Source organism: Streptomyces sp. NPDC003038, from assembly GCF_040611115.1.
Lineage (GTDB): Bacteria > Actinomycetota > Actinomycetes > Streptomycetales > Streptomycetaceae > Streptomyces.
Window position 1 is genome coordinate 111,623 of the sequence record NZ_JBEXNN010000015.1, and the last position, 57,671, is coordinate 169,293.

General features: G+C 73.4%; 47 protein-coding genes and 2 pseudogenes (2 of these 49 running past the window's edge). 31 read left to right on the top strand and 18 right to left on the bottom strand.

Going from position 1 to position 57,671, the window contains the following annotated elements; genetic code table 11:
- Together ABZX75_RS20280 and ABZX75_RS20285 are read left to right on the top strand one after the other, a co-directional pair.
- On the top strand, positions 1-586 hold the 3' portion of the coding sequence (locus ABZX75_RS20280; protein ID WP_355412327.1) for a hypothetical protein. Its footprint begins 440 nt before the window's first position; 586 of the gene's 1,026 nt are visible here — the last part of the coding sequence; the start codon falls outside the window, past its left edge; its stop codon occupies positions 584-586.
- A gap of 1 nt (position 587) precedes the next feature.
- Positions 588-1,562: a helix-turn-helix transcriptional regulator gene (locus tag ABZX75_RS20285; RefSeq protein WP_355412329.1), complete on the top strand. Its 975-nt coding sequence runs from the start codon at positions 588-590 to the stop codon at positions 1,560-1,562.
- A 4-nt stretch (positions 1,563-1,566) separates the two neighbouring features.
- Here the strand turns inward: ABZX75_RS20285 and ABZX75_RS20290 are convergent, their stop codons facing one another.
- The 4 genes from ABZX75_RS20290 to ABZX75_RS20305 all read right to left on the bottom strand — a co-directional run bounded on the left by ABZX75_RS20290 (position 1,567) and on the right by ABZX75_RS20305 (position 4,813).
- Entirely contained in the window at positions 1,567-2,139 is a 573-nt protein-coding gene (locus ABZX75_RS20290; protein ID WP_355412331.1) for a Clp protease N-terminal domain-containing protein, read from the bottom strand.
- Complete coding sequence (locus tag ABZX75_RS20295; protein WP_267843016.1) at positions 2,139-2,348, bottom strand: helix-turn-helix domain-containing protein; 210 nt, start codon at positions 2,346-2,348, stop codon at positions 2,139-2,141. The genes ABZX75_RS20290 and ABZX75_RS20295 overlap by 1 nt, the downstream gene beginning before the upstream one ends.
- A gap of 125 nt (positions 2,349-2,473) precedes the next feature.
- Entirely contained in the window at positions 2,474-3,436 is a 963-nt protein-coding gene (locus ABZX75_RS20300) for a zinc-binding dehydrogenase (protein WP_355412333.1), read from the bottom strand.
- 174 nt (positions 3,437-3,610) lie between these two features.
- Positions 3,611-4,813 carry an NADP-dependent malic enzyme gene (locus ABZX75_RS20305; protein WP_355412335.1) on the bottom strand — a complete coding sequence of 401 codons (1,203 nt, stop codon included), beginning with the start codon at positions 4,811-4,813 and terminating at the stop codon, positions 3,611-3,613.
- A 521-nt stretch (positions 4,814-5,334) separates the two neighbouring features.
- Between ABZX75_RS20305 and ABZX75_RS20310 the strand changes: the two genes are divergently transcribed.
- From ABZX75_RS20310 to ABZX75_RS20320, 3 genes are read left to right on the top strand one after another with little or no spacing between them, the layout of a single operon-like run.
- Complete coding sequence (locus ABZX75_RS20310) at positions 5,335-6,279, top strand: ABC transporter substrate-binding protein (protein ID WP_355412337.1); 945 nt, start codon at positions 5,335-5,337, stop codon at positions 6,277-6,279.
- 28 nt (positions 6,280-6,307) lie between these two features.
- A complete protein-coding gene (locus ABZX75_RS20315) occupies positions 6,308-7,258 on the top strand; it encodes an amino acid ABC transporter permease (protein ID WP_355412339.1) in 951 nt (316 codons plus the stop codon).
- An 11-nt stretch (positions 7,259-7,269) separates the two neighbouring features.
- Positions 7,270-8,022, top strand: a complete 753-nt coding sequence (locus ABZX75_RS20320) for an amino acid ABC transporter ATP-binding protein (RefSeq protein WP_355412468.1) — start codon at positions 7,270-7,272, stop codon at positions 8,020-8,022.
- 83 nt (positions 8,023-8,105) lie between these two features.
- Here ABZX75_RS20320 and ABZX75_RS20325 read toward each other — a convergent pair whose 3' ends face one another.
- Entirely contained in the window at positions 8,106-8,795 is a 690-nt protein-coding gene (locus ABZX75_RS20325) for a class I SAM-dependent methyltransferase (RefSeq protein WP_355412470.1), read from the bottom strand.
- A gap of 214 nt (positions 8,796-9,009) precedes the next feature.
- Here ABZX75_RS20325 and ABZX75_RS20330 point away from each other — a divergent pair, with 214 nt between their 5' ends.
- Entirely contained in the window at positions 9,010-9,639 is a 630-nt protein-coding gene (locus ABZX75_RS20330; RefSeq protein WP_355412341.1) for a CGNR zinc finger domain-containing protein, read from the top strand.
- Here the strand turns inward: ABZX75_RS20330 and sodX are convergent.
- Positions 9,543-9,962, bottom strand: coding sequence for a nickel-type superoxide dismutase maturation protease (gene sodX / locus ABZX75_RS20335; protein ID WP_355412343.1), 420 nt, complete (start codon positions 9,960-9,962; stop codon positions 9,543-9,545). The two genes, ABZX75_RS20330 and sodX, sit on opposite strands and share 97 nt — an antisense overlap.
- A gap of 171 nt (positions 9,963-10,133) precedes the next feature.
- Between sodX and sodN the strand changes: the two genes are divergently transcribed.
- Positions 10,134-10,529 carry a superoxide dismutase, Ni gene (gene sodN, locus ABZX75_RS20340; protein ID WP_355412345.1) on the top strand — a complete coding sequence of 132 codons (396 nt, stop codon included), beginning with the start codon at positions 10,134-10,136 and terminating at the stop codon, positions 10,527-10,529.
- Positions 10,530-10,632: 103 nt separating this feature from the next.
- On the opposite strand, the gene ABZX75_RS20345 is transcribed toward sodN, so the two are convergent.
- The gene (locus ABZX75_RS20345) at positions 10,633-10,818 is read right to left on the bottom strand and encodes a DUF6104 family protein (protein ID WP_355412347.1); all 186 of its coding nucleotides are present in this window, start codon (positions 10,816-10,818) and stop codon (positions 10,633-10,635) included.
- Positions 10,819-10,978: 160 nt separating this feature from the next.
- Here ABZX75_RS20345 and ABZX75_RS20350 point away from each other — a divergent pair, with 160 nt between their 5' ends.
- From ABZX75_RS20350 to ABZX75_RS20385, 8 genes and pseudogenes are all read left to right on the top strand, one after another.
- Entirely contained in the window at positions 10,979-13,042 is a 2,064-nt protein-coding gene (locus ABZX75_RS20350) for a trypsin-like peptidase domain-containing protein (protein ID WP_355412350.1), read from the top strand.
- Between the two features lie 225 nt (positions 13,043-13,267).
- Positions 13,268-14,362 carry a MoxR family ATPase gene (locus tag ABZX75_RS20355; RefSeq protein WP_355412352.1) on the top strand — a complete coding sequence of 365 codons (1,095 nt, stop codon included), beginning with the start codon at positions 13,268-13,270 and terminating at the stop codon, positions 14,360-14,362.
- A 6-nt stretch (positions 14,363-14,368) separates the two neighbouring features.
- Positions 14,369-17,710 (top strand): SAV_2336 N-terminal domain-related protein, encoded by a 3,342-nt coding sequence (locus ABZX75_RS20360; protein WP_355412354.1) that lies wholly within the window; start codon positions 14,369-14,371, stop codon positions 17,708-17,710.
- Between the two features lie 122 nt (positions 17,711-17,832).
- Positions 17,833-18,030, top strand: coding sequence for an FxSxx-COOH cyclophane-containing RiPP peptide (fxsA, locus tag ABZX75_RS20365; RefSeq protein WP_355412356.1), 198 nt, complete (start codon positions 17,833-17,835; stop codon positions 18,028-18,030).
- Positions 18,031-18,698: 668 nt separating this feature from the next.
- Positions 18,699-19,826 (top strand): annotated as a pseudogene (locus tag ABZX75_RS20370) (FxsB family cyclophane-forming radical SAM/SPASM peptide maturase); the annotation flags it as partial.
- Positions 19,827-19,951: 125 nt separating this feature from the next.
- Complete coding sequence (locus ABZX75_RS20375) at positions 19,952-21,208, top strand: HEXXH motif domain-containing protein (RefSeq protein WP_355412358.1); 1,257 nt, start codon at positions 19,952-19,954, stop codon at positions 21,206-21,208.
- A gap of 73 nt (positions 21,209-21,281) precedes the next feature.
- Positions 21,282-24,281, top strand: coding sequence for an FxSxx-COOH system tetratricopeptide repeat protein (gene fxsT, locus ABZX75_RS20380; RefSeq protein ID WP_355412360.1), 3,000 nt, complete (start codon positions 21,282-21,284; stop codon positions 24,279-24,281).
- Between the two features lie 693 nt (positions 24,282-24,974).
- Positions 24,975-25,193: pseudogene (locus ABZX75_RS20385) on the top strand (GNAT family N-acetyltransferase); the annotation flags it as partial.
- A 73-nt stretch (positions 25,194-25,266) separates the two neighbouring features.
- Here the strand turns inward: ABZX75_RS20385 and ABZX75_RS20390 are convergent.
- The 4 genes from ABZX75_RS20390 to ABZX75_RS20405 all read right to left on the bottom strand — a co-directional run bounded on the left by ABZX75_RS20390 (position 25,267) and on the right by ABZX75_RS20405 (position 32,112).
- A complete protein-coding gene (locus tag ABZX75_RS20390; protein WP_355412362.1) occupies positions 25,267-29,190 on the bottom strand; it encodes a multifunctional oxoglutarate decarboxylase/oxoglutarate dehydrogenase thiamine pyrophosphate-binding subunit/dihydrolipoyllysine-residue succinyltransferase subunit in 3,924 nt (1,307 codons plus the stop codon).
- A gap of 270 nt (positions 29,191-29,460) precedes the next feature.
- The gene (locus ABZX75_RS20395; RefSeq protein WP_355412364.1) at positions 29,461-30,612 is read right to left on the bottom strand and encodes a HAMP domain-containing sensor histidine kinase; all 1,152 of its coding nucleotides are present in this window, start codon (positions 30,610-30,612) and stop codon (positions 29,461-29,463) included.
- Entirely contained in the window at positions 30,609-31,349 is a 741-nt protein-coding gene (locus tag ABZX75_RS20400) for a response regulator transcription factor (RefSeq protein ID WP_355412366.1), read from the bottom strand. Before ABZX75_RS20400 ends, ABZX75_RS20395 begins: the two co-directional genes overlap by 4 nt.
- A 175-nt stretch (positions 31,350-31,524) precedes the next feature.
- On the bottom strand, positions 31,525-32,112 hold the full coding sequence (locus tag ABZX75_RS20405; protein WP_355412368.1) for a hypothetical protein: 588 nt from the start codon (positions 32,110-32,112) through the stop codon (positions 31,525-31,527).
- A 36-nt stretch (positions 32,113-32,148) separates the two neighbouring features.
- On the opposite strand from ABZX75_RS20405, the gene ABZX75_RS20410 reads away from it, so the two are divergent.
- The 4 genes from ABZX75_RS20410 to ABZX75_RS20425 all read left to right on the top strand — a co-directional run bounded on the left by ABZX75_RS20410 (position 32,149) and on the right by ABZX75_RS20425 (position 38,062).
- The gene (locus ABZX75_RS20410; protein WP_355412370.1) at positions 32,149-33,537 is read left to right on the top strand and encodes a hypothetical protein; all 1,389 of its coding nucleotides are present in this window, start codon (positions 32,149-32,151) and stop codon (positions 33,535-33,537) included.
- Positions 33,538-33,999: 462 nt separating this feature from the next.
- Positions 34,000-34,812: a sulfurtransferase gene (locus ABZX75_RS20415; RefSeq protein WP_355412372.1), complete on the top strand. Its 813-nt coding sequence runs from the start codon at positions 34,000-34,002 to the stop codon at positions 34,810-34,812.
- A 186-nt stretch (positions 34,813-34,998) separates the two neighbouring features.
- On the top strand, positions 34,999-37,422 hold the full coding sequence (gene lon / locus ABZX75_RS20420) for an endopeptidase La (protein ID WP_355412374.1): 2,424 nt from the start codon (positions 34,999-35,001) through the stop codon (positions 37,420-37,422).
- A 199-nt stretch (positions 37,423-37,621) separates the two neighbouring features.
- Positions 37,622-38,062 (top strand): MarR family transcriptional regulator, encoded by a 441-nt coding sequence (locus ABZX75_RS20425; RefSeq protein WP_355412376.1) that lies wholly within the window; start codon positions 37,622-37,624, stop codon positions 38,060-38,062.
- Positions 38,063-38,315: 253 nt separating this feature from the next.
- On the opposite strand, the gene ABZX75_RS20430 is transcribed toward ABZX75_RS20425, so the two are convergent.
- Positions 38,316-39,089 (bottom strand): protein phosphatase 2C domain-containing protein, encoded by a 774-nt coding sequence (locus ABZX75_RS20430; protein WP_355412378.1) that lies wholly within the window; start codon positions 39,087-39,089, stop codon positions 38,316-38,318.
- A gap of 388 nt (positions 39,090-39,477) precedes the next feature.
- On the opposite strand from ABZX75_RS20430, the gene ABZX75_RS20435 reads away from it, so the two are divergent.
- From ABZX75_RS20435 to ABZX75_RS20455, 5 genes are all read left to right on the top strand, one after another.
- On the top strand, positions 39,478-42,396 hold the full coding sequence (locus ABZX75_RS20435) for a nitrate- and nitrite sensing domain-containing protein (RefSeq protein ID WP_355412380.1): 2,919 nt from the start codon (positions 39,478-39,480) through the stop codon (positions 42,394-42,396).
- On the top strand, positions 42,393-42,872 hold the full coding sequence (locus tag ABZX75_RS20440) for a roadblock/LC7 domain-containing protein (RefSeq protein ID WP_355412382.1): 480 nt from the start codon (positions 42,393-42,395) through the stop codon (positions 42,870-42,872). The genes ABZX75_RS20435 and ABZX75_RS20440 overlap by 4 nt, the downstream gene beginning before the upstream one ends.
- Positions 42,869-43,261: a DUF742 domain-containing protein gene (locus ABZX75_RS20445; RefSeq protein ID WP_355412384.1), complete on the top strand. Its 393-nt coding sequence runs from the start codon at positions 42,869-42,871 to the stop codon at positions 43,259-43,261. The genes ABZX75_RS20440 and ABZX75_RS20445 overlap by 4 nt, the downstream gene beginning before the upstream one ends.
- Positions 43,242-43,868, top strand: a complete 627-nt coding sequence (locus ABZX75_RS20450; protein WP_355412386.1) for an ATP/GTP-binding protein — start codon at positions 43,242-43,244, stop codon at positions 43,866-43,868. Before ABZX75_RS20445 ends, ABZX75_RS20450 begins: the two co-directional genes overlap by 20 nt.
- A gap of 75 nt (positions 43,869-43,943) precedes the next feature.
- Complete coding sequence (locus ABZX75_RS20455) at positions 43,944-45,233, top strand: styrene monooxygenase/indole monooxygenase family protein (protein WP_355412388.1); 1,290 nt, start codon at positions 43,944-43,946, stop codon at positions 45,231-45,233.
- On the opposite strand, the gene ABZX75_RS20460 is transcribed toward ABZX75_RS20455, so the two are convergent.
- From ABZX75_RS20460 to ABZX75_RS20470, 3 genes are all read right to left on the bottom strand, one after another.
- Positions 45,155-46,372 (bottom strand): C40 family peptidase, encoded by a 1,218-nt coding sequence (locus ABZX75_RS20460; RefSeq protein ID WP_355412390.1) that lies wholly within the window; start codon positions 46,370-46,372, stop codon positions 45,155-45,157. The two genes, ABZX75_RS20455 and ABZX75_RS20460, sit on opposite strands and share 79 nt — an antisense overlap.
- A 489-nt stretch (positions 46,373-46,861) precedes the next feature.
- Positions 46,862-47,302: an SHOCT domain-containing protein gene (locus tag ABZX75_RS20465; protein WP_355412392.1), complete on the bottom strand. Its 441-nt coding sequence runs from the start codon at positions 47,300-47,302 to the stop codon at positions 46,862-46,864.
- Positions 47,302-47,709 carry a DUF6325 family protein gene (locus ABZX75_RS20470; protein WP_355412394.1) on the bottom strand — a complete coding sequence of 136 codons (408 nt, stop codon included), beginning with the start codon at positions 47,707-47,709 and terminating at the stop codon, positions 47,302-47,304. Before ABZX75_RS20470 ends, ABZX75_RS20465 begins: the two co-directional genes overlap by 1 nt.
- A gap of 198 nt (positions 47,710-47,907) precedes the next feature.
- Between ABZX75_RS20470 and ABZX75_RS20475 the strand changes: the two genes are divergently transcribed.
- From ABZX75_RS20475 to ABZX75_RS20485, 3 genes are all read left to right on the top strand, one after another.
- Positions 47,908-49,263 (top strand): FtsW/RodA/SpoVE family cell cycle protein, encoded by a 1,356-nt coding sequence (locus ABZX75_RS20475; protein ID WP_355412472.1) that lies wholly within the window; start codon positions 47,908-47,910, stop codon positions 49,261-49,263.
- Entirely contained in the window at positions 49,260-50,726 is a 1,467-nt protein-coding gene (locus ABZX75_RS20480; RefSeq protein ID WP_355412396.1) for a penicillin-binding transpeptidase domain-containing protein, read from the top strand. Before ABZX75_RS20475 ends, ABZX75_RS20480 begins: the two co-directional genes overlap by 4 nt.
- 122 nt (positions 50,727-50,848) lie before the next feature.
- Complete coding sequence (locus ABZX75_RS20485; protein WP_355412398.1) at positions 50,849-51,325, top strand: DUF3291 domain-containing protein; 477 nt, start codon at positions 50,849-50,851, stop codon at positions 51,323-51,325.
- A 46-nt stretch (positions 51,326-51,371) separates the two neighbouring features.
- On the opposite strand, the gene ABZX75_RS20490 is transcribed toward ABZX75_RS20485, so the two are convergent.
- Entirely contained in the window at positions 51,372-52,484 is a 1,113-nt protein-coding gene (locus tag ABZX75_RS20490) for a ferritin-like domain-containing protein (protein ID WP_355412400.1), read from the bottom strand.
- Positions 52,485-52,653: 169 nt separating this feature from the next.
- Between ABZX75_RS20490 and ABZX75_RS20495 the strand changes: the two genes are divergently transcribed.
- Genes ABZX75_RS20495 through ABZX75_RS20505 form a run of 3 tightly spaced genes read left to right on the top strand, consistent with a single transcriptional unit; the run spans position 52,654 to position 54,623 of the window.
- Positions 52,654-53,583, top strand: a complete 930-nt coding sequence (locus tag ABZX75_RS20495; protein WP_355412402.1) for a diiron oxygenase — start codon at positions 52,654-52,656, stop codon at positions 53,581-53,583.
- 43 nt (positions 53,584-53,626) lie between these two features.
- The gene (locus ABZX75_RS20500) at positions 53,627-54,340 is read left to right on the top strand and encodes a helix-turn-helix domain-containing protein (RefSeq protein ID WP_355412404.1); all 714 of its coding nucleotides are present in this window, start codon (positions 53,627-53,629) and stop codon (positions 54,338-54,340) included.
- A 10-nt stretch (positions 54,341-54,350) separates the two neighbouring features.
- Positions 54,351-54,623: a hypothetical protein gene (locus ABZX75_RS20505; RefSeq protein WP_355412406.1), complete on the top strand. Its 273-nt coding sequence runs from the start codon at positions 54,351-54,353 to the stop codon at positions 54,621-54,623.
- A gap of 89 nt (positions 54,624-54,712) precedes the next feature.
- Here the strand turns inward: ABZX75_RS20505 and ABZX75_RS20510 are convergent, their stop codons facing one another.
- On the bottom strand, positions 54,713-55,384 hold the full coding sequence (locus tag ABZX75_RS20510; protein ID WP_355412408.1) for a hypothetical protein: 672 nt from the start codon (positions 55,382-55,384) through the stop codon (positions 54,713-54,715).
- Positions 55,385-55,582: 198 nt separating this feature from the next.
- On the opposite strand from ABZX75_RS20510, the gene ABZX75_RS20515 reads away from it, so the two are divergent.
- Positions 55,583-56,422 carry a nuclease-related domain-containing protein gene (locus ABZX75_RS20515; protein ID WP_355412410.1) on the top strand — a complete coding sequence of 280 codons (840 nt, stop codon included), beginning with the start codon at positions 55,583-55,585 and terminating at the stop codon, positions 56,420-56,422.
- Between the two features lie 339 nt (positions 56,423-56,761).
- Here ABZX75_RS20515 and ABZX75_RS20520 read toward each other — a convergent pair whose 3' ends face one another.
- Positions 56,762-57,671 carry the 3' portion of a Ku protein gene (locus ABZX75_RS20520; protein WP_355412412.1) on the bottom strand. It continues 293 nt past the right edge of the window, so 910 of the gene's 1,203 nt are visible here — the last part of the coding sequence; its start codon lies beyond the right edge, outside the window; it ends in the stop codon at positions 56,762-56,764.

The window sequence follows — 57,671 nt, forward strand, 5'->3', positions numbered from 1 at the left end:
TGACGCGACACTGGTCGGGCTGTCCGGCAAGGTCAAGGCGCACACCGTCTCCGGCAGCGTCGAGGCCCAGTCCGTCACCGGCGACCTCGGCTTCCACTCGCTGTCCGGCGGTCTGACGGTGGTCGACGGCGCGGGCGTGAGCGTACGGGCCGACTCGGTCAGCGGTGACATGCTCATCGACCTGGATCTCGACCACCTCGACCCGGCCGCGTCGCGCCCGGTGGACATCGCGCTGAAGTCCGTGTCCGGCCAGGTCGCGATCCGGCTGCCGCACCCCGCCGACGCCCGCGTCGAGGCCAACACCGCCACCGGCGGCGTCTCCAACGCCTTCGAGGACCTGCGGATCTCCGGGCAGCTGGGCGCCAAGCGGATCACCGGTACCCTCGGCGCCGGGACCGGCACTCTGCGGGCCACCACGTTCTCGGGTGCGATCGCGCTGCTGCGCCGCCCGGCCGCGGAAGCGCCGGACCCGCCGGAGGCCCCGGCCGCTCCGGATCCGTCGGTCGGAGTGACCGAAGTGACCGAAGTGAGAGAAGCGCCGGAAGCGCCGGAAGCCCCCCTCACGTTCGACAAGAAGGTGCTCTGACATGTCGCCCGTCTTCGCCCACGGCCGCCTCCGCCTCTACCTGCTCAAGCTGCTCGACGAGGCTCCGCGTCACGGGTACGAGGTGATCCGCCTGCTGGAGGAGCGCTTCCAGGGGCTGTACGCGCCCTCCGCGGGCACCGTGTACCCCCGCCTGGCCAAGCTGGAGGCCGAGGGCCTGGTCACGCACGCCACCGAAGGCGGGCGCAAGGTGTACTCCATCACCGAGGCGGGCCGCGCCGAACTGGCCGGCCGCGGCGGTGAACTCGCCGACCTGGAGCTGGAGATCCGCGACTCCGTCTCCGAACTCGCCGCCGAGATCCGCGACGACGTCCGGGGCGCGGCGGGTGACCTGCGGCGCGAGATGCGTGCCGCCGCGGCCTCCGCGACGGCGACCGAGGTCGAGGACGAGTCCTGGAAGGCGGCGAAGGAGGAACTGCGCAAGGCCAGGCAGGAGTGGAAGGAGCAGGCGCGCCGCGCGAAGGACGAGAGCCGCCGGGCCCGTGACGAGGCCCAGCAGGCGCGCCGCCAGGCCAAGGAGGCCCAGGAGCGGGCCCGCGAGGAGGTCCAGCGCATCGCGGGCCAGCTGCAGGAGCAGTTCGCGAAGTCGGGCGGCGTGCTGGGCAGCCTGGCCGGCGCCTGGCTCGGCGGGGGCGGCGCCCCGTCCGCCGCCCCCCCGACGGCGGACACGGCGGCCGACGCGACGGCGGACACGGCGGCCGACGCGACGGCCGACGCGACGGCCGACGCGACGGCGGACACCGCAGCGGACACCGCAGCGGACACGGACTGGGCCCGGGACCTGACGCCCACCGGCGACCCGGCCCGTGACCTGGACCGCTTGCTGGACCGCTTCCGCGACGACATCCGCGACGCGGCCCGCGACCACGGTGTGACCCCGGCCCAACTGGCCGAGGCCCGCACCCGCCTGGCCACGGCGGCAGCCCACCTCGCGACGGTCCTGCGCCCCGCCCGCTGAGGACTCAGGCGGGCAGGCCGGCTTCCGCCGCGGCGTAGGTGACGCCGTGGTCCGTCAGGACCTCGGCGACCGTGCCGGGGCGGGAGAGCAGGGCCAGCAGCAGGTGCAGGGTGCCGATGTGGTTGTCGTGGCGGCCCAGGGCGATGCGGAGGGACTGTTCCAGGACCTTCTTCGCGTCCTGGGTGAAGGGCACGTGGTGGCTGCCGGTGCGGTCGTCCGGTTCGGCGCGTCCCAGCGCCGAGCGGAGGGACGCGCCCAGGGTGCGCTTGCGCGGGGCGGGGGCCGAGAGGGCGCCCTCGCCGTGGGCCTCCTCGACGCGGGAGACGATCTCCGTGAGGTCGATGCCGAGTCCGGCCAGCGCCTCCTCGTCCGCCCTTGACATGCCGCCCCGACGGCGGGCCTCGGCGAGGTCCGCGGCGACGGCCGTGCGGTCGACGCCCAGGGGGTCGAGGGCGCCTCGGGACATCAGGGCGAGCAGCAGGTGCTCCTCGGTGACGGTGGCGGCTCCGGACTGCCTGGCCTCGGTCACCGCGCCCGTCACGGTGGACCGGGCGTCGCGGGTGAAGCGTTCGAACATCAAAGCCTCCCGTGCTTCTTGTGCGCGGCCTGCCGGCTGACGCCCAGCTCGGCCGCGATTTCCTGCCAGGACCACCCCTGCGCGCGGGCACTGCGTACCTGTACGGCCTCCAGCTGCTCCAGCAGCCGTCGGAGGGCGGCCACGGCACGCAGGCCCACGCGGGGGTCCCGGTCACCGGCCCGCTCGGCGAGATCGGTAGCTTCCGTCATGCGTGTCAATGTAGGTTGACATGGGAGGGGATGTCAACCCCAGTTGACGACCGGAGGCCAGGGCCGGTCCCTTCCCGTTCCCAGGACCCGGCCGGCCCCAGCCCCGGCTACGGCTACGGCTACGGCTACGGCTTGAGGACGATCTTGCCGAAGAGGTCGCCCGACTCCAGCTTGGCGAACCCCTCCCGCGCCCGGTCCAGCGGCAGGACCTCGTCGATCACCGGCCGCACGCCCGTCGTCGCGCAGAACGACAGCAGGTCCTCCAGCTCGTCCTTCGAGCCCATCGTCGAGCCGACCACCTTGAGCTCCAGGAAGAAGATCCGGGTCAGCTCCGCGTGCGCCGGCCGGTCGCCGCTCGTCGCGCCGGAGATCACCAGAGTGCCGCCCGGGCGCAGGGACTTCACCGAGTGCGACCAGGTGGCCGCCCCGACCGTCTCGATCACCGCGTCCACCCGCTGCGGCAGCCGCGCGCCCGGCGCGTACGCCTCCACCGCGCCCAGCTCCACCGCCCGCTTGCGCTTGGCCTCGTCCCGGCTGGTGGCGAAGACCCGCAGGCCCGCCGCCTTGCCGAGGACGATCGCGGCGGTGGCGACCCCGCCGCCCGCGCCCTGGACCAGGACCGAGTCACCGGGGCGGACACCGGCGTTGGTGAACAGCATCCGGTACGCCGTCAGCCAGGCAGTCGGCAGGCACGCGGCCTCCTCGAAGGAAAGCTCGGCGGGCTTGCGCAGGACGTTCCAGGCCGGGACGGTCACCTGCTCCGCGAAGGTGCCCTGGTAGCGCTCGGTCAGGATCGAGCGCGGCTCGTCGGGGCCGACCCCGTGACCGCTCTGGCCGATCACGGAGTGCAGGACGACCTCGTTGCCGTCCTGGTCGGTTCCGGCCGCGTCGCAGCCGAGGATCATCGGGAGTTTCTCCTCGCCGAGGCCCACCCCGCGCAGCGACCACAGGTCGTGGTGGTTGAGCGAGGCGGCCTTGACGTTCACGGTCACCCAGCCGGGGCGGGCCTCGGGGGCCGGGCGGTCGCCCAGCTCAAGGCCGTTCAGCGGCTGGTCACGGTCGATTCGGGCGGCGTAGGCAGCGAACATGCGGTGACGTTACCGCTGGGTAGGCACCGGTTTCCAGCCCCAGTTTCCAGCCGTACTTTCCCCGCGGGCACCGGCCGCGCGCGGCCGGGCCCGAGCGGGCGCCGCCGCGTCACGCGACGAGGCCCGGCCGGAGTGATCCGGACGGGCCTCGTCGCGTACAGCTCGGCGCAGTGCTCAGACCAGGCGGGCCACGCCGTCGGCCTTCGCCGCCGCGGCGACGGCCGCGGCGACGGCCGTGGCGACGCGCTCGTCGAACGGCGACGGGATCACGTAGTCGGCGGAGAGCTCGTCACCCACGACACCGGCGATGGCGTCGGCGGCGGCGATCTTCATACCCTCCGTGATCCGGGTGGCGCGCACCTTGAGGGCGCCCGCGAAGATGCCCGGGAACGCCAGCACGTTGTTGATCTGGTTCGGGAAGTCCGAACGCCCCGTGGCCACGACCGCCGCGTACTTGTGCGCGACGTCCGGGTGGACCTCCGGGTTCGGGTTGGCCATGGCGAAGACGAAGGCGTCCTTCGCCATCGAGGCCACCGCAGCCTCGGGAACCGTACCGCCGGAGACGCCGATGAAGACGTCCGCGCCCACGAGGGCCGTTTCCAGCGAGCCGGTCTGCCCCGTCTTGTTGGTCAGCCCCGCGATCTCCGCCTTGACGTCCGTCAGGTCGGAGCGGTCGGCGGAGACGACGCCCTTGCGGTCGGTGACGCAGACGTCGCCGATGCCCGCGTCCACGAGGATCTTGGCGATGGCGATACCCGCCGCGCCCGAGCCCGAGATCACGGCGCGCAGGTCGCCGAGCGTGCGCCCGGTCAGCTTCGCGGCGTTGCGCAGCGCGGCCAGCGTCACGATGGCGGTGCCGTGCTGGTCGTCGTGGAAGACCGGGATGTCCAGGAGCTCCTGGAGGCGGCGCTCGATCTCGAAGCAGCGGGGAGCGGAGATGTCCTCCAGGTTCACCCCACCGAAGGACGGCGCCAGGCGGACGACGGTCTCGATGATCTCGTCCGTGTCCTTGGTGGCGAGCGCGATCGGAACCGCGTCCACACCGCCGAACTGCTTGAACAGAATGGCCTTGCCCTCCATCACGGGGAGGGAGGCCTCGGGACCGATGTCACCGAGTCCGAGCACGGCCGTACCGTCGGTGACGACGGCGACCACGTTCGACTTCCAGGTGTACTCGTTCACGAGGTCGGGTTGCTCCGCGATGGCGCTGCAGACCTTCGCCACGCCCGGCGTGTACGCGAGGGACAGGTCGTCCTTGTCGTGGACCGGCACTGTGGCCTGGATGGCCATCTTGCCGCCCCGGTGCAGTGCGAACACCGCGTCCGGGTTGTTGTCCGTCACGCTGTCGCTGCGAGGATTGACGATCTCCGCTGCCACTTTCTTGGCCCCTTAAGTCTTTGAATCGTTGAGGGTGACCACTCCTGGTTAAGGGGTGGGCGGGCACCGCGTCCGTGCTCCGCATCGACGGTTGGCCCGTCTCCGCGGAGGGGAGGTTCGTACGCGCGGGCGCGCCGCACGCGCGCCCTGAGCCCCGGATGAGGGGTGTAAGGATCTGTTCTACCGGATGAACGCTCACCCAGACGAGTCGATTCCTGCTCGACCATAAGCCTCTTGTCCCGGTTTCGGAGAAAAGTCCAAGGGCCTGTGTCCGATAGACGAGACCCACCGCAAATAGTGAGTCAAAAGAGCCCGGTCGCAGTGGATCATGCGGCCGCAGGGGGTCTTGCCCGCAGGCCTGTTGGGTGTCGGCGTCACCCGTTATCTGATTTTGACCTGGCGGGCGGCCTGAATGCGTCAGTCCGAATGGCAAGATGCCCCTAATCACACAAGGCCGCGACACTCGATGGTGCGTGCCCGACCACTCTTGGATGCTTTTCCACCTGCCGGAGGAACCGCTCATGACCGCAAGCACCACCCGTCGTACGACCGCCGCTCGGTCCCGGATCGCCACGGTCGGTGCGATCGCGGTCGCCGGCGCCCTGATCTTGACCGGTTGCGGAGACCAGACCGACAACGGTTCCGCTACCAAGGGCAAGACCAGCGACGCCCCGCTGTTCGACAAGCTCCCGAAGAAGATCCAGGACGCCGGCGTCATCAAGGTCGGCACGGACGCCGCGTACGCGCCGATGGAGTTCACGGAGGGCGGCAAGATCGTCGGTGTCGACCCCGACATCGCCGCGGAGCTGGGCAAGCAGCTCGGTGTGAAGTTCGAGTTCACCTCGGGCACCTTCGACGGACTGATCACCTCGCTGGAGACCGGCCGCCAGGACATCGCGATGTCGTCGATCACCGACAACAAGCGCCGCCAGGAAGGCCTGGACGAGCAGGGCGCGAAGATCGGCAAGGGCGTCGACTTCGTCGACTACTTCTCCTCCGGCGTCTCGCTCATCGTCAAGAAGGGCAACCCGCAGAACATCAAGTCCCTCGACGACCTGTGCGGCAAGACGGTCGCCGTGCAGCGCGGCACGATCTACGAGGACACCTTCAAGACGCAGGCCGAGAAGTGCGGTGACAACAAGCTCACCATCGAGGCCTTCGACACCGACGCCGAGGCGCAGACCCGCGTCAAGGCCGGCGGCGCCGTGGCCGACATGAACGACTACCCGGTGGCCGCGTACATCGCGAAGACCTCCGGCGGCGGCAACGACTTCGAGGTCGCCGGCCAGCAGGCCGACGTCGGCCTCTTCGGCATCGCCGTCTCCAAGGAGAACACCCAGCTCCGCGACGCCATCAAGGAAGCACTCGACGCCACCATCAAGGACGGCTCCTACGCCAAGGTCCTGGAGAAGTGGGACGTCAAGGACAGCGCCGTGCAGTCCGCGACGATCAACGCAGGCAAGTGACCGAGCGCTCCGCTGAAGGGCAGTCGTAGTGACTGACAAGATCGACAAGGGTCCGGCCGCGACTCCGCCGGCCGGACCCGGCGCCTCGGGATCCCCCTACGAGGCCATCAAGGCAATCCCCGTACGGCATTACGGCCGCTGGCTCAGCGCCGTGGTCGTGGCCGTGCTGCTAACCTGGCTCGTCTACGCCTTCTCCCAGGGCAAGGTCATCTGGGGCACGGTCGGAGACAAGCTGTTCGACCCCTCGGTCCTCGCCGGCCTCGGCAACACCGTGGTCATCAGCATCCTGTCGATGCTGCTGGGTCTGGTGCTCGGCATCCTCTTCGCGGTGATGCGGCTCTCCAACAACCCGGTCACGAGCTTCGTCTCCTGGCTCTACATCTGGTTCTTCCGCGGTACCCCGGTGTACGTGCAGCTGCTCGTGTGGTTCAGCCTCCCGCTGATCTTCGAGTACATCAACCTGGGGCCGATCTACAAGAACGAGACCGTCGACGTCATGACGCCGTTCATGGTCGCCCTGCTGGGCCTCGGCCTGAACGAGGGCGCCTACATGGCGGAGATCGTCCGGGCCGGCATCCAGTCCGTCGACGAGGGCCAGAGCGAGGCCTCGCACGCCCTCGGCATGACCCGCACGCAGACCATGCGCCGGGTGGTGCTCCCGCAGGCGATGCGCGTGATCATCCCGCCGACCGGCAACGAGTTCATCAACCTGCTGAAGACCTCGTCCCTGGTCTCGGCGGTGCAGTACACCGAACTCCTGCGGGCCAGCTCCAACATCGGCAGCACGGCCGGCGCGGTGATCGAGATGTACTTCGTCGCCTCCCTCTGGTACCTGGCACTGACCAGCGTGTTCAGCGTCGGCCAGTACTACCTGGAGCGCCGCTACGCCCGTGGTTCGCTGCGCAGCCTGCCGCCCACGCCGCTGGAGCGGCTGAAGGCCAACCTCAACATGTTCCGCCGTACGGAGGTGGCGAAGTGACCGCCCAGCCGATGGTCAAGGCAGAAGGCGTCCACAAGTCGTACGGCGCCGCCCACATCCTCCGGGGCATCGACCTGGAGGTCGCGCCGCGGGAGGTCTTCTGCCTGGTCGGCCCCTCGGGCTCCGGCAAGTCGACGTTCCTGCGGTGCATCAACCACCTGGAGCGCATCAACGCCGGCCGGCTCTCGGTCGACGGCCAGCTGGTGGGCTACCGCCAGAAGGGCGACAAGCTCTACGAGCTGAAGGACAGCGAGGTCGCGGCCCAGCGCCGGGACATCGGCATGGTCTTCCAGCGCTTCAACCTCTTCCCGCACATGACGGCCATCGAGAACGTCATGGAAGCCCCGGTCATGGTCAAGGGCGAGAGCAAGGCGGTGGCCCGCGAGCGCGCCGTACGCCTCCTCGACCGCGTCGGCCTCGGCGACAAGGGCGGGAACTACCCCACCCAGCTCTCCGGCGGCCAGCAGCAGCGCGTGGCGATCGCCCGGGCGCTGGCCATGGAGCCGAAGCTGATGCTCTTCGACGAGCCCACCTCGGCGCTCGACCCGGAGCTGGTGGGTGACGTCCTGGACGTCATGCGCGACCTGGCCGAGTCGGGCATGACCATGATCGTGGTCACGCACGAGATGGGATTCGCCCGCGAGGTCGGCGACAACCTCGTCTTCATGGACGGCGGCGTGGTGGTCGAATCCGGCCATCCGCGCGAGGTCCTGGGCAACCCGCAGCACGACCGGACGAAGGCGTTCCTGTCGAAGGTGCTGTAGGCACGCGTCGCGTGTGAGTGCGGAAGGGGCGGTACGGGAATCCCGTACCGCCCCTCCCGCGTTCCCGGTCGCTTCCGGGCGTCCTACTTGAGACCCAGGACCAGCGCGTCCGAGGGGGAGCGCCAGACCGTCCGGGCCTCCGCGAAGCCCGCCTCGACGAGGGTGCGGGCGTGCCACGCCTCGGACGGGGTGTCGCCGTCGGCGTGCTCCCCGTAGATCTCGAAGCGCCGCTTCGTCGGCTCGGCCAGTGCCGGATCGGCGGCGGCAAGGGCCCACCACTCGCGCCAGTCGGGTACGCCGGCCGCCCTGGCCCGTTCCATGCCGGCGTGGCGGTGGGCGTGCTCGGCGGCATTGATCCGCGGGGTGGCCGGGTCGGGCATGTGGTCGGCGTTCATGAACACGCCGCCGGGACGGACCAGGGGCGCGAGCCGTCCGTAGAGAACGGTGATGTCCTTACTGGGCAGCCAGTGCAGGGCCGTGGCCGTCAGAATCGCGTCGTAGGTGTCGTGAGGCAGCGCGGCGGGCCAGTCGGGGTCCTTGAGGTCGGCGGTCACGAAGGTGACGCGCTCGTCGCCCGCGAAGTAGCCCCGGGCGATGGTCAGCAGGGCGGGGTCGAGATCGAGCCCCGTGCTGGTGGCTCCCGGGAACCGCTTGAGGACGCGGTCCGTGATACTTCCCGTACCGCACGCCAGATCCAGTACCCGGGGGGTGGGCCCGACCAGCGCCTCGACCATGTCCAGCATCACCCGGAACCGCTCCTCGCGGTCGGGCATATACCACTCCTGCTGCCGGTCCCAGCTCTCCTGCCAGGCCTGCCAGTCGGTCCCGGTCCCCTTGTCCGTCGCCGCGACCGTCTCCGCGTCCGCCGCCGCGACCGTCTCCGAATCCGTCCTCGAATCCGCCATCACGAACCCCTCCATCCGTAATACCCTCGAACGTGTCTCAGCCGTTACGGGAGACATTAAACCGCAGCCGTAAGGACTACAAGTGGAACTGGCCCATTACTCGGACTACGCCGTGCGCCTGGTCAACACCGAGGAGCCGGCCCGCAACAAGGACTCGCTCACCTCCGTGGACGCGGTCCGCGCCCTGTTCGGCCCCAGCGTGCAGATGGCCCGCCGCGTCACCGACACGGACGTCACCCGCTTCCGCAACGTCCGCGGCCGGCTGCGCGCCGTCTTCGAGGCCGCCGACGGCGGCGACCACGTCCTCGCCGTCGACCTGCTGAACTCGCTGCTCATGGAGTTCCCGGTCAGCCCCCAGGTCTCCGGCCACGAGACCATCGGCGAGCACGGCGGCCCCCACTGGCACATCCACCTGGCCGACCACCCCTCCAACGCCTCCGCGGGCTACGCCGCCATCGCGTCCATGGGCCTGGCCTTCCACCTCACCGAGCACGGCCCCGACCGCCTCGGCCTGTGCCAGGCGCCGCCCTGCCGCAACGCCTACCTCGACACCTCCACCAACCGCTCCCGGCGCTACTGCTCCGACCGCTGCGCCACCCGCGCCAACGTCGCCGCCTACCGCGCCCGCAAGCGGCTGGAGGCCGAGGCGTCGGCCCGCAGCGGGCGCAGCGCCGAGACCGCCCAGGACAGCCGCGCCCTCAGCGAACACTGATCCGCCGCGCGCGGCCGGAAGCGCAGCACGGCCGTCGCCAGCACCAGCTCGTCGGGCACCGGCCCGAAGACGGTGCTGTCGCCGGTCTCGTTGTACGGGTTGTCGCCGAGCACCCACCAGCCGCCCGGCCGCCGCTCCACCGCCCGCTTGACCACCAGCAGGTCCTGCTGGAAGGGGTGCCGCAGGACCACCACGTCACCCGGCCGGACGGCGGCCCCGTACCGGACCACCAGCCGGTCCCCGTGGACCAGCGTCGGCACCATGGACGGCCCCGCCACCTCCACCACCTCGAACGGCGTCCTCCTGCGCCCGTTCTCCACCATGCGCGACCTCCTCGTCACTCCCGAATGCTGCCGTACCGTCCCGTACATTCGCTCACCGGTCCCGCCGCGACCCTGGACTTTTGTCCTAAGCCCCCGGGGGCGGCCGCGAAATCCGGTTCCGCTGCGAGTAATCTCCCCCTTGAGAAGACGATCACGAGGAGGACAAACTCCATGCTTTCCCGCCTCTTCGCCCCCAAGGCGAAGGTCTCCGCCCACTGCGATCTGCCGTGTGGCGTGTACGACCCTGCCCAGGCCCGCATCGAGGCCGAGTCCGTCAAGGCCGTGCAGGAGAAGTACCAGGCCAACGACGACGCCGACTTCCGCGCGCGCGCCATCACCATCAAGGAGCAGCGCGCCGAGCTGGCCAAGCACCACGTTTCGGTGCTGTGGAGCGACTACTTCAAGCCGCCGCACTTCGAGAAGTACCCGCAGCTGCACACCCTGGTCAACGACACCCTGAAGGCCCTCTCGGCCGCCAAGGCGTCGAACGACCCGGCGACCGGCCAGAAGGCGCTCGAACTCATCGCCGAGATCGACCGCATCTTCAAGGAGACCAAGGCCGCCTGATCCGGCGTCCCGCACCTCCTGTCCGCGCCGCCGCCACGGACCGGCGCGACGACGAGAACGGCCCGACTGCTTCGCGCAGCCGGGCCGTTCTCGTGCGCCGTGGTCAGTCCTCGGTGTCGTCCTCGTCGTCCAGGCGGGCCAGCCACGTGGCCAGGCGTTCCACCGGGACCTCGAAGTCGGGGTTCAGGTCGACGAAGGTGCGGAGCTGCTCGGCGAGCCACTCAAAGGTGACCTCCTCCTCGCCGCGCCGCTTCTCCAGCTCCTCGATGCCGCGATCGGTGAAGTACAAGTCGGGCTCCGTGCCGTGATGGGGGTGTCCTGGGTCCCCGGGTGTCCTGCTCCGGTGCCCAGGGAGTGTTTCCCGCCAGGATAATCCGCTGGTGCGCACGGGCCTCCCGCCGTACCGCCCCCCGGCGCTAGCCTTGACTTCTCAGGAGCGGGGGGCGCGGATGACGGACGGGCGCACGGGCAGCTCGGCGCGCGCCCTCGAGCTCCTGGAGCCCCTCGTCCAGGCTGCGACCGTACGCGTCCACGCGCCCCCGGACGGGTATGGAACCTCTGGGACCGGTCCCACCTGGGGGAGCGGGTTCTTCATCGCCCCCGGCTGGGTCCTGACGTGTGCGCACGTGGTGGGCGAGGGGGGTGCTGCGATGCGTTTGACGGGGCGCGAGGTCGGGATCACCTTCTCCTCCGGAGGCGACGGAGCCACGGGGAGCGTCGCCGGGCGCGTGGAGTGCGTACTGCCCGAGCGGCTGGAGGAGCGGCGCCCCGGGCGGCGGGCCCTGTGGGACCTGCCCGACCTGGCGCTGGTCCGGGTCCTGGCGCCGGTCTCGCACGCCTGCGTCTGGCTGACCGACCGCTCCCGGCCCCGCTTCGACGAGGTCGCGTACTTCGGCTGCACCGAGGACCTCGGCACACCGGAGATCACCGGCCGCACCACCCGCCTGCGCGGCACCGCCGGGAACGGCGCGGCCATCCGGCTCGGCGACGACGACGAGATCGAGCCCGGCATGTCGGGCGGTCCCGTCGTGGACCTGGTCCGCGGCGAGGTCGTCGGTGTCGTCAAGGCGCGGCGCCAGTCGGGCGGCGGCGGGCTTGCCGTGTCCGTCGTACAGCTGCGCACGCTGCCCATGGCCCCGCGGGGCCGCATCGGGCTGTACCGGCGGATCATGCAGGCCCACGACCTGCACCACTACGACGAGCACCTCAGCGATCTGAACAGCCGCCGGACCTGGACGGACGTGCACGACGAGCTGACGGCGCAGGAAGGCGACCCGTACGGCGGCCGAGGCCGGCTCACCCCCGGCGAGCGCACCACCCTGTGCGGGCTGCTCGCCGAACTGCCCCCGCCCGGCTCCTCGGAGGTCGTACGGGAACTGGTCGAGGCGGCGCGCGGGGAGGAGCCGGACCCGCATCCGCCGGCCCCGCTGAGCTGGCGTGACGGGCTGGGGCTGCTGCACGACCCGCCGGGAGGGGCGGGGGAGGCGGCGGCGATGCTCCGGTACGCGACCGACGTGAGCGTGGCCGACCACCGCGAGCCGCCGGTACCGGGCGCGGACGAGGAGCTGTGGGACTGGGTTCGGACCACGGCCGAGCGGCTGTGGCGGCCGCTGCGGCGGGAGCTCGCCGACCGCCACGAGCGGGGCCTGGCCGAGCGGGAACAGCGGTGCAGGGCCACGGCCGGGCGGGCGGTATACGGCACCGCGCGGGGCGCCGGCGGGCTGCCGCCGGGGGCTTCGGTGCTGCTGGAGGCGTGGGCGCACGGCTGGGAGGACGTGTACGACTGGCGGGTGTCGGTGCTGGCGGGCCCGGCGCGTCCGGGGCGGGTGACGCCGGTGGACTCGGGCGTACGGGCCACCCTGGCGGGCCTGCCCGAGGCGTTACGGGCCCCGCTCGCGGAGGCCTTCCGGCGGTGCGACACGCACGAGGTGGCGGCCCTGCTCGAAGTCGCGGTCACCCCGGAGCTGTTCGGGCTGGCGGTGGACGAGTGGACACTGGTCGGCGGAGTGCCCGTCGGGGTGCAGCGGCCGGTGGTGTTCCGCCATCCGGCGGGCGGGAGCGGAACGGACGCGGCCGCCGGCCGCTGGGCGCGGGTGCAGGCGGGGCCCCTGCTGGACGAGCGCGCCGACTGCGCGCGGGGCCGCCCGCGGAGCCCGTCGCCGGCCTGGCTGGCGGGGCTGGCGGACAACACGGTCCCGGTGCACTGCCGGGCTCCCGCGCTGGAGCCCACGCTCGGGTCGCTGCACGCGGTGCGGCAAGCGGGGTACGGGGTGGTGGTGTGCCGGCGGCCCCCGGCGGACCCGGGGGCGACGTGCGCGCCGTTCCACCGCGGGCTGCGGGAGGAACTGGCCGACGCCGGGCGGGCGGAGGTGCTGCCGCTGCGGATGCAGGCGCTGCGGGCGCGGGCGTACGGGGCGGACCCGGACGCGTACTGGGCGGCGGGGACCGGGCTGGTGTGGGACGACCCGGGGCGGCCGCTGCCGGAGGACGAGCCGTTGCAGGGGGACCTGTGACGGCGGCGGCACGGCGGTCCGCGGACTCATTGACGGGGGCGGCCGGAATCCGGGCCCGGCCCGGAAGGGGACCCACCCGCTCCGGGAGCCGCCCCGGCCGGGAGCCGGCCCGCAACCGGTCTGGAGCCGGTCTGGACCGGCCCGCAACCGGTCTGGAACCGGCCCGCAACCGGTCTGGAACCGGCCCGGCCTCCGTGGACGGATTCGAGCGAGGGAGCAGCGTCCATGAATGAGGAATGGCTCATATACCGCGGTGTCGGTGAACCCCATGACGGGATCGACGCGCTGCCCGATCCGCCGCCGTGGCGGGATTTCGACGGAGGGCCCGTGGGGGACGCCGCCGGCCCGGCCGCGGTGCCCGACGGGAACGTGGCCCGTCGGCTCGGCGCGCACCGGCAGGCCGCCGAGCTGCACCGGCCCGAGCCGGAGGAGTTGGAGGCCATCAACGCCGCGCTGTACCTGCGGCGGCCGCTGCTCGTGACCGGTTTTCCCGGCACCGGCAAGTCCACCCTCGCGCACGCGGTGGCCCACGAGTTGAAGCTGGGGCGGGTGCTGCGCTGGCCCGTGGTCTCCCGGACGGTGCTCCAGGACGGGCTGTACCGGTACGACGCCATCGCCCGGCTCCAGGACGTCCAGATCGCGGCGAGCGGTGGCGCGCCGGGTGGCCTTCCGGGCGGCGGCCCCGGCACGGATACGGCGCCGGGCACGGGTACGGCCCCGGGCACGGGTACGGCCCCGGCCACCGGCGCGGCGCCGGGCATCGGGAAGTACATCCGGCTCGGGCCGCTGGGCACCGCGCTGCTGCCCACCGCCCGCCCCCGGGTGCTCCTCATCGACGAGCTCGACAAGAGCGACATCGACCTGCCCAACGACCTGCTGAACGTGTTGGAGGAAGGGGAGTTCGCGCTGCCCGAGCTGGAACGGGTCGCCGACAGCGAGCCCGAGGTGCAGGTGCTCACCGACGACGGGACGAAGATGACCGTTCGGGGCGGCCGGATCCGGTGCCGGGCGTTCCCCTTCATCATCCTGACCAGCAACGGGGAGCGGGACTTCCCGGCCGCCCTGCTGCGGCGCTGCATCCAGCTGAAGCTGGGCCAGCCCGGCGAGAAGCGGCTCGCCACCATGGTCCGCGCTCACCTCGGCGAGGAGGCCGCCCAGCTCGGGGCCGACCTGATCCGGGAGTTCCTCAGCCGCTCGCAGTCCGAGCTGGTCGCCGCCGACCAGCTGCTCAACGCCGTCTACCTGACCCACTACGCCGCCCCGCCCAGCCGGGAGGACCTCGCGGACCTGCTCATCCAGCGCCTCGACCGCCCGAGGTGACGGGCCGTGCCACCCTCCGGGCCCATCCGCGAACTGGCCGCGCTGCTCCGCGCCGCCGGACTCGACCCCACCGCCGAGGAACTCGCCGACGCCCTCTGGCTGGCCGGGCGGATCAGCCCGCCCGGCCGGACCGGGCCGGCCACGCCGGCTCCGGCCCGGGAGCCGGAGCACGACGAGCCGCCCGGACAGCCCGCGCAGCCCGCACGGGTGGAGGCGGAGACCGAGGATCCGGTCAGGCTCTACGCCCCCGGCGCGCGCCGGAGCGCAGACGCGGAGGTGGAGCTGCCGGGCGTGTCCGGGGTGCCCGTACGGGTGCCGGGGGCGGCCGCACTGCCGCGCATCCTCGACATCCAGCGGGCCCTGCGCGCCCTCCAGCGGCACCGGCCGCCCGTTCCGCCCACCCGGATGGTGCTCGACGAGCCCGCCACCGCCGAGGCCAGCGCCCGGGCCCTGGGGCTGGTCATCCCGGTGCTCCGGCCGGAGAGTCGGCGCGAGGCGACCGTACGCCTGGTCATGGACGCGTCGCCGTCGATGGCGGTCTGGCAGGACATGTTCGAGGAACTGCGGTCCGTCTGCGAGCGGTTGGGCGCCTTCCGGGACGTCCAGGTGCACCACCTGCACCGGCTCGCGGACGGTACGGCCGCGCTCGGGCGCGGCCCCCTACCCGGCGCCGGACTGCGCTCCGCGGACCAGCTGCGCGACCCGACCGGGCGCGCGCTGACCATGGTGGTGTCCGACTGCACCGGGCCGCTGTGGCGGGAGGGCGAGGCCCATCGGCTGCTGCACCGGTGGGCCGAGTGCACGCCGTGCGTCGTCGTCCAGCCGCTGCCGCAGCGGCTGTGGGGACGCAGCTGGCTGCCGACCGAGCGGGGCACCCTCTCCCGGGTCGAGGGCGGCGGAGGGAAGCTGAAGTTCAGGCCGGACCGGCCACCGCCGGCCGGGCGGCCCACCGGTGGACTGACGGTACCCGTGCTGCCGCCGGGCGCGACCGCGCTCGGGGCGTGGGCCCGCCTCGTCGCCGGGCTGGGCACCGGGCCGGTGCCGGCCGAGGTGGGCCGGGTCCTGGCCCGCCACCCGGCCGCGCCCGTGCCGCTGCCGCGAGCCGTCCGGCCACCGCGGGAACTGGTGCAGCGCTTCAGGTCCTCGGCCGCGCCACGGGCCGTACAGCTGGCCGTGTACTTGTCGGCGGCGCCGCTGACGCTGCCCGTGATGCGGCTGGTGCAGCGCACCATGCTGCCGGACTCGGAACCCTCGGACCTGGCGGAAGTGCTGCTGAGCGGGCTGCTGCGGCGCAGCGGACCGGCGCCGGGGCAGTGGTACGAGTTCGTGCCCGGGGTGCAGGAGGTGCTGCTGGGGCCGCTGGGGCGGGACGAAGCCGCGCTCGTGCTGAAGCACTGCTCGGAATACGTCCTGGCGCACTTCGGGCGGGGCGTACGGAACTTCCCCGCGCTCGCCGTCTCCCAGCTGACCGGGGCGCCCGTCGCCGACCCGCCCGCCGACGACACCGAGCGGGTGCCCGCCGAGCGGCTCCCGCAGGCCTTCGCACAGGTCTCGGCCAAGGTCGTACGACGCTACCTGCCCGGGCTGCCGGAAGAGGACGCGGCGGTACCCGAGCCGGCCCCCGCCCCGGTGACCCCCGACGGAGCGCGGAGCAGGGCCTGGGCCGTGCGCACCGCGCGGGACCGGCTCGCGGCGCAGGACCCGCACGGGGACGAGGACGGCGACGCGCGGGCCCTCTACGAGGCCGTGGCGGTGCTGCGGCGCGCCGTGGCGGCCCCGGCGGGGCCCGCCGATCCGCCCGAGGAGGCCGAGACCGTGCTCGCGGGGGCGCTGCTGCGGCTGTGGGCGGCGCAGCGCGACCGGGAACTCCTCGCCGAGGCGGAACGGGCCGTCACCGGGCTGCGCACGGCAGGGGCCCGGGCGGTGCTGGGCCGGGTGCTGTCCGAACGGGCCCTCGTGGCCGGGCCCGACGCGGAGCTGCTGGCCGCCGCGGAGCGGGAGTTCGCGGCGGCGGGAGCCGCGGCGGACCCGGCCCGGGAGGCGCGGCTGCGGCGGGACTGCGCGGTGCGGCGGGCCGAGACCCTGATCCGGCTGGGCGAGCTGCGGGAGGACCCCGGCGCACTGCGCGAGGCGCGGGCCGCACTGGAGCCCCTGGCCGGACCCACCCCCGGGTCGGGGCCGCGCCCAAAGCCGTATCCCGAACTCCAGCTCGCCCTGGGGCGCGTACTGCTGGCGTTGCTGCCCCACACCACGGCCCCGGCCGAGCGCACCGCCCTGGCCGAACAGGCCGCGGCCCGCCTGGAGTCGGTCCTGGCCGCGCTGCTGGACACCCCGCCGCCGCAGGCGGACGCGGACTCGGCTTCCGTACCCGTGATCGCGCCGACGGCCCTGGCGGACCAGGTGATGCCGGCCCGCCACCCCGGCGCCGGTCCGCGCCGCGCTCCGGCGGCGGCCCTCGCGCGGGTGAGGGTGGAACTGGCCACCGCACTGCGCCACCTTCCCGGGCGGCTGGCGGAGGCGGCCGGGCACCTGGCCGAGGCCCTGGAGGAGGCCGTCGGGGACCCGGAGCTGCGGGTGGCCGCCCTGATGTGCCTGGCGCGCGTGCACCGGGCGCGGCACGCGCGCGACGCCGACCCGGTGGCGCTGGAGGACGCGGCCGAGGCGTACGGCCGGGCCCGGCGGCTCATCCCCCGGGACGGGGACGCCTTCGGAGAGCTGCTGCCCGAGTGGGGCGACGTACTCCTGGACCGGGCGCGCGCCGCCGACGGGCGGCGGTTCACCGGGGCCGCCGTGCGGGTGCTGCGCGAGAGCCGGGCGGCGGTGCCGCAGTCCGACCCCCGGGCGGCGCACCGGCTGCTGCGGCTCGCCACCGGGCTGCGGCTGCGGCACGCCTACGAGCGGGACCTGGTGGACCTGCGGGAGGCGGAATACCTGCTGGAGGTGGCCGTCCGGCAGAGCCGGAGCCCGTTGGAGCAGGCCCGCGCCTGGCGGGACCACGGCGACGTCCAGCAGGAGATCCACGGCCACACGCGGACGGCGGACCGCCTCGACCGGGCGGCGGACTCCTACCGGCGGGCCTGGCGGGCGGCCCTGGAGGCCGACCGAGACGAGCGCCAGGACACCGCCCTGCACCTGGCGGCCCGCGTGCAGGAGCTGCGCGGGGAGGTGCTGGAGCGGCTGGCGCGGCCCAGGGCCGCCCTGGACGCGTACCGGGGAGCCCTGGAGCTGTGGCGGCGGATCGGCGAGGCGGTTGAGGCGGCCGGCGGGACCGGTGGAGCCGAGGCGGCCGGTGGTGAACGGCGCGAGGCCCTGCGCGCCCGCGTGCGCGCCCTGGAGGCGGGCCTATGACGGGCCTCTGACGGGCCTCTCACGGCCCCCTGACGCGCCCGCCCCGGCCGTTTCCGGGCCCCGGACGAGGGGAAAAGGCAGTGGACCATCGAACACCCGACTCAACAGGGAGCAGGCAGCCCATGGTGACCGGACATCAGGAAGTGGCGGAGGAGGCGGCCCGCGCGTGCCCCGGGCGGTTACCCGACCTCTCCGGGCTCGATCTGGCCGCGCTGCGCGGGATCGACCACCCCGTACTGGCCGAGGTGATCGAGGGCATGGTGGAGCGGGTCACCCACCCGGCCGAGATCCTGAACGCCTTTGACTCCGGAGTCGCGTGACCCGCCCGCACCCGGCCGCCGCACCCGGCCCGCCGCCGTCCCAGCCGTCCCGGCGGCACCGCCGATCCCGTCCGACCTGACGGAGATGACCGGGAGTTGACCACTTTCCGCCGTTAGCCGGGACCATCCGAAGGGCAGGGATGGACCGTCCGCGGGGGGCACCTCCCGGCGGTAGCCGGGGGCGGGAGGTTCAGGCGATGAGGCAAGCGACCACGAGGGATGCCGCGCTGCCCGCGCACCGGAACAACCCCCTCCCCGCGCCCCCGACCACGCCTGCGACCCCCACCGACCCCGCCGATCCTGCGACGTCCGCCGACCCCGCCGATCCTGCGACCCTCGCCGGCCCCGCGAACCCGGCGGGCCCTGCGACCCCCCTCGACTCCGCGACCCCGGCCGATCCCGCGCCCCCGACCACGCCTGCGACCCCCTCCGACCCCGCCGATCCTGCGACCCCCTCCGACCCCGCCGATCCTGCGACCTCCGCCGACCCCGCGAACCCGGCGGGCCCTGCGACCCCCCTCGACTCCGCGACGCCGGCCGATCCGGCGACCCTCACCGACCCCGCCGATCTGGCAACCCCCGCCGACCCCGTGACCTCTGTCGGCGCGACCAGCGCGCACCACGCACGCCACGCGCCCTGGCCCTACGCCCGCCTCGACGTCGCCGCCCTGCGCGCCGCCGGGCACCGGCCGCACCCCATACGGCAGTTCGTGCTCAAGACGCGCAGCCGCTGCAACCTCGCCTGCACCTACTGCTACGTCTACGAGATGGCCGACCAGGGCTGGCGCGCCCAGCCCGCCGTCATGAGCCCCGCCACCATCGCCCGCGCCGCCGAGCGGATCGCCGAGCACGCCGCCGCCCACGACCTCTCCCGTATCGATCTGGTCCTGCACGGCGGCGAGCCGCTGCTCACCCCGCCCGCCGCCCTGGCCGCGCCCGTCGACGCCGTACGGGCCGCCGTGGCCGAGGCCGCCCCGCGGACACGGGTCACCGCCTCCGTCCAGACCAACGCCACCCTCCTCACCCGCGGCAGGCTCGCCGCGCTGGCCGGCGCCGGGATACGGATCGGGGTCAGCCTCGACGGGGGCCTGCCCGCGCACAACGCCCGCCGCGTCGACCACGCCGGCCGGCCCGGGTTCGCCGCCGCCGCCCGGGGCCTGAGGCTCCTGGCACGGCATCCGGACAGCTACGCCGGGCTGCTCTGCGTCGTCGATCTCGACCAGGACCCGCTGGAGACGTACGAGTCCCTGCTCTCCTTCGCCCCGCCCAGTGTCGGACTGCTGCTGCCGCTCGCCAACTGGAGCTCCCCGCCGCCCGGTTCCCACCTCGGCGGGACCCCGTACGCCGACTGGCTCCTCGCCGTCTTCGAGCTCTGGTGGCACGACGGGGTGCGGCGGACCCGGATCCGGCTCTTCGAGGAGATCATCGCCCTGCTGCTCGGCCTGCCCGCCGCCACCGAGACGCTCGGGCTGGCGCCCGCGACCACCGCCGTGATCGAGACCGACGGCTCCCTCGAACAGGCCGATTCGCTGAAATCCGCCTACGAGGGCGCCGCCGCCACCGGGATGACCCTGGACACCCACAGCTTCGACCGTTTCCTCGACCACCCCGGGCTCGCCGCCCGCCAGATCGGACGCGACGCGCTCGCCGCCGACTGCCGCGGCTGCGAGCTGGTGCGGGTGTGCGGCGGCGGGCACTACCCGCACCGCTACCGCGCCGGCGAGGGCTTCCGGCAGCCGTCCGTGTACTGCGCCGACCTCCAGGTCCTGATCCGGCACATAGCGGCCGCCGTCCAGCAGGCCGCCGCCGTCCGGCAGCCCGCCGCCCTACGGCAGGCCACAGCCGTCCACCAGCCCGCCGTCCGCCAGACCACCGCCGTCCGCCCGGCCGCGCACGCCACCGCCCCCCGGGCGGCCGCCTCATGACCACCTCCCTGGCCCCCTTCGCGGTCACCTCCCACACCCTGCGCGCCCTCGCCTCCACCGAGCCCTCCGCGGAAGGCACCCGCCTGGTCCGCGACGTACGCCGCTCCAAGCGCCTGGTCCTCCTGCGCGGGGTCCTCGACGCCGCCCCCGGCGGCGGGTCCGGGGAGGCCGCCGACCACTGGGCCCTGCTGGAGGAGGCCGAACGGCACGCCCCCGGCGCGGTGCGCGACGTACTGCACTATCCGGCCACCGGGGTGTGGGCCGAGGAGACCCTGCGCCGGCTGCACGCGCCGTACGGCCCGCCGCCCGACCTCGGCCACCTCGGTGCCCTGGCCGTGGCCGCCGCCCTGCGGGCCGGGATCGCCTTCACCCGCACCCTTCGGCCGCAGAACGGGCGGATCGTCCTGCCCACCCTGGGACTGCTGCGCCCCGACCGCCTGGGCCCGCTCGCCCTCAGCGCGTGCTCCTGGGACCCCGAGGACCCCGCCGCGCTGCCCCTGCACACCCTGCCCGGAGGCCGGACCGCCCTCGACGACCTCGACCCCTACCGGGCCTCCGGCCCCGCGCACCCCGCCCCCGTCCGCCCCGCCCGCCGGCTCACCCCCAAGGGGCACAAGCGCTGGGACGTCCAGTGGTCCGGCGCGCTCACCCTGCTCCAGCGGTACGACAGCACCCGCGCGGAGGAGACCGTCCAACTGCTGCGCTCCGTCGTGCCGCTGGCCGGCGGCTCCCGCTCCAGCGGCGCCACCCTGCCCGCGGCCGCCGGCTCCGTACTGGCCCGGGCGCAGGCCCCGCCCGCCCTCGCGGCCACGCTCGTCCACGAGGTCCAGCACGGCAAACTGACCGCGCTCGCCGACGTCCTGACCCTGCACACCGCCGACCGCACGCCCCGGTACTGGGCCCCCTGGCGCGAGGACCCGCGCCCGCTGGAGGGGCTCCTGCACGGTGCGTACGCCCACCTGGCCCTGGCCGGGTACTGGCAGCGCGCCGCCCTCTACGGGGCCCGCGGCGCCTGGGCCCAGCACGCCAGGATCCGCGCCCAGGTGGCCGCCGTCCTCCCCGTCATCCGGACGCAGCCGCAACTCACCTCCGCCGGAAAGGAGTTCGCGGACGCCATGGCCGATGCCGAGCGGGCCATGGACGAACTGCCGCCCCCCGGCGACCAGCACGCCACCGCCCGCCGGGCCGTCGAACACGATCGCCGCGCCTGGTGCGAGACGCACCCCGAACTCGCCCGATTCACCCTCGCCTGACGGGCCGCCGTCCGCGCCTCCTGCGGTACCTTTTCAACCCCGTCCACTGCCCGGATCTCAGGGAGACGGCAGCATGACCGGTAGTCGGCAGGACCAGGTCACAGGCGCGCAGCCGCAGCGCTTCGTCATCAGTTTCGCGGGATTCAACCGCCCCTGGGCCGTCTGGATCGCCCACCGCCTGGAGGAGCACGGCCACCGCGTCGCGCTCCAGCGCTGGGACCCGCAGAACAGCCCCGGACTCACCCAGGCACTCGACGACCTCGCCCGCTCTGGCAGCCGGGTCCTCCTCGTGCTCAGCGAGCGCTACTTCTCCGCCGGCACCCACACCGACGAGGAGTGGAACGAGGCCCTGCGCACGGTCACCGACGACCACCCCGACCGCTTCGCGGCCGTCTGCCTCACCGACGCCCCGCTGCCCAGCGCCGTCGCCGTGCTGGAGAAGACCGACCTGTGGGGCCTCGACGCGTACGAGGCGGAGTACCGCGTACTGCGCCGGCTGGAGCTGCCCACCGACCGGATCGGCACCGAGACCGGTCGCCGCGGACCCCGCTTCCCCAACGACCCGCCGGAGATCTGGGGCCGGGTCCCGCGCCGCAACCCGCGCTTCACCGGCCGCAACGACGTCATCGGCACGCTGCGCGCCGCCCTCTCCGAGGCCCCGCCCGGCGCCTCCACCGTCACCCTGCTCGGACTGTCCGGCGTCGGCAAGACCCAGGTCGCCACCGAGTACGCCTACCGGTTCGCCTCCGAGTACGACGTCGTCTGGTGGGTCCCCGCCGAGGACCGGCCCACCCTGCGCGAGCGGCTCGCGGACCTGGCACCCGCCCTCGGCCTGTCGCGCGGCGCCGGCAGTTACGGCGAGCAGATCCGGGCCGTCCTGGAGGCCTTGCGGCGCGGCACCCCGTACCACCGCTGGCTGTTGGTCTTCGACGGCTGCGACAACCCCGACGACCTCACCGACCTGCTGCCCTCGGGGGCGGGCGACGTCATCATCACCTCCCGCAACCGCGAATGGGCCTCCCGGCACACCAGCCTCGTCGAAGTCCCCCTCTACGCCCGGCCCGAGTCCATCACCTTCATCCGCCGCCGGGCGCTGCGGCTCACCGCCGCCGAGGCCGACCAGCTCGCCGAGGCCCTGGAGGACTACCCCCTCGCCCTCGACCAGACCGCCGGCTGGCTCGCGGACTCCCCGCTCACCGTCCGCGACTACCTGGCCCTGCTCCGGCGCAGGCTGGACTCCCACGAAGCCGTCACCGTCTCCGACGACTACCCGCTGCCCTTCCCGACCGCGCTCGCCATACTCCTGAACAATGTCCGGGAGAACTTCCCCGACGCCCTCGCCCTGCTGCGGCTGTTCGTCTTCTTCGCCCCCGGCCCGGTGCCCCTGCGGCTGCTGCGCGAGTTCCCCGCCGACGACGTGCCCGAACAGCTCGCCGGGCTCATCAACGACCAGATCCGGTGGAACGCGGCCCTCAACAAGCTCGTCCAGTTCTCCGTCGTCCGCCTGGAGTACTCCGACCTGCCCGTGGAAGAGGGCGGCGGCGGGCTGGAGACCGTACAGCTGCACCGCATGGTCCACGGCATCGTCCGCGACAACCTCTCCGAGCACGAGGCCGAGCCGCTCGCCCGCGCCGTCCGCCAGGTGCTCGCCGCCGCCGACCCCGGCCGGCCCTCCGACTCCAGCCTGTGGCCCCGGTACGCCGAGCTCATCCCGCACCTGACCACCTCCGGGGTACTGGCCAGCGGCAATCCGCGCATCCAGAACTTCCTGCTGCACTGCCTGCGCTACCTGATCCTCGCCGGGGAGTACCGCACCTGCCTGCGGCTCTGCGAGGAGACCGACCAGGCCTGGCGCGCCCAGCTCGGCGAGGACCACCCCAAGGTCCGCGAGCTCAGCTACCAGTACGGCGGCGCGCTGCGCAATCTCGGCCTCTTCCGCCGTGCCGAAACCCTCACCAAGGCCGTCGCCCACCAGCTCACCGCGGAACGCGGCGAACGCGACCTGGAGACACTGCGCGCGAGCAGCGCGTACGGCGGCGTCCTGCTCTGCATCGCCAAGTTCGATGCGGCCCGCGAGATCTTCGAACACTGCCTGGCCACCTACCGCGAACTGCTCGGCGAGGACGACTCCACCACCCTCGACGCCCAGAACAACCTGGCCGCCACCTACCGGCTGCTGGGCCGCTACCAGGACGCCTACGACCTCGACCTGGACACCCTGCGCCGCCGCGAGCGCGTCCTGCGCGCCCAGCACATCTCCACCCTCTCCTCCGGCATCGCCTGCGCCATGGGCCTGCGCCTGATGGGCCGCTACCGCGAGGCCCAGACCCGCCAGGAACAGGGCGTCAAACTCAACACCCAGGTACTGGGCCTCGGCCACCCGCAGACCCTGCGCGCCGAGCACAACCTCGGCCTGTGCCTGCGCCGCTCCGGCGACATCCCGGGCGCCGGCCTGCGGCTGCGGACCGTGTGGGAGCGGGCCACGAGGGTCTTCGGCGTCGACTACCCGTGGACCTTGATGGTCGCCTCCGACTACGCCACGTACCTGCGGGAGTACGGGGACGTCGGCGAGGCCCGCCGGATCTCCGAGTACGTGGTCCGCGGCTACCAGTCGCAGCTGGGCCTCGCCCACCCGTACAGCATCGGTACGGTCGGCAACCTCGGCCTGGTCCTGCGCGCCCAGGGCGAACGCGCGGAAGCCCTCAACCTCGCCGAACAGGCCCTGGCCGGCATGCGGGGCGCGCTCGGCGACCGGCACCCCTGGACGCTGGGCTGCGCGCTCAACGCCACCGGGCACCGCAACATCACCGGCCGTCTGGAGGACGCCCTCGACCTGAGCCGCGAGACCCTGCGCACCGCGGAGCGGGTGCTGGGCCCGGACCACCCGATGACACTCAGCGCCCAGATCGCGCTCGCGGCGGACCTCCGGTCGGTACGGGAGGACGTGGAGGCGGGCAAGCACGAGGACGCGGGCATCAAGGGCCTCATCCGCACCCTGGGCGCCCAGCACGTCCACACGGTCTCGGCACGCCAGCAGATGCGCCCGTACTGGGACTTCGAGCCCCAGCCGTAGGGGTGGGGGGTACGGGGCCACGCGCGTCCGGGACCCACGAGTGCGCGGCCTTCGCAGTGCGGGTACGGGAACCCACGCGTGCGGGGCTTTCGTGCCGTGGGTACGGTACGGGTCCCACGCGTGCGGGGCTTTCGCCCCCTAGCCCCACCGCTCGCGGGCGCTGGCTGCCCACCCGCCCCCCTCGGCGGCGGGCCGGCAGTATCTGCGGCGGCCGGGCCGGCCCGTGGGGCGGGGGCAGGGGTTGGGGGAAGCCGAGCGGGCGGCATCAGGGAAGTCGTGGGGGTTTCCCGTCAGTCCTATCGTCCTTCCGCGTCGGGCCGGTCCCTCAAGGGCGCTCCTTCGTCGCGTCGCTGCGCGATGGCCGTTGGCCACCCTTGACCGACCGTCCCGCCACGGAAAGACAAGAACTGCCGGGAAGCCCCCAAAGGGACGGGCCGGGGGGTCCAGATCCGCACGCGGTCATCAGCGATGGGCGGGCATGTGCCCGAGGGGCAGACCCGAGGCGGGGCCCATCCGCACCACATCCCGGGTCTGGGGCGGCCACGCTCCACGAGACGGCGGTCAGGCCGAGCTGGGCGCAGGTCTGGCGGGGTGGACGCGTCAGATCGCTACGCGCTCCTCGATCACGGCGGCGAACGGCCGTCTGCGGCTGGGCGGCCCGGGTCCGTCGGATGGCGTTGGTCATTCGGCCGGCTCGACGTTGTCGGCCCGTGGCGCAGGCAGGGGATTGCCAGGTGCCTGCACCACACCCTGCTCGACGGTATCGACGCCGAGCGGGTCCTGCTCAACGTTCACCCGGAGAGCGAGGCGGCCGTGGCCGCGTATCGGGCTTGGGGGTACCGGAAGGTCGGCGACGCACGCCCTTGGGTCGGTGCGGACCTGCACGACGTGATGCTGCTCGACCTGCGCTGATCAGCCTCCCCCCTACCGAGCCGGAAGGCCCGGCTCCCACGAGGGGGGCCGGGCCTTCCGGGTGCTGCGGGGGTCAGGCTTCGAAGACCTCGTTCAGCAGGAGCTGCTGCTCCGCCTGGTGGCGCTTCGCGGAGCCCACCGCCGGCGACGAGCCGTGCGGGCGCGAGATGCGCCGCAGGCGCTCGCCCGCCGGGATGTCCGCGCCGACCGCCAGGTCGAGGTGGTCGATCAGGTTGAGCGCGATGAACGGCCACGCACCCTGGTTCGCCGGCTCCTCCTGCGCCCAGATGTACTTCGCCGCGTTCGGGAACTTGGCGATCTCCGCCTGGAGTTCCGCACCCGGCAGCGGGTACAGCCGCTCGATGCGGATGATCGCCGTGTCCGTGATGCCGCGCTTCTCGCGCTCGGCCTCCAGGTCGTAGTAGACCTTGCCGGCGCAGAAGACGACCTTGCGGACCGCGTTCGGGTCCACGGTGGCGTCCCCGATGACCGGACGGAACGAACCGCTCGTGAACTCCTCCGCCTTCGACGCCGCCGCCTTCAGACGCAGCATCGACTTCGGGGTGAAGACGATGAGCGGCTTGTGGTGCGGGTTGTGGACCTGCCAGCGCAGCAGGTGGAAGTAGTTCGACGGGAGGGTCGGCATCGCGACCGTCATGTTGTCCTGCGCGCACATCTGGAGGAAGCGCTCGGGACGCGCGGACGAGTGGTCCGGGCCCTGGCCCTCGTAGCCGTGCGGCAGCAGCAGCGTGACGCCGGAGGTCTGGCCCCACTTCTGCTCGGCCGAGGAGATGAACTCGTCGACGACGGTCTGCGCGCCGTTGACGAAGTCACCGAACTGGGCCTCCCAGAGGACCAGCGCGTCCGGGCGGGCCAGCGAGTAGCCGTACTCGAAGCCCATGGCCGCGTACTCGGAGAGCAGCGAGTCGTAGACGTTGTAGCGGGCCTGGTCGTCCGACAGGTAGAGCAGCGGGGTGTAGTCCTCGCCCGTCTCCCGGTCGATGAGGACCGCGTGGCGCTGGCCGAAGGTGCCACGGCGCGAGTCCTGGCCGGACAGCCGGACCGGGGTGCCCTCCATCAGCAGCGAGCCGAAGGCGAGGGTCTCGCCCATGCCCCAGTCGATGGTGCCCTCGTCGATCATCGCCGCGCGGCGCTGGAGCTGCGGCAGCAGACGCGGGTGGACGGTGACGGTGTCCGGGATGTTGACCTGCGCCTCGGCGATCCGCTTGACGACCTCCGGGGAGATCGCGGTCTCCACGGCGACCGGGAACTGCTGCGCGACCTGGACGGGCGCCACCGGGGCGCCGGCCGCGGGCTGCGCGGCGGCCTCGCGGACCTCCGCGAAGACCTTCTCCAGCTGGCCCTGGAAGTCCTGGAGCGCCTGCTCGGCCTCTTCCAGCGTGATGTCGCCGCGACCGATGAGGGACTCGGTGTACAGCTTGCGCACCGAGCGCTTCTTGTCGATCAGGTCGTACATCAGCGGCTGGGTGAAGGCCGGGTTGTCGGACTCGTTGTGTCCGCGGCGGCGGTAGCAGATGAGGTCGATGACCACGTCCTTGTTGAACGCCTGACGGAACTCGAAGGCGAGCCGCGCGATGCGGACCACGGCCTCCGGGTCGTCGCCGTTCACGTGGAAGATCGGCGCCTCGATCATGCGGGCCACGTCGGTCGCGTACATCGAGGAGCGCGAGGACTCCGGGGCGGCGGTGAAGCCGACCTGGTTGTTGATCACGACGTGGACGGTGCCGCCGGTGCGGTAGCCGCGCAGCTGCGACATGTTGAGCGTCTCGGCGACCACACCCTGGCCGGCGAAGGCCGCGTCGCCGTGCAGGGCGAGCGGCAGGACCGTGAAGTCCGTGCCGCCCTTGTTGATGACGTCCTGCTTGGCGCGGGCGACACCCTCCAGGACCGGGTCCACGGCCTCCAGGTGCGAGGGGTTGGCGACCAGCGAGACCTTGATCTGCTCGCCGTCCAGGCCCGTGAAGGTGCCCTCGGCGCCCAGGTGGTACTTGACGTCGCCGGAGCCGTGCATCGACTTCGGGTCGAGGTTGCCCTCGAACTCGCGGAAGATCTGCGCGTACGACTTGCCGACGATGTTCGCGAGGACGTTCAGGCGGCCGCGGTGGGCCATGCCGATGACGACCTCTTCGAGGCGGGCCTCGGCGGCGGAGTCGATCACCGCGTCGAGCAGCGGGATGACGGACTCGCCGCCCTCCAGGGAGAAGCGCTTCTGGCCGACGTACTTCGTCTGCAGGAAGGTCTCGAAGGCCTCCGCCGCGTTCAGGCGGCGCAGGATGCGCAGCTGCTCCTCGCGCTCCGGCTTGGTGTGCGGGCGCTCGATGCGGTCCTGGATCCAGCGGCGCTGCTTCGGGTCCTGGATGTGCATGAACTCGACGCCGGTGGTGCGGCAGTACGAGTCGCGCAGTACGCCGAGGATGTCGCGGAGCTTCATCATCGACTTGCCGGAGAAGCCGCCGACCGCGAACTCCCGCTCAAGGTCCCACAGGGTGAGGCCGTGCTCGGTGATGTCGAGGTCGGGGTGCTTGCGTTGCTTGTACTCCAGCGGGTCGGTGTCGGCCATGACGTGGCCGCGGACCCGGTAGGAGTGGATCAGCTCGAAGACGCGGGCGGCCTTCGTGACGTCGTCGTCGTGCGAGGCGTCGATGTCCCGGTTCCAGCGGACCGGCTCGTACGGGATGCGCAGCGCCTCGAAGACGTCGTCGTAGAAGCCGCTCTCGCCGAGCAGCAGGTTGGCGACGATGCGCAGGAACTCGCCGGAGGCCGCGCCCTGGATGACCCGGTGGTCGTAGGTCGAGGTCAGGGTCATGACCTTGGAGATGCCCAGCTTGTTCAGGGTGTCCTGGGAGGTGCCCTGGAACTCGGCGGGGTAGTCCATGGAGCCGACGCCCATGATGACCGACTGTCCGGGCATCAGGCGGGGCACGGAGTGGACGGTGCCCAGGCCGCCGGGGTTGGTCAGCGAGACGGTGACGCCGGTGAAGTCGTCCATCGTCAGCTTGCCGACGCGGGCGCGGCGGACGATGTCCTCGTACGCCTGCCAGAACTCGAAGAAGTTGAGCGTCTCGGCCTTCTTGATGCCGGCGACGACGAGCTGGCGGTCGCCGTTGGGCTTCACCAGGTCGATCGCGAGGCCGAAGTTGATGTGCTCCGGCTTGACCAGCGTCGGCTTGCCGTCCTTCTCCGCGAAGGAGTAGTTCATGGCCGGCATGGCCTTGATGGCCTGGACCATCGCGTAGCCGATGAGGTGCGTGAAGGAGATCTTCCCGCCCCGGGCGCGCTTCAGGTGGTTGTTGATGACGATGCGGTTGTCGAACAGCAGCTTCACCGGGACGGCGCGGACGGACGTGGCCGTCGGGACGTCGAGGGAGGCGTTCATGTTCTTGGCCACCGCGGCGGCGGGGCCGCGGAGCGTCACGAGCTCGGGGCCGGCTGGGGCCTCGGTCGCGGGCGCGGCCTTCTGGGCGGCGGCAGGGGCAGGGGCAGCCTGAGCAGGCGCGGCGGGTGCGGCCGCCGCGGCCTGGGAGGTGACAGTCACAGCAGGGGCACCAGAGGGGGTGGCAGGAGCAGGGGCAGGAGCTGACACGGGCGGAGGGGTCGGCGCGGCGTCAGCCGCTCCAGTGGAGCCGGTGCTTGCACCGGGGGGCGGGGTGAGCGTGGCGCGCGCCGCCCCCGTGGCGGCGGCGTCGGAGACCTGCGGGGCCCGGACGGCGGAGGTGGCGGCCTGTGCGGAGGCGCCATCCGTCGTCGGCTGGGGCTTCTTCGGCTCGTCCGCCTTCAGGGGGGCGGGAGCGCCCCCCGGCTTGTAGTCGGCGAAGAAGTCCCACCAGGCCCGGTCGACCGAGTTCGGGTCCTGGAGGTACTGCTGATAGATCTCGTCGACGAGCCACTCATTGGCACCGAAGCCCGAGGCGGGGTTCTTCCCGCCCTCTGCTGCTTCGGTCGTGGTGCTCGGGTTACTGGGGGACTGTGGCGACACGGCGGCAACCGCCCTCTTCCGCTTCACAAGGTATGGACAGCGGGAATAAAGGCTACGCCTCCCCGGCGGTCGGATGCAGACCGGGCGGGACATCCGTCATGTAGGTCACATCGAACGGCGGGTTTCGGGACCCGGAATGGCGGGAAACAAGCGCGGTTCGGGTAGGGGGCACCGTGGTTGCGGCCCCCTTGGCTTCGCACCCCTGACGGACCCTGGCCGGTGTGGCCGAGATCATGTCCTTCCCACTCGAACCCTACGTCAACGCGACGCTCACGAACTGCCCGGAAGCGTGACGAGCATGCGGCAGCCCCGTGACGATTCGGCCACTCTGATGTGCCCCCCGTGCATTCCCACGGCCCAGCGGGCGATCGCCAGGCCCAGGCCCGTGCCTCCGTCGCCGCCGTGCGAGCTGCCCCGGTTGAACCGCTCGAAGACGCGGTGCCGCTCCGCCTCAGGGATGCCGGGCCCTTCGTCCCGTACCTCCAGAGCCAGACTCCCGGGCCGCTCACCCGCTCGGGCGCTGACCGTGACCCGGCCGTGCGGGGGGCTGTGCTTGACGGCGTTGTCGATCAGGTTCGCCACCACCTGGTGGAGCCGCTCGGCGTCCGCGTACGCCGTCAGGTCGGGCGGGAAGACGTCCAGGCGCAGGTGCACGTCGTTGCGGGTGTGTCCGCCCGAGCCGGTGGACAGCCCCGGCCGCCCGGCGGCCGCCAGCCCCGACTCCTTCAGCACGCCCGACAGGTACGGCCACACCTCGAAGCGGCGGGCGCGCAGCGGGACCACGCCGTTGTCCACCCGGGACAGGTCCAGCAGGGTCTCGACCAGACGGCCGAGGCGCTCGGTCTGCTTCAGCGCCGTCCGCATCGTCTCCGGGTCGGCGGCGGAGACCCCGTCCACGACGTTCTCCAGCACCGCCCGCAGCGCCGCGATCGGCGTGCGCAGCTCGTGCGAGACGTTGGCGACCAGCTCCTTGCGGTGCCGGTCCACCGCCTCCAGGTCGTCCGCCATCAGATTGATCGTCGAGGCCAGGTCGCCCAGCTCGTCCCGGCGCCCGGCGCCGCGCACGCGGCGGGTGTAGTCCCCGTGGGAGATCGCGCGGGCGACCGTCGTCATGTCGTCCAGGGGCGCCGTCAGGCTGTGCGCCACGAACTGGGTGATCAGCATCGAGGCGATCACCGAGAAGACCGTGATGAACCGCAGCTCGGTGTCGGTGCGCAGGGCCACGAGCAGCAGGCCGGTCGTGATGAAGACCGAGACCACGACGAGCGTGCCCAGTTTGGTCTTGATCGAGAAGGGCGAGAACGGCCGCAGGCCTCCGGGGTGCCGCCCGCCGGCCGGCCTGCCGCCGCCGGACCTGCCACCGGCCGGCCGGCCTCCGGCGGTGCGCTGCGCGGCGGACCGCTGTCCGGGCCGGGCGCTCATGCCTGGGCCGGGGTCTCCAGGGCGTACCCGACGCCGTGAACCGTACGGATCCGCTCCGCGCCGATCTTGCGGCGCAACGCCTTGATGTGGCTGTCGACCGTACGGGTCCCGGACGCGTCGGCCCAGTCCCACACCTCGGCCAGCAGCTGCTCCCGCGAGAGCACCGCACGCGGCGTCCCGGCCAGGCACAGCAGCAGGTCGAACTCGGTCGGCGTCAGGTGCACGTCCTCCGCGTGCACCCGCACCCGGCGCTGCGCGTGGTCGATCTCCAGATCGCCCAGGCGCAGGGTGGCCGCGCGCGGAGTGTGGGCGGCCAGCGTGGCCCGCTCGACGCGCCGCAGGAGTACGTGGACGCGCGCGGCCAGCTCGCGCATCGAGAACGGCTTCGTCATGTAGTCGTCCGCGCCGACCCCGAGCCCGACCAGCAGGTCGGTCTCGTCGTCCCGCGCGGTGAGCATGAGCACCGGGACCGGCCGCTGCGCCTGGACCCGGCGGCAGACCTCCAGCCCGTCGAAGCCGGGCAGCATGACGTCCAGGACCAGCAGCTCGGGCAGCCAGCTCTCGGCCGCGGCGACCGCGGCCGGGCCGTCGGCGGCCGTCTGCACCTGGAAGCCCTCGGCGCGGAGCCGTGCCGCGATGGCCTCGGCGATGGTGTGGTCGTCCTCGACGACGAGCACACGCCGCTGGGCGCCGGGGGTCGCCGAGGCGCCGTTGTGGCTGGTGTGTGTCTGTTCCATGTCCCGGTTCCGCCCCGTGAAGATCCCGCGTGATGGGGTGCAGCGTAGAGGAGGCACCGGCCTGCGGCTATGCGGGGTTCGGACAGCGCTGGGCGCGGACCGGGTTGGAGGATGTGCCGGGATCCGGTCCCGCGCGGGACGGCCGCGGGGCCGGATCCCGGGCGGGGTACGGAAGTCAGCTCGACGTCCGGTCCGGTTCGAAGGGCGGCAGCGCGACCAGCACCCTCTCCAGGGCCGCCGGTACCGATCCGGTCTCGGTGACCACCTCGTGGCCGCCGTGCACGAAGGCGTACGTGAACCCGTCGTGGATCGTGGAGTCGCCGAGGACGGTCCGGGGGAGCCGGGCGAAGTCCGCTTCCCGCAGCGCGGTGCGCAGGGCGGCCAGCTCGGCCGGCGCCAGCCTTCCCGTGCCCTCCGGCTCGGCGCGGCGGTCCAGGCGGGTCCACGAGCCGTCGCCCTTCACCCGCAGGGTGTGCGTCCCGCCGACGAAGCCGCCGCTACGGCTCACCCGGACGAGGATCTCGCCGACGGCGGCCGGGGGCACGGCCGGGCTCGGGCTGGCGGTGGGGGCCGGGTTCGCCGTGGGGGTCGGTTCCGGGGAGACCGTCGCGGTCGCGGTCGCCGTCGCGGTCGTCGTCGTACCGCCGCCGCCGTCGTCGGGGCGCGCGGGCGGCCCCGCGGATCCGTCCGGACCGCCCGGACCGCACCCGCCCAGCACCACCGCGCTCAGGAGTACCGTCGCCGCCGCCCGGAACGCTCGCACACCCACCTCCGCAGGCACTCGGGCCGAACCCCGAGTATGGAGTGCCCACACCCGTACGGACAGCACCCGGAGGCCGCCATCAGCCGCATCGCCCCCTGGCGCGTGCTGCCCCCGCTGCTCGCCGTCCTCCTCGGCCTCTGGGGCCTGGAGCGCGGCGGCAGCATGTGGCGCGACGAGTCCGTCACCTGGCAGGTGGCCCACCGGCCGCTCGGCGGGCTGTGGGAGCTGCTCGGTCAGGTCGACGCCGTGCACGGCCTGTACTACCTGCTCATGCACGCGGTGTTCCTCGCCTGGGACGGCGGACTGTGGGCGCTGCGGCTGCCGTCCGTCGCCGCCACCGCCCTCGCGGCCGCAGGGGTGGCCGCGGTCGGCCACCGGCTCGCGGGCGAGCGGGCCGCCCTGATCTCCGGGCTCGTCTACGCCGTGCTGCCGCCCGTGCAGATGTACGCCCAGGAGGGGCGCTCGTACGCCCTGGTCGCGGCGGCGGTGGTGTGGGCGACGTACCTGATGCTGCGCGAGCGGTGGGCGGCGTACGCGGTGGTGCTGCTGATCGGCTGCTGGCTGCACGAGTTCGCCGGGCTGGCGCTGCTCGCGCACGCCTTCGCCGCCCGCCGCTCGCGCGGCTGGCGGTGGAGCGCCGGGACCGTCGTGGTCCTGCTGGTGCCGCTGGCCCTGGTCAGTGCGCGGCAGGCGCAGCAGCAGCTGGGCTGGCTCGGGCGGCCGGGCTGGCAGGACTGGGCCGCGTACGGGGTCGTCGCGGCCGTCGTGCTGCTGCTCGCGCGGGGGGCCGGCCGGGACGTCGTACGGGTGGCCCTGCCGCTGGCGCTGCTGCCGCCGGGGCTGCTGATGACGCTGTCGCTGGTGCACCCCTGGTACGTCGACCGGTACGTGCTCTACGCGCTGGCCGGGCTGGCCCTGCTGGCCGGGGCGCGGCTGGCGACGGTGCGCGGCGCGCGGCCGTGGCCGTGGCTGCTCGCGGGGGCGCTGCTGGTGCCCTTCGGGCTCTGGTCGGCCTGGCTGCGTACGCCCGAGAGCCGCAAGGACGACACCCTGGCGGTGGCCGCCGCGGTCCGGGAACGGGCCCGGCCCGGGGACGCGGTGGTCTTCCTGCCCTCGCGGCGGCGCGAGTGGCTGCTGTCCTCACCGCAGGTCTACGAGGGCCTGCGCGACGTGGCCCTGGACGGCTCCCCGGCGGCTTCGCGCAGCCTCCAGGGCACGGAACTGCCTGCGGCGCGGATCCGGAAGGCGCTGGTCGAATCCCCGCGGGTGATCGCGTTGATGGACCCGGCCGGGCAGCCCCTGGACCCGTACCCGCACGAGGCGGTCAAGCGGGAGGTGCTGGCCGGCGACTTCGAGCTGTGCGAGGTCACCGGGGTGCGCGGCGCCCGGGTCGCGCTCTACGCCCGGCCGGGCGGCTGCCCCTGAAGCCCGGCCGGCCGGGGGCTGGTTGGGGCCGGTGGGGGCCGGTGGGGTCCGAACGGGCTGAGGCAGGATGAGGCGACCCGCGACGTGCAGCGGCGGGCCGCCCGCCGGGCCCGCGCGGGCGGTCCGCCGAACTTCCGGAGGTGCCGTATGACCCCGCCCCGCAACTCCACACCACGGGACCCGGCGTCCCCCGCCCTGGCGCCGGGCACGGTGGGGCCGGGTACGGCGGCTGCGGGTTCGGCGGGGCCAAGTACGAGGGGGACTGGGACGACGGCGCCGGGTACGGCGGCTGCGGGTTCGGCGGGGCCCGGGACGACGGCGCCAGGCAGGACGGGGCTGGGTACGGCGGCTGCGGGTTCGGCGGGGCCAAGTACGACGGGGCCCGGCACGGCGGAGCTCGGGCCGCGGCGGTCGGACTCACGGGCCGGCTCGCTGCCCGGGCCTCCGCTGCCCGGGCCCCTGGTGGGCGCCGACTGGCTGGCGGAGCGCCTCGGCGCGCCCGGCCTCGTCGTCTTCGACGCCTCCGTCGGGGTCCACCGGGGCGCCGACCGCCGCATTCCGGGCGCCCGCCCCTTCGACCTCGACGGCGCACTCTCCGACCAGGACGCGCCCGCCCCGCACACCATGCCCGGAGCCCCCGCGTTCACCGGCGCCGTGCGGGCCCTCGGCGTCGACGACGCCGGCACCGTCGTCGTCTACGACGGCGCCGGCATCTACTCCAGCGCCCGCGCCTGGTGGATGCTGCGCGCCATGGGCTTCGAGCGGGCCGCCGTCCTCGACGGGGGACTGCCCGCCTGGACCGCCGCCGGTTTGCCGGTGGAGGCCACCGGCCCGGCGTACGAGGGCCCCCGCGGCTCCTTCACCGCCCGACCCCGCCCCAAGCTGCTGGTCGACAGCGCCACCGTCGCCGCGGCCCTGGCCGACCCGGCCGCGGCCGTCCTCGACGCCCGCACCCGCGAGCGTTTCGCGGGCACCGCTCCCGAACCCCGTCCGGGCCTGCGGGGCGGCCACATGCCGGGCGCGGTCAACCTCCCGTTCGGGGAACTCCAGCGGTACGGCGGCCTGATGCGTCCGGCCGGAGAACTGCGGGAAGCCTTCGAGGCGTTGGCGGGAGAGAGGGAGCGGCTGTACTTCAGCTGCGGATCCGGGGTGACGGCGTGCGTGCTCGCCCTCGGCGCGGTCCTCGCCGGGTACGAGGACTTGGCGGTGTACGACGGCTCCTGGAGCGAGTGGGGCATGCCGTCGCACCTCCCCGTGACCACGGACACGCCGTAGCACCAACCTTCGGGCGGACTCGCGGCCTCGCGGACCGGCCGGATCGGCAGGGCGCGCCACCGGGTGACCACGGAACACGGAACACCGGCGGGCCTGTTCGCCGCGGGCGAACTGGGGTTGGGGAACACTGGGCGGCGCAGATGCATTGAGTCGGCATAGCTCAACTTCACTGCCGGAGGGAAGATCATGGCTTCGACGCCCGTTACGCTCACCCTGCCCGTGCTACCGCTCGACGACGAGGTCGTGCTGCCCGGAATGGTCGTGCCGCTGGACCTGTCCGACGCCGAGGTGCGCGGAGCCGTGGAGGCGGCCCAGGCGGCGGCTGGCGGGGGGCACCTCCCAGCGGTGGCCGGGGGAGGGAAGCCCCAGGTGCTGCTCGTGCCGCGGGTCGACGGGAAGTACGCCGGGACCGGGGTGCTCGGGACGGTCGAGCAGGTGGGGCGGCTCTCCGACGGGGATCCCGGAGCGCTCATCCGCGGTCGCGGGCGGGTCCGGATCGGGGCCGGGACCACCGGGCCCGGGGCCGCCCTCTGGGTCGAGGGCGAGACCGTGGACGAGGAGGTGCCGGACCCGCTGCCGGGTGCGGTGACCGAGCTGGTCAAGGAGTACAAGGCGCTCGCCACCAGCTGGCTCAAGAAGCGCGGGGCCTGGCAGGTCGTGGACCGCGTCCAGCAGATCGAGGGCGTCTCCGCCCTCGCCGACAATTCCGGTTACTCGCCGTTCCTGACGGTGGGCCAGAAGGTCGAGCTGCTGGAGACCGCCGATCCGGTCGCCCGCCTCAAGCTCGCCGTGAAGGCGCTCGCCGACCACCTCGCCGAGCAGGACGTCGCCGAGTCCATCGCCAAGGACGTCCAGGACGGCGTCGACAAGCAGCAGCGGGAGTTCCTGCTCCGGCGGCAGCTGGAGGCCGTACGCAAGGAGCTGCGCGAGCTCAACGGGGAGAAGGAGGGCGAGGAGTCCGACGACTACCGCGCCCGCGTCGAGGCCGCCGACCTCCCCGAGAAGGTACGGGAGTCCGCGCTCAAGGAAGTCGAGAAGCTGGAACGGGCCAGCGACCAGTCGCCCGAGGGCGCCTGGATCCGGACCTGGCTGGACACCGTGCTGGAACTGCCCTGGAACGAGCGGACCGAGGACCGGTACGACATTCGGGGCGCCCGCGCCGTCCTCGACGCCGAGCACGCCGGGCTCAGCGACGTGAAGGACCGCATCACCGAGTACCTCGCCGTGCGCAAGCGCCGCTCCGAGCGCGGGATGGGCGTCATCGGCGGGCGGCGCGGCGGCGCCGTGCTCGCGCTGGTCGGGCCGCCCGGCGTGGGAAAGACCTCGCTAGGCGAATCCGTGGCCCACGCCATGGGGCGGAAGTTCGTCCGGGTCGCACTGGGCGGCGTACGGGACGAGGCCGAGGTGCGAGGCCACCGGCGGACCTACGTCGGCGCGCTGCCCGGCCGGATCGTCCGGGCCATCAAGGAGGCCGGTTCGATGAACCCGGTGGTCCTGCTGGACGAGATCGACAAGGTGGGCTCCGACTACCGCGGGGACCCGGCGGCCGCGCTGCTCGAAGTCCTCGACCCGGCGCAGAACCACACCTTCCGGGACCACTACCTGGAGGTCGAGCTGGACCTGAGCGACGTGGTCTTCCTGGCCACCGCGAACGTCCTGGAGGCCATCCCGGAGGCGCTGGCCGACCGGATGGAGCTCGTCCGCCTCGACGGGTACACCGAGGACGAGAAGGTGGTGATCGCGCGGGACCACCTGCTGCCGCGTCAGCTGGAGCGTGCCGGCCTCGGCCCCGAGGAGGTGGTCCTGGAGGAGGACGCCCTGCGCAAGCTGGCGGGGGAGTACACCCGGGAAGCGGGAGTCCGCACCCTGGAGCGGTCCCTCGCGCGGCTGCTGCGCAAGGTGGCTTCGCAGCACGAGCTGGGCGAGCGGGAGCTGCCCTTCCGCGTCGGCGCCGGGGAACTGCGCGGCCTGATCGGGCGGCCGCACCACGTGCCGGAGTCCGCGCAGGACCCGGCCGAGCGGCGCACCGCCGTCCCCGGCGTGGCCACCGGTCTCGCGGTGACCGGCGCGGGCGGCGACGTGCTGTTCGTCGAGGCCTCGCTGGCCGATCCGGAGACGGGCGCGGCCGGCCTGACCCTCACCGGTCAGCTCGGCGACGTCATGAAGGAGTCGGCGCAGATCGCGCTGAGCTTCCTGCGCTCCCACGGCGCCGAACTGGAACTGCCGGTCGCCGACCTGAAGGACCGGGGCGTGCACATCCACTTCCCGGCGGGCGCGGTGCCCAAGGACGGCCCGAGCGCGGGCATCACCATGACGACGGCGCTCGCGTCGCTGCTCTCCGGGCGCCAGGTCCGCACGGACGTGGCCATGACCGGTGAGGTCTCGCTGACCGGGCGGGTGCTGCCGATCGGCGGGGTCAAGCAGAAGCTGCTCGCCGCGCACCGGGCGGGACTGACCACGGTGATCATTCCGAAGCGCAACGAGGCCGACCTGGACGATGTCCCGGCCGAGGTGCTGGAGGGACTGGAGGTGCACCCGGTGACGGATGTGCGCCAGGTCCTGGAGCTCGCCCTGGCTCAGGCGGAGGTGCCCGTCACCGCCGCCGCCTGACGGCCGCCATCGCCGCCTGCCGCCTGCCGCCTGCCGGCAGCCGCAGCCGCAGACGGCAGCCGGCAGACGGCTCCCTAGGAGGACGGGCGACGGCCCGGGCCCCCGCTCCGGCGGGGTCCCGGGCCGTCGCCGCGCCCGCTGCGAAATACTGGGCGCTCCCCTACCGGGGCGCCACACACACCACCGATCGGAGCGGTACGTGCACGGGAGTGAAGACCAGGAGTTCCTTGCCCTGGAGCGGGAGCTGTCCGTCTTCCTCCGGCGCGCCCGCGCCTCCTCCGGGGAGATGGCGCGCGCCCTCCACCCCGAGCTGGAGCCCGCCGCGTACGGGCTCCTCGTACGCCTGGAGGCCGCCGGGCGGCAGCGGGCCACCGAGCTCGCCGCGTACTTCGGGGTCGGCAAGGCGACCATGAGCCGGCAGCTGCGGGCCCTGGAGGTGCTGGGCCTGGTGGCCCGCGAGCCGGACCCGGCGGACGGCCGGGCCTTCCTGGTCGGTCTCACGGAGGAGGGCCGGGAGCGGTTCCTGCGGGTACGGGACGCCCGGCGCGAGCAGTACATGCGCAAACTCGCCGACTGGGACCGCGGCGAGGTGGCGGAACTGGCCCGGCTGCTGAACCAGCTGAACGCGGGCGGGGAATAGACCGCGCCGGGGTGCGGCCGGGGGCCGCCTGCGGGCGCGGAGCCGGGCCGCCCGCGCAGGGCGCCACCCCGTCCGCTCGTCCAGCACGGGTCCGGGGCCGCCCGCGCAGGGCGCCTCGCCGTCCGCTCGTCCAGCACGGGTCCGGGGCCGTCCGCGCAGGTGCCGCTCCCCCCGGCCCGCTCGACCGGCGCCGGCCGGGGCCGCTGCCGACCCCGAGTGCACCGCCCCTGCCCGGGAGCCGCCGCAGCCGGTCCTACAGCTCCGCGTACAGCGCCGACGCGTCGTCGTGCCGCTTGCCGCGAGGCACACGGCGGGCCGGGTCGGACTCGATGGCGCGGACCCGGCCGATCAGCCCCTCCGCGCCCTCCTTCCGCAGCACCCGCAGGCACTCGGCCCAGTCCCCCTCCCCGAACGTGTCCGTCCACCGGCTCACCCCGTCGGTGAGCGCTGCCACTGCCCGGACCTCCCCGCGCGGCGTGCGCCCGGTCACCGCCCGGGCCGCCACCGCCGGATCCGACGCCGCCGTGAAGAAGCCGCCCTCCACATTGCGCAGCGCGTCCGACGCGGCCACCGACCGCAGCACCTCCTGGGGGACCCCGTCCAGCCGGTCGTCGAGCACCGCCGTCACCTCGCCCCCGGGCGCCTGGAGCAGCAGTACGGAGTCCGAGAGCACGAGATGCTCCACGTACGCCTCGTCCCAGCGGACCATCACCACCGTCGCCTGCGGCGTGCGGACGTGAGAAAGGTCACAGGTGTCGAAGTGGGCCTCGGCGGTGGCGCGGACGGCCTCGGCCAGGATCCGGTCCAGCGGCATGTCCCGCCGCGATCCGGACAGTTCGGTCAATCGGCCGCCGAGGCGGGCGGCGAACCACGGCACTCCGTGCACGCAGCCGTCCCCGCCGCGCGGCGGGGTGACCCCGTCCAGGGCGACCAGCAGGCCGCCGCCCGACGCGGGCATCGCCGCCGACACCCAGTCCTCGTTGGGGCGTTCCGGGTTTCCGGGTGCGGTGGCGAGGTCGATGCGCATGCGGACATCCTGCCCTCCCGGCCGGGCCCGGCGCAGCAGCCGCGGGGCGACCGCGCGAAAGTCCGTACCAAAGGGGAGAGGGGTGGCGCAGGGCCGTACCCGTCGGCCTCCGGCGATGTGGGCGGGGCATACTGCCAAAGCCTCCGGCGATCTTTCAACCGCCCGTCCACGGAGGTGCTCTGACACGCAGTGCCCGAGTTGGCCGCCCACTCATCCGTGATGTTCACTCGTTCGAGTGGCCGGGTGGGCGATGGGCGGCTCTCTCCCCAACACGCTGCAATGGTCTGAGGCGGTACGAGGGGGCAGGGAGCGTTTACTTGTTGACCGGCCGTTACCTCGGCCACACGAGTAGACGAGCAAGAGCCCACGTACAGGATTGCGAGTACCGGTGCAGAAGAAGCGGTCTCGGAAGAACGGCACCGCCACCGACGGCCCGGCCCCCGCAGGACGCCGCGTCCGCGTGCGCCGCAGGCTGGTCGTGGGCGTGGCCGTCGCCGGCCTCACCGTCCTCGCGGCGGGCGCCCCCGCCGTCCTCTCCGCCACGACGGAACTGAACGACTCCCAGCGCCTGGTCACCCTCGCGGAACAGACCCGGCAGACCCTCACCCTCGCGCACCTCCTCGGCGACGAGCGCGACGCCGTCATCGAGTACATCGCCAAGGGCCGCCCCGGCACCGCCAAGGGGCCCCTCCAGGAGCGCACCGCGCGCACCGACCGGCAGCTGGCCGAGGTGCGGGCCGAGGCGGACGAGGAACTCGCCCTGGCCCTGGGCCGCGTCCAGGCCGTCCGCACCGAGACCGTCGACGGCAAGGGCAGTGCCCTCGCCGCCCACCAGTCCTACGCCGGCGTCATAGCGGAACTGCTCGCGCCGGGCGACCGGCTCGCCGAACTGACCCCGCCGCGCGCCGACGCCGCCCTCGTCACCACCCGCCCGCTGGCCCCGCTGGGCCAGGCCGTGGAACAGGCCTCGGCCACCCGTGGACTGCTGCTCGCCGCGCTGGCCGTCCCCCGCGGCGAGCAGCTCCCCAACTCGGCCGTGGTGGACGAACTCACCGCCGCCGCCCAGCGCGCACGCGTACGGGAACAGGCTGCCCTGGACGACTTCGCGCGGGTCGCCCGGCCGGACGTACGCCAGACCCTCGCCGCCACCGTCACCGGCCCCGACGTCAAGGCGGCCGACGACCACCTCAAGCGGCTCACCGACCGGCCCACCCTGTCATCGGCCGACCGCAAGACCGACGGGGCCACCATCAGCCCGGCGCTCACCGCGCGCGTCGACCGCATGCGGTCCGTGGAGTCCACCCTCGCCGGCCAGCGGGCCGGCGCGCTCGCGACCCTGCGCGACGACGACGTGACCCGGCTGGAGGTCACGGTCGCGCTGCTGGGCGTGCTGTTCCTGGTCGCCGTCGGCGTCTCGACCGCCGTGGCGCGGTCGCTGACCCGGCCGCTGTCGGTCCTGCGCCGCGGCGCGGCGCGCCTGGCGACGCCGGAGGGCTCGGTGGAACCCGTGCGGTTCACCGGCCGCAACGACGAGTTCGCCGAGGTCGTACGCCACCTGAACGCGGTGCGGGACCAGACGGTGTCCCTGCACACCCGGATCGCCGGGCTCGACGCCGACCGCCGCCGGATCATCGGCCGCAACGAGGCTCTGACCGCCAGCCGGGAGGTGGCGGAGGAGGAACTGACCAAGCTGCGCGCCGGCCTGGAGGAACACCGCCGCACCATGTCGACGACCTCCGTCTCGCTGTCGCTGCGCACCCTGGGCCTGGTGGAGCGCCAGCTCGCCGTCATCGAGGAGATGGAGTCCAAGGAACAGGACCCGGACCGGCTGGCGACCCTGTTCAAGCTCGACCACCTGGCGACCGTGATGCGCCGCCACAACGAGAACCTGCTGGTCCTCGCCGGGCAGGAGCACGGCCACGGGCAGGGCGTGCCGGTACCGCTGGTCGACGTCATGCGGGCCGCGGTGAGCGAGATCGAGCGCTACGAGCGGGTCGACCTCGCAGCCCTGCCCTCTTCCACCCAGGTCGCGGGGCACGCCGCCGACGACCTCTCGCACGTACTGGCCGAGCTGCTGGAGAACGCGACGACGTTCTCGCCGCCGGACGCCAAGGTGAAGGTGTCCGGGCGGCTGCTGGACTCCGGTGACGTGGTGCTGTCCGTCGTGGACGAGGGCATCGGGATCACCGAGGACCGGCTCCAATCGCTGAACGCGCGGCTGTCCACGCCCGAGGCGTACGACGAGGAGCCCGAGGCGGAACACGGCCTCGGCCTCGGCCTGTACGTGGCCGGACGGCTCGCGGCCCGGCACGGGGTCACCGCGGAGCTGCGCGCCCCGCGGCACGGCGGGACCGAGGCCCTGGTGGTCGTCCCGGCGGCGCTGCTCCCGGCCACCCCGCCCACGTCCCCGGTCCACACCCTGGCCGCGCCGGGCGCGCCCGTCCTGCGGCTGCCGGGTGTGATGGCGGAGGCGAACGAGAACATCCTGCCGGCGCGGAACCGCGGGGCGGCGGTCCCGGAGGCGCCGGAGGCGGGCGCGGCCGAGACCGCCGCAGCCCCCGAGGCCCCGGTCCCCGCGCCGGAGCCACTGGCGGAGCGGCCGCTGGTTCCGGCCGCCGACGCCGAGCCGCTGCCCGGGCACCTGGACGAGCACGGGGCTGGGCACCTGCCCGGGCACCTGGACGAGCACGGCGCTGAGCACCTGCCCGAGCCCGCGGCGGCCGAGGAGCTGCTGGCCCGGGTGGTCCCGGATGCGCAGCTGCCGCCGGCCGAGGAGGTCTTCACCGTCCCGGCCCCGGCAGCGCAGGCCCCGGCCGGGCCCGCTCCCGAGGAGCAGCTGCTCGCGCGGGTCGTCGCCGACGCGGAACCGGAGGCCTTCGCGGCGTCCGACCCCGCCCAGGCGGCCCCGGCCCCGGCGCCTGATGCCGGGGAACCGGTCGACGTACGGGAAACCGCGCAGGAGCCCGACCCGCACGGCCAGGCCGCTGCCGAGGACAACTGGCTTCCCCGCCAGGGCAGCCACCCCGCCGACGACGCCGAGGCCCTCACCGGCAAGGGCCTGCCGAAGCGGACGCCGCGCACGGTGACCGCCGGGGGCGGGGACGACGTACGGCCCGAGCCGCCGCGCCGGGTGGACGCCGACGAGTTGCGGCGCCGCCTCGGCGGCTTCTACCAGGGAGCCCAGGACGGGCGGCGCGTCGTCGCCGCCGAGCTCGCGGAGGACCGGGGCGAGGCGCAGGGCCGGGCGCAGGGTCACGGGCCGGGACAGACCGACCAGGGGGACACCGCACAGGAGGCACGCACATGACCGCGCCCAGTACGTACGGACTGAGCACCCAGGCCCGCAACTTGCAGTGGCTGCTGACCGACCTGGTCGAGGAGGTGCCCGGCGTCACGTCCGTCGCCGTCGTCTCCTCGGACGGGCTCCTGCTGCTGTCCTCCGACCCCGCGACGGAAGCCGCCGGGGCACAACGGCCGGCCACGGGCCCCCGCGGGGCGTCGGCCGACCTCGCCACCATCATCTCCGGCCTCGGCAGCCTCACCACCGGCGCCGCGTCCCTCATGGACGGCGGCTCCGTCAAACAGACCATGGTGGCGATGGAGCACGGCTCCGTCTTCGTCATGGCGATCAGCGACGGTTCGCTGCTGGGCGTGCACGCCACCCCCGACTGCGACATGAGTGTCGTGGCCTACCACATGGCTCTGTTCGTCGGCCGCGCCGGCCACGTCCTGACCCCCGAAGTCCGCAGTGAGCTGCGCCAGTCGATGGAGAAGACCCCGTGAGGAGTACGGCCTCCGACCGGCTGCCGATACGCGGCGCCGACCGCCGCCCCGCCCGCGTCCGCCCGTACTCCCTCACGGGTGGCCGGACCCGTTTCACGCAGGTCCTGCTGGTGGAGACGTTCGTCGCCGCCCTGGACGGCGGCCCCCGGCCGGAGGGGCAGAAGCCCGACCGCATGCCCGAGATGCCGGCGATCGTCGAGGTCTGCCGCCGCATGCGCACGATCGCCGAGATCGCCGCGCTGCTGAAGCTGCCGCTCGGCGTGGTGCGCGTCCTCGTCAGCGACCTCGCCGACCAGGGAAGGATCCGCGTCTACGGGACGGGACACGGCACCGGCCGCCCCGAACGCGCGTTGCTCGAAAGGGTGCTCAGTGGGCTCCGCCGTCTTTGAATCCGCCGTCGCCGGGATCGAGGACGAGCCCGTCCAGCCTTGGCAGTACGACCGCTCACGCGCGCCCGTCGCCGTGAAGGTGCTGGTCGCGGGCGGCTTCGGCGTCGGCAAGACGACCTTCGTCTCCTCCGTCTCCGAGATCACCCCGCTGCGTACCGAGGCGGTGATGACCCGGGCCAGCCTCCCGACCGACGACCTGTCCGCCACGCCGGACAAGAACACCACCACCGTCGCGATGGACTTCGGCCGGGTCACGCTCGACGACGATCTCGTCCTCTACGTGTACGGGACCCCGGGCCAGGAGCGCTTCTGGTTCATGTGGGACGACCTGGCCCGCGGAGCCGTCGGGGGCATCGTCCTCGCCGACACGCGCCGGCTGCGCGACTGCTTCCCGGCACTCGACTACTTCGAGAGCTGCGGGCTCCCGTACGCCGTGGCCGTCAACCACTTCGAGGGTTCCGCCTCGTACGAGCCCGAGGACGTGCGCGAGGCGCTCACCGTCCCGCCTCACGTACCGGTCGTGATCATGGACGCGCGGCGCCGCGCCTCGGTCGTCGAGTCACTGCTCGCCCTGGTGGACCACGCCCTCGACACCACGCCCGAATAGCCCGTACCGGCAGCTCCGTACCGGCAGCTCCGTACCGGCAGACCCGTACCGTCCGACCCGAATCGAGAACGTGAGATGCGCAGGATACTCGTCGTCGGAGCCGGCCAGTCCGGCCTTCAGCTCGCCCTCGGCCTCCAGTCGAAGGGGTACGAGGTCACCCTCATGTCCAACCGGACGGCGGACGAGATCCGCGGCGGCCGGGTCATGTCCACCCAAGTCATGTTCGACACGGCGCTCCAGCACGAGCGGGACCTCCGGATCAACTTCTGGGAGCAGCAGGCACCGAAGATCCAGGGCCTCGGCGTCTCCGTGGCCGCCCCCGACGGCACCCGCGCCATCGACTGGCTCGGCCGTCTCAAGGGCCACGCGCAATCCGTCGACCAGCGCGTCAAGATGGCCGGCTGGCTCGACGCGTTCGCGCAGCGCGGCGGCCAGGTGGTCATCCACGGCGCCTCCGTCGCCGATCTCGACTTCTTCTCCCGTACGTACGACCTGGTGCTGGTCGCCGCCGGCAAGGGCGAGCTGGTGTCGATGTTCGGGCGGGACGCGGCGCGTTCCCCGTACGACACCCCGCAGCGCGCGCTCGCGGTCAGCTACGTGCACGGGCTCGGGCCGCGCCCGGAGCACCCGGACACCGAGGCGGTCCGCTGCAACCTGGTGCCGGGCGTCGGCGAGCTCTTCGTGATGCCGACCCTCACCCTCTCCGGCCGGGCGGACATCCTCTTCTGGGAGGGCGTCCCGGGCGGTCCGCTGGACGTCTTCAACGGCATCAAGGACCCGGTTGAGCACCTCGCGCTGACGCTGGAGCTGATGGAGAAGTTCACGCCGTGGGAGTACGCCCGGGCGACGAAGGTGGAGCTGACGGACGCGGGGGCCACCCTGGCGGGCCGTTACGCGCCGGTGGTCCGCGGGCCCATCGGGCGCCTTCCGGGCGGGGGACTGGTCCTGGGCGTCGCGGACGTGGTCGTCACCAACGACCCGATCACCGGCCAGGGCTCGAACTCCGCCGCCAAGTGCGCGGCCTCGTACCTGTCCTCGATCCTGATGCACGGGGACAACCCGTTCGACGAGGCGTGGATGAAGGCGACCTTCGACAAGTTCTGGTTCACCGCGGGCAAGCCGGCGACCCAGTGGACGAACGCGATGCTGGGCGTCCCGCCGGAGCACGTGCTGAACCTGATCGGTGCGGCCGGGCGGCTCCAGCCGGTGGCGGATCGATTCGCCAACGGCTTCGACAACCCGGCCGACTTCGACGCGTACTTCTACGACCCCGAGGACGCGGCGGACTACCTGTCCGAGGTGTCCTCGTCCGTCTCCGCGTCTTCCGAGCCTTCCGCGTCCTCGGGGGCCTCCTCGGCGGAGTAGCCGGTGTCGTCGTCCTCGCCGGTTCCCTCCGTGCCACCGGTACCCTCCGCCGCCTCGGGGAGCGGCGGGGGGACGTAGTGGACGAGCGGTGTCGCGTCCGGGTCCGGCCGTACGGCCCCCAGCAGCGGATTCGCCGCAATGGGTGAGACCTTGACGCGGGCCCCCGGCCGGGGCGCCTGGATCACCTTGCCGCCGCCGACGTACAGGCCCACGTGCGTGGCCTTGGGGAAGTAGACCACCAGATCCCCGGGCCGCAGCTGATCGAGCGCGACCTTCGGCAGCTGGGCCCACTGCTCCTGGCTGGTCCGGGGGATCGCGCGTCCCGCGTGCGCCCAGGCCTGCGAGGTCAGCCCCGAGCAGTCGAAGGATCCCGGCCCCTCGGCGCCCCAGACGTACGGCTTGCCGATCTGGGCCGTCGCGTACGCCAGGGCCGCGCCGCCGGCGGCCGTGGGCGTACGGGTGGGCGCGGAGCCGGGGCTTCCGAGCCGGCCCGAACCCACCAGGTCCCGTTGGGCGGCGGCGGTGTTCGCGGCCTCCCGCGCGTCGAGCTGGGCGATCTGCGCCGGAGTCAGCGAAGCCAGCATCCGCTCCACCTCCTTGAGCTGCGCCGCCACCTCGTCCTTGTGCCGCTTGCGCTGCGCGGCCAGGGTCTGCTGTGCGTCCAGGGCCTTGCGGGCCGCGGTGGCGAGGGAGCCGGCATGCTTCTCGCCGCGCGCGAGGCGCTCCAGTACGCCGGCCCGGCGGGCGGCCTCGCGGGCGGCGAGCCGACGCTGGTCCAGGGCGGCCCGGGGATCGCCGGCGAGGAGCATTCGGGCGTAGGGCGACAGGCCCCGGGCGCGCTGGTACTGCTCCCGGGCCAGCCGCCCGGCGGCGGCCTTCTCGGAGCCGAGGACGTTCCGGGCGCGGCCGAGCTCGGCACGGAGCCGTCGCTCCTCGGCCTGCCGGGCGGCGAGTGCCACTTCGGTGGCGTTGTACGCCTCGGTGGCTTCCTCGGCCTTCTGGTACAGACTCTGCAGGCGGGTGAGCAGGACCCCGACGGGCTGGTCCGCGGGGAGCGGCTCGGCGCGGGGAGCCGGGACCGGCCCGGCGAGGGCGAACACCGCGGCGATGCAGGCGGCATGGAGCAGCCGACGTGACATGGGATCACCTCCGGCGCCCGATGCTGCCACGCCCGGTATGACAAATCCCCCACCCGGGCCGCCCCGCCCCCGACCTCCCACCCGTCCGGCCGATCCTGCGCCTCCCGTGAGGGGAGCGGGAGACGCGGTGGTCCGGGACGGAGCTCGGGCGCAGCGGCTGGGGGCGGCGGAGGCGGGCTTTGGGCGCAGCGGTTCGGGGGTGCGGGCGGTGCGTGCAGTGGTCGGGGGTGCGGGAGGCGGAGCTCGGGCTCAGCGGTTGGGGGTGCGGTGGCGGGCTTTGGGCGCAGCGGTTCGGGGGTGTGGGCGGTGCGTGCAGGGTCGGGGGTGCGGGAGGCGGAGCTCGGGCTCAGCGGTTGGGGGTGCGGTGGCGGGCTTTGTGCGCAGTGGTCGGGGGTGTGGGAGGCGGAGCTCGGGCTCAGCGGTTGGGGGTGCGGTGGCGGGCTTTGTGCGCAGTGGTTCGGGGCGCGGGTGCGGACCTGGGCGCCGCGGTCAGGGCCGCAGGAGGCGGGCCTTGGCCGCGCTGAACTCCTCCGGTGTCAGCAGACCCGCACGCGCCAGTCCGGCCAGCTGCGTCAGCTCGGCCACCAGCCCGCCGGGCGCCACCGGAGCACCCGTCGGGACGCTCGCCCCCGCCCGGCCACCCGCGCCTGCCGGAGCCTGCGCCGGGCCACCCGCCACGCCCGCGGCGCCGGAGCCCGCCTCGGCCGGGCCACCCGCCGCCGCGCCGGCACCCGGGACGGCACCCGCGTCGGCCGGAGCCTCCGCCGGAGACCCCGCCGGGCCGCCCGTCAGGGACCGGCCCGTCATCAGGGACGGGCCGCCCGCCAAGGCCTCCGCGTCGACCGCCCGCCTCAGCAGCCCCCGCAAGAGCGGCCGCCCCGCAGGCCGGTCCGCCGGCCGCACCGTCGCTCCGACCGGCCGGATGAACATCACACCACCCCCGACCGGTCCGCCGCCGGCACCCGCTCCGCCGGGATCCTGACCGACCCCACGATCCGCCCGCCCGCCGCACGTACGGCGATCGCCGCGTCCTCGGCCCACACGTGTTCGACCACCAGCAGCAGCGCGCAGCTTCCGCGTTCAAGCAGCTCCGCCGCCTCCCGCACGTCCTCCGGCCCGATCAGCCGTGCGGCGTCCCGCCCCGTCAGCAGGCCCCGCAGCTCCACGAACTCGTCGAACTCCGCCGCCAGCACGTCACCCGCCGCCGTCCTCGTCGCCACGAGCCCGTCGATCAGCCGTACGACCCCGGTCTTCCGCAGCCCCATCACCGCCTCCACCGCCGGTACCCGCAGCTGCTCCTCCGGAAAGGCGAGGACGATGAACTCCACAGGTCCCATGCGCCGACGCTCCTCATTCCCGACCGTGCCGCCGTGGCCGGCGCCAACCCCGCAGACCGCAGACCCCGCAGACCCGCAGACCCCGCAGACCCCTCAGACCCGGCAGAGCCCGCCGACCGATTCTGACGACTCCTCGGCTCACTATGACATAAACGGACATACCATCCATTCGCTTGCTACGTTTCCCGCATGACCGCTCTGACGGCAACGGTGGCGGAGCCCGCGCCCCCACCCCCCGACGCCCGCGCCGCCAAGCGCCGCGGCATCGAGCTGACGCTTCTCGCCGGCGCCGTCCTGATCTCCGTCCTGGGCTACGTCCACGTCGGCCTCGCCACCACCGGCCACATCCCCCGCCCCACCGCCCGGTACGCCGGCGGCCTCGCCCTCGCCGCCCTCCTCGCGCACCTCGCCGTCCGCCTCAGGGCCCCGTACGCCGATCCCCTCGTGCTCCCGATCGCCGTCCTGCTCAACGGCCTCGGCCTCGTCCTCATCCAGCGCCTCGACGCGACCACCCCCGCCCATCTCACCGCCGGGGACCAACTCCTCTGGTCCGCGCTGGGGATGGCGCTCTTCGTCCTCGTCGTGACACTGCTGCGCGATCACCGGGTGCTCCAGGGCTACGCGTACCTCTCCGTCGCCGCCGCCCTCGCGCTGATGCTGGTCCCCGTCTTCTTCCCGGCGGTCAACGGCGCGCACATCTGGATCCGGTTCGCCGGACTCTCCTTCCAGCCAGGGGAGTTCGCCAAGATCCTGCTCGCCGTCTTCTTCGCCGCCTACCTCGCCGCGAACCGCACCGCCCTCGCCCTCACCGGCCGCCGGCTCTTCTGGAAGCTGCGCCTCCTCCCCGGCCGCGTCCTCGGTCCGATCCTCGCGATCTGGCTGCTCAGCGTCGGCGTGCTCGTCCTGGAACGCGACCTGGGCACCTCGCTCCTCTTCTTCGGCCTCTTCGTCATCATGCTGTTCACCGCCACCGGCCGGATCGGGTGGATCGCCATCGGCCTGATCCTGGCCGGGGTGGGGGCGTACGCCGTCGGGACCTTCGAACCGCACGTGAACAGCCGCGTCGAGGACTGGCTGAACCCCTTCGCCTCCATCGAGCGGGGCGAAGGACCCGGCCAGCTCGCGCAGTCCCTCTTCGCCTTCGGCGCCGGCGGCCTCCTCGGCGCCGGGCTCGGCCAGGGCCAGTCCTTCCTCATCGGCTTCGCCGCCAAGTCGGACTTCATCCTCGCCACCGCCGGCGAGGAGCTCGGCCTCGTCGGCCTCACCGCGATCCTGCTCCTCTACGGGCTCCTCGTCTCCCGCGGCTTCCGCGCCGGGCTGGCCCTGCGCGACCCCTTCGGCCGGCTGCTCGCCACCGGTCTCGCCTCGATCGTCGCCCTCCAGGTGTTCGTCATCGCCGGCGGCGTCACCGGACTGATCCCGCTCACCGGCATGGCCATGCCCTTCCTGGCCCAGGGCGGCTCCTCCGTCGTCACCAACTGGATCATCGTCGCCCTGCTGGTCCGGCTCAGCGACAGCGCCCGCAGGCCCGAACCCCGGAGGGCCGCCCCGTGATCCGCTACATCCGCTGGTGTGCGTACTTCTGCGCGATTCTGCTCGTCGCCCTGCTCGTCAACATCGCCCGCGTGCAGGTCTGGGAGTCCGCCGCCTACGGTGCCAACCCGGCCAACAAGCGGCCGGTCATCGAGCGGTACGCACAACCGCGCGGGAACATCCTGGTCGACGGAAAGCCCGTCACCGGCTCCCGCGACAGCGGCCAACTGCTGCGCTACGAGCGGACGTACGAGAACGGCCCGCTCTACGCGCCCGTCACCGGCTTCTCCTCCCAGACGTACGGGACCAGCTTCGTCGAACGCGCCGAGGACAAGATCCTGTCGGGGACGGACCCGGGGCTCTCGGCCTTCCCGCTCTGGTACGACCTGGCCCGCGGCCGCCCGGACGGCGGGAACGCCGCGACCACCATCCGCGCCGGAATGCAGCGGGCGGCCTACACCGGCCTCGCGGGCAAGCGCGGCGCGGTCGCCGCTGTCGAGCCGGCCACCGGGAAGATCCTCGCGCTGGTCAGCAGCCCCTCCTACGATCCGTCGGAACTCTCCGGTACGGGCACGCGGGTCAAGGAGGCCTGGGCGCGGCTGAACGCGGACCCCGCCAAGCCGATGCTCAACCGGGCGCTGCGCGAGACCTACCCGCCCGGCTCCACCTTCAAGATCGTGACGGCGGCGGCGGCCCTCGACACCGGGGTGGTCACCGACGTGGACGCGCCGACCGAGACCCCCGACCCCTACCCGCTGCCCGGGACCAGCACCCTGCTGCCGAACGCGGGCACGGGCTGCGAGGACGCCTCGATGGCGGAGGCGGTGCGATGGTCCTGCAACACGGTGATGGCGAAGATCGGGGTACGGGTCGGGCTGCGCGCCATGGTCGAGGCGGCGGAGCGGTTCGGGTTCAACGACGCGGGACTGCGGGTGCCCTCGTGGGTGTCCCGGTCCAACTTCGACACCGACATGAGCCGGGACCAGCTGGCCCTGTCCTCGATCGGGCAGTTCAACACCAAGACCACGCCGTTGCAGATGGCGATGGTGGCGGCGGCCGTCGCGAACGGCGGCGAGCTCAAGTCGCCCTACCTCGTGGACCGCACGACGCAGAGCGACGGCGACCCCGTCCGCCGCGGCGACCAGCGCAGCCGCGGCCGGGCCATGAACCCGGCCACCGCCCTGCGGCTCCAGGAGCTGATGGTGAAGGTGGTGGAGGACGGCACCGGGAAGAACGCGGCGATCCCGGGCGCGACCGTCGGCGGCAAGACGGGTACGGCGCAGCACGGCGTCGGCAACGCGGGGACCCCGTACGCCTGGTTCATCGCCTGGGCCAGGGCGGAGGGAACGGCCGGAACGGCCGAACCGGCCGTCGCGGTGGCGGTGGTGGTCGAGGACGCGTCGGCGGTGCGGGGCGACATCAGCGGCAACAGCGCGGCGGCGCCGATCGCCCGGGCGGTGATGAAGGCCGCGCTCGCCGGCTGACGCCGCGCCCCGCGCCCCAGCCCGCCCCGGCGGGATCGGCCCACCTGGGTCCGGCGGGCCGAGGGGCGTCCGCCCCTTGGAATACCGGGCGGCGGGCGGCGCTGGCCTGATAGGCGTGCGTCATGACCCACGAAACGACCCACGAAATGCCCCACGAACTCGCCCAGGTGAACATATCCCGCCTCAAGTACTCGCTCGACTCCCCGCAGCTGAAGGACTTCGTGGACGGGCTCGACCCCGTGAACGCGGTGGCCGACGCGGCCGACGGCTTCCGCTGGCGACTGGAGGGGGAGGAGGGAAACGCCACCGACGTGCTGTTCTTCGGCGACGAGTGGATCATCGTCAACATGTCGGTGTGGCGCGACACCAACGCCTTGACCGCCTTCATGTACCAGGGCAGACACCGCGAGCTGATGGCGCGCCGGCGCGAGTGGTTCGAGCACGTCGCGGAGGCCATGACCGCCCTGTGGTGGGTCCCGGCGGGCGAGCGCCCGACCGTCGCGGACGCGGAGAAGCGCCTGCTGCACCTGCGGGAACACGGTCCGACCCCGTACGCGTTCACCCTGCGCACGTCGTTCCCGCCAGAGGCTTCCGCGTAGCCCGGAGCCGTGACACGCCCCGGCCCGGCCCGGCCCGCCCGCCGTTCTAGGCGCCCGCGTCGGAGCCCTGGCCGATGGCCGCCTCCACCTCCGCCACCCGCTCGGCCTCCTCGGCCGCGAACCGCTCGCGGTCGAGGGCCTCGGCGATCTCCTCGTCCTGCCGCATCAACAGGTCCAGGTTGGAGTCGCCCATCTCGAAGACGCCCATGTCCAGATACGCCTTCTGCAATCGCTCGCCCCACAGCCCGATGTCCTTCACGCACGGCACGATCCGGCTGAACAGCAGCCTGCGGAACAGGTGCAGGAACTCCGACTGCTCGCTGTACCGCTCCGCCTCCTTCCGCGGGACGCCGAAGTTCTCCAGTACCTCCACCCCGCGCAGCCGGTCCCGCATCAGGTAGCAGCCCTCGATCACGAACTCCTCGCGCTCGCGCAGCTCCGCGTCCGTCAGCTGCTTGTAGTAGTCGCGCAGCGCCATCCGGCCGAAGGCCACGTGCCGCGCCTCGTCCTGCATCACGTACGCGAGGATCTGCTTCGGCAGCGGCTTGTCGGTCGTGTCGCGGATCATGCCGAAGGCGGCCAGCGCCAGCCCTTCGATGAGCACCTGCATGCCCAGGTACGGCATGTCCCAGCGGGAGTCGCGCAGGGTGTCGCCCAACAGTCCCTGCAGGCTGTCGTTGATCGGGTACAGCATCCCGATCTTCTCGTGCAGGAAGCGCCCGAAGATCTCGGCGTGGCGGGCCTCGTCCATGGTCTGCGTGGCGGAGTAGAACTTGGCGTCCAGGTCCGGCACCGACTCCACGATGCGCGCGGCGCACACCATCGCCCCCTGCTCGCCGTGCAGGAACTGGCTGAACTGCCAGGAGGAGTAGTGCCGGCGCAGCTCGCCCTTGTCCTTCTCGGTAAGCCTGGCCCAGTGCCGCGTCCCGTACAGCGTGAGGACCTCGTCCGGGGTGCCCAGCGGATCGTACGGGTCCACCTCGACGTCCCAGTCGATGCGCTTGGCGCCGTCCCACTGCTTGTCCTTGCCCTTCTGGTAGAGGGCGAGGAGCCGCTCGCGGCCTTCGTCGTACTCCCAGCTGAAACGCGCCGAGCCCGAGGCGGGAACCTGCCAGACACCCTCGCCCGGGTCGTTGGTGTAGAGCTCGTGCGTCGACACTGACGCCCCCTCGTGTCACGTACTGCCGTGCGGGACCGGACAGTTGGCAGGGTCACACGTTGATAGACGGCCGGTCAACAAGTCGTGCCCGGGGGATTGACGGCCTTGCTGACAAGCAGTCTCATAAGCAGTGACCGCCGGTAACGCAACGAGCGAGGTGTCCGAAGTCATGACGACCGTGACCGATCGAGCAGTGCCCAGGGACGCCCTCGGCCCGCTCAAGGACCGCGAGCAGATCGCCGAGAGGCTGCTCGAATCCTCGGCCAAGCACTCCTTCGACCCCGACAAGGAACTCGACTGGGACGCCCCGCTGATCGAGGGCAAGTACTACTGGCCGCCCGAGCTGCTCTCCCTCTACGACACCCCGCTGTGGAAGAAGATGGGCGAGGAGCAGCGCATCGACCTCTCCCGCCACGAGGCGGCGGCGCTCGCCTCCCTCGGCATCTGGTTCGAGATCATCCTCATGCAACTGCTGGTCCGGCACATCTACGACAAGTCCCTGACCAGCAACCACGTCCGCTACGCCCTCACCGAGATCGCCGACGAGTGCCGCCACTCCATGATGTTCGCCCGCATGATCCAAAAGGGCGGCGCACCCGCGTACCCCGTCTCCCGCCTCAACCACAACCTCGCGCGGGTCCTGAAGACCGTCTCCACCACCCCCGGCTCCTTCGCCTGCACCCTCCTCGGCGAGGAGATCCTCGACTGGATGCAGCGCCTCACCTTCCCGGACGAGCGGGTCCAGCCGCTGGTCCGCGGAGTCACGCGGATCCACGTCATAGAGGAGGCCCGGCACGTCCGGTACGCCCGCGAGGAACTGCGCCGCCAGATGCTCACCGCCCCGCGCTGGGAGCAGGAACTCACCCGCATCAGCTGCGGTGAGGCAGCCCGCGTCTTCTCGCTCGCCTTCGTCAACCCGCAGGTCTACGGCAACATCGGCCTCGACCGGCGCGAAGCGCTCGCCCAGGTCAAGGCGAGCGGCCACCGGCGCGAGGTCATGCAGACGGGAGCCAAGCGGCTCACCGACTTCCTCGACGACATCGGCATCCTGCGCGGGGTCGGCCGCAAGCTGTGGAAGAGCTCCGGCCTCCTGGCCTGAGCCGAACGGAACGGCCCCACCGCCGTGGAGCTACCCTGCGGGCATGACCGTACGCGCCTACCGCAGGCTGAGCGTCGAGGAGCGGCGAGCCCAACTCCTCGACGCCGCCCTCTCGCTGTTCGCGCACCGGGCGCCGGAGGAGGTCTCCCTGGACGACGTCGCGGAGGCCGCCGGGGTCTCGCGCCCGCTCGTCTACCGATACTTCCCCGGCGGTAAGCAACAGCTCTACGAGGCGGCCCTGCGTTCCGCGGCGGACGTCCTCGAACTCTGCTTCGCGGAACCCCAGGAAGGCCCCCTCACCAGGCGGCTCTCCCGGGCCCTGGACCGCTACCTCGCCTTCGTCGACGAACACGACGCCGGCTTCGCGGCCCTCCTCCAGGGCGGCAGCGTCGTGGAGACCTCCCGCACGACGGCGACCGTGGACGGCATCCGCCGGGCCGCCGCGCAGCAGATCCTCTTCCACCTGGGCGTCCCCGCGCCCGGCCCGCGCCTGCGCATGATGGTCCGGACGTGGATCACGGCGGTCGAGGGGGCCTCCCTCATCTGGATCGACGAGGGCAAACAGCCGGGCGTGGACGAACTCCGGGACTGGCTGGTGGACCAGTTCATCGCCCTCCTCGCCGTGACGGCAGCCACGGACGCGCAGACGGCGGCCGCCGCGCGTGCGGCGCTCGCCCTGGAATCGGCGGACGGCCCGGTCGGGGTGCTGGCCCGCCGCGTGATCCCGGTGGTCTCCGAGGCGGCCCACCTGCTGTGACACTGGTGGAGTGAGAAGCCAACCGACCCCGTTCGAGGGCGGCCCGATGGACGGCCGGGTCCTCCCGGTCCTCCTCGGCCTGACCGGCCACCCCCCGAAGTGGTACGAGATCCCCGTGCCGGCGCCCGACGGCGGCCCCCCGACGGTGCTCCTCTACGAACGCGTCCCGTCGGGCTACACCAAGCGCCTGGGGCTCCAGAGGGGCTGGAAGTACACCTACGCCCCGTCGGCGGAAAAGCCGAAGCTCCGCTGGCCGTGGTCGAAACCCCCACGCCGCGCCTGACGCCGTCGCCCGCGGTACCTCCCGCCGAGAGGGACGCCGCCCCGCACCCGTTCTCCCGCGCCCGTTCTCCCCGTTTGCGTGTCGAGGTGTCAGCTGTCCGTACGCCCGCGGCGCAGCATCGCGAAGCCGAGCCCGGCGGCGCCGAGCGCCGCGATACCGCCGCCCGCGGCGAGCAGCACCACGCCCTCGCCCGGCCCGTCGGCCGGCGTGTTCAGGCGCAGCGCGTCGGCGGGCCCGGTGGCCACGGAACCGCTGCCGACGCCGCTGCCGCTGCCGGTACCCGTGTCCGTACGCGCACCGGTACTCGTACGCGGAACGGAGGCGGGGACGAGGTGCCCGCTCCGCGTGCCGGTCTTGTACCCGTCACCTTCGACGGTGTGGCCGCCGCCCTGCGCGGGAGCGTCACCCAGCCAGGACGTCAGCCGCCCGTCCGACCGCAGTGCCGCGTGCAGATCGCCGGCGGATCCGAAGACGGTGACGCCGTCACGGCTGGTCAGGGTGGCCGCCTTGCGGCCGTCGGCGGTCAGGATGTCGGCCTGGTGGGCGTTCTCGGCGATGCGGTAGACCTTGGCCGTGGAGACGCCGTCCGCGAGGGAGAGGCTCTTGACGAGCGTCCGCTGCGGGCCCGCCGAGTGCGCGGACGAGGCGGCCGGCACCCCCTCGGCGAGGGCGGCGGCGGTGGGCAGGGCCAGCAGGGTTCCGGCGCACGCGGTCACGGCGGCGGCGCGAACGAGAGTGCGGCGGCGACTGGCGGTGCTCACGGCGAGTCCTTCGGTGCTGCTGGTCGGTGGACCTGGCGCATCCCACGCATCCAGGTGGGACCAACGTAGGCGCCGGCCATTGCGGTAGGGCGCTGTTCTTGTAACAGCGAGGCTGCAGGGTCCCGTCGGAGTCGTTACACAACCGGGGGATTGCCGCGCGGCGCCCCGGCTGATCCCATGGACGGCGGGGGTGAGGTGATGCGTGGACTCAAAGTGGAGCCGAGCGGGCGGCCCGGCCGCGGCCGGCTGTATGTCCACCTGCCCGACGGGCGGGCGGTGGCCTGGTACGACCGGCAGACGAACCGCGTCAGCGTTCTCGTGGACGACCACCGTGAGGCGGTCCTGACGGTCTTACGCCCCTACCTCACCGGGACCGTCTCGATCGGCCCGCCCCCGGTCCCGACCGCGGTCGACCTGATGCGCCTCGCCCTGCCCCCGGACGCCGACCTGGCCCCGAACCGCCCTGGCGAGGCCCTGTGGGGTGAGCTGGAGCACGGCTCGGCGGGCGCGCGGTCGCGCCACCGCCTGCGTCAGGACCTGGCGGCCCAGCAGCGGGTGGGCGACGCCTTCGACGCCCTCGAAGGGGACGGCTGGCGGACCTTGCACTGCGTCCCCCTCCCGGGCCTGGGCCGCATCGACCACCTGCTCATCGGCCCCGCCGGGGTCTTCTGCGTCCGTACGGTTCCGGGCCGCCGCCAGCGCGTGACCGTCGGCGACCTCCTGCTCACGGTCGGCCGCGCCCACCCCCGCCCGGACCCCCGCTGGGCCCGCCGCGCCGCGGCCCGCGCGTCCCTCGCCCTGGCGGCCCGCGTCACCCCGGCCCTGGCACTGGCCGACGCCTCCCGCATCGACGTGGCCCCCACCCTCCGCGACCTCCACATCCTCCAGCCCCCCACGACCGCCTCCGACTTCTCCCGGTCCTCCGCGAAGCTCAACCCGGCTGACGTAGAGGCCCTGTTCACCCTGGCCCGCGACACCCGCACCTGGACCCCACCCCCCACCCCCGCCGGAACCCCCCTCACCCCGACCACCGTTTAACCCCCGCCCCCGTCCCCGTGCCCGTCCCCGTGCCCCGCCCGGCCCCGCCGTGGCCCCTTCCTAGCGCTCCCCACCTCGTCGTGCATGGCGGGCCCCGCCCCCGCCCCGTGCGTCGCGGCCCCACCCCGGCCCCCTGTGTCGCGCCCCCGCCATGCCCCCCGCGCCGCTGAGGCGGAGCCATCCTCAGCCCCGCCGGCGTTTGAGGCGCGGAGGTCCGGGGGCGGAGCCCCCAGCAGCTCCCGCGCAGCGGACCGGGGTCCGGGGCGTAGCCCCGGGAATCGGGAAGGGGCGGGGTGGGGAACAGCGCCGCAGGCCCCACCCCACCCGCCCCCGGCGGGGTCAGGCGGAGGTCCGCTTCCGCGGCGACGCCGCAGTCTTCTTCGCGGCCGAAGCCGTCTTCTTCGCACCCGCCGAAGTCGACTTCGAAGCCGCCGACTTCGAGCCCTGCGTGCCCTGCCCGCCCCGTGAGCCCTGCGCGGCCTTGCCCGACTTCGCCGTCTTGGCCGCATTCGCTTCCGTCTTCGCCGACCCACGCGCCGCCGCCGTACTCTTCGTCTTCGCCGCCGTCGACGCGGTCTTCTTCGCCGAAGCCGCCGTCGACTTCTTCCCGCCCACCGTCTTCGGCGCGGCCGCAGCCGCCGCCCTGCCCCCACCCGCCGCCTTCCGCCGAATCGGAGTCACCTCGGCGTCCGCACCGGCCTCCGCATCCGCCCCCGCCGCCGTTCCCGCCCCCGCCTCAGCCTCCGCATCCGGACCCCCCTCCCCCCGGGAGGCCTTGGCCGCCCGCACGCTCTTCTCCAGTGCCGCCATCAGGTCGATGACCTGCCCCCCGGCCGGTTCCGCCGCCGGTTCCGTCGGCTCGAACGCCCCCTCCGCCTTGGCCGCGATCATCGCCTCCACGGCCTCCCGGTAGTCGTCGTGCAGCGACTCCATCTCGACCTCGCCCAGCGTCGCCATCAGGGCGTCCGCCAGGTCGAGTTCGGCCTCGCGCACCGATACCGAGCTCTCCGGTGCCACGCCCTCGGGCGCCCGGATCTCATCCGGCCACAGCAGCCCGTGCATGGCGATCACGTCGTCGACGACCCGCAGCATGCCGAGCCGTTCCCGCCCCCGCAGCGCGTACTTCGCGATCGCGACCCTTTGGCTCCGCTTCAGGGCTTCCCGTAGCAGCGTGTACGGCTTCGCCGCCGTCGCCCCGTTCGCTGCGAGGTAGTACGCCGCGTCCATCTGCAGCGGATCGATCTGGTCC

Coding starts and splice junctions, on each gene's coding strand:
- ABZX75_RS20285 (WP_355412329.1), top strand. CDS start 588: ATGTCGCCCGTCTTCGCCCACGGCCGCCTCCGCCTCTACCTGCTCAAG.
- ABZX75_RS20430 (WP_355412378.1), bottom strand. CDS start 39,089: ATGCGCATCGACCTCGCCACCGCACCCGGAAACCCGGAACGCCCCAAC.
- sodX (WP_355412343.1), bottom strand. CDS start 9,962: ATGGTGGAGAACGGGCGCAGGAGGACGCCGTTCGAGGTGGTGGAGGTG.
- ABZX75_RS20485 (WP_355412398.1), top strand. CDS start 50,849: ATGACCCACGAAACGACCCACGAAATGCCCCACGAACTCGCCCAGGTG.
- ABZX75_RS20295 (WP_267843016.1), bottom strand. CDS start 2,348: ATGACGGAAGCTACCGATCTCGCCGAGCGGGCCGGTGACCGGGACCCC.
- ABZX75_RS20325 (WP_355412470.1), bottom strand. CDS start 8,795: ATGCCCGACCGCGAGGAGCGGTTCCGGGTGATGCTGGACATGGTCGAG.
- ABZX75_RS20495 (WP_355412402.1), top strand. CDS start 52,654: ATGACGACCGTGACCGATCGAGCAGTGCCCAGGGACGCCCTCGGCCCG.
- ABZX75_RS20320 (WP_355412468.1), top strand. CDS start 7,270: ATGGTCAAGGCAGAAGGCGTCCACAAGTCGTACGGCGCCGCCCACATC.
- ABZX75_RS20400 (WP_355412366.1), bottom strand. CDS start 31,349: ATGGAACAGACACACACCAGCCACAACGGCGCCTCGGCGACCCCCGGC.
- lon (WP_355412374.1), top strand. CDS start 34,999: ATGGCTTCGACGCCCGTTACGCTCACCCTGCCCGTGCTACCGCTCGAC.
- ABZX75_RS20465 (WP_355412392.1), bottom strand. CDS start 47,302: ATGTTCATCCGGCCGGTCGGAGCGACGGTGCGGCCGGCGGACCGGCCT.
- ABZX75_RS20355 (WP_355412352.1), top strand. CDS start 13,268: ATGAATGAGGAATGGCTCATATACCGCGGTGTCGGTGAACCCCATGAC.
- ABZX75_RS20375 (WP_355412358.1), top strand. CDS start 19,952: ATGACCACCTCCCTGGCCCCCTTCGCGGTCACCTCCCACACCCTGCGC.
- fxsA (WP_355412356.1), top strand. CDS start 17,833: ATGGTGACCGGACATCAGGAAGTGGCGGAGGAGGCGGCCCGCGCGTGC.
- ABZX75_RS20460 (WP_355412390.1), bottom strand. CDS start 46,372: ATGTCACGTCGGCTGCTCCATGCCGCCTGCATCGCCGCGGTGTTCGCC.
- ABZX75_RS20350 (WP_355412350.1), top strand. CDS start 10,979: ATGACGGACGGGCGCACGGGCAGCTCGGCGCGCGCCCTCGAGCTCCTG.
- ABZX75_RS20310 (WP_355412337.1), top strand. CDS start 5,335: ATGACCGCAAGCACCACCCGTCGTACGACCGCCGCTCGGTCCCGGATC.
- ABZX75_RS20455 (WP_355412388.1), top strand. CDS start 43,944: ATGCGCAGGATACTCGTCGTCGGAGCCGGCCAGTCCGGCCTTCAGCTC.
- fxsT (WP_355412360.1), top strand. CDS start 21,282: ATGACCGGTAGTCGGCAGGACCAGGTCACAGGCGCGCAGCCGCAGCGC.
- ABZX75_RS20440 (WP_355412382.1), top strand. CDS start 42,393: ATGACCGCGCCCAGTACGTACGGACTGAGCACCCAGGCCCGCAACTTG.
- sodN (WP_355412345.1), top strand. CDS start 10,134: ATGCTTTCCCGCCTCTTCGCCCCCAAGGCGAAGGTCTCCGCCCACTGC.
- ABZX75_RS20300 (WP_355412333.1), bottom strand. CDS start 3,436: ATGTTCGCTGCCTACGCCGCCCGAATCGACCGTGACCAGCCGCTGAAC.
- ABZX75_RS20515 (WP_355412410.1), top strand. CDS start 55,583: ATGCGTGGACTCAAAGTGGAGCCGAGCGGGCGGCCCGGCCGCGGCCGG.
- ABZX75_RS20410 (WP_355412370.1), top strand. CDS start 32,149: ATGGAGTGCCCACACCCGTACGGACAGCACCCGGAGGCCGCCATCAGC.
- ABZX75_RS20470 (WP_355412394.1), bottom strand. CDS start 47,709: ATGGGACCTGTGGAGTTCATCGTCCTCGCCTTTCCGGAGGAGCAGCTG.
- ABZX75_RS20500 (WP_355412404.1), top strand. CDS start 53,627: ATGACCGTACGCGCCTACCGCAGGCTGAGCGTCGAGGAGCGGCGAGCC.
- ABZX75_RS20290 (WP_355412331.1), bottom strand. CDS start 2,139: ATGTTCGAACGCTTCACCCGCGACGCCCGGTCCACCGTGACGGGCGCG.
- ABZX75_RS20395 (WP_355412364.1), bottom strand. CDS start 30,612: ATGAGCGCCCGGCCCGGACAGCGGTCCGCCGCGCAGCGCACCGCCGGA.